Genomic DNA, 53,753 nt, shown 5'->3' with positions numbered 1-53,753 from the left:
ATGCTCAAGGGCAAGCAGGGCCGGTTCCGTCAGAACCTGCTCGGCAAGCGCGTCGACTACTCCGGCCGTTCGGTCATCGTGGTCGGCCCGCAGCTCAAGCTGCACCAGTGCGGTCTGCCGAAGGCGATGGCGCTGGAGCTGTTCAAGCCGTTCGTGATGAAGCGGCTGGTCGACCTCAACCACGCGCAGAACATCAAGTCCGCCAAGCGGATGGTCGAGCGTCAGCGCGCCCAGGTCTGGGACGTGCTGGAAGAGGTCATCACCGAGCACCCGGTCCTGCTGAACCGTGCACCTACCCTGCACCGGTTGGGCATCCAGGCGTTCGAGCCCCAGCTGATCGAGGGCAAGGCGATCCAGATCCACCCGCTCGTCTGCTCCGCGTTCAACGCGGACTTCGACGGTGACCAGATGGCGGTGCACCTGCCGCTGTCGGCCGAGGCCCAGGCCGAGGCACGGATCCTGATGCTGTCGACGAACAACATCCTGAAGCCGGCCGACGGCCGTCCGGTCACGATGCCGACGCAGGACATGATCATCGGCATCTACTTCCTGACGATGCTGAAGGACGGCGTCACGGGCGAGGGCCGGGCGTTCGGCTCCGTGGCCGAGGCCCTGATGGCCTTCGACCGCAACGAGCTGTCGCTGCAGGCCAAGATCACGCTGCGTCTCGACGAGGCGGCCGCGCCGGAAGGTGCTCTCGCCCTGCCGAACGGCGGGTTCTCGCTGGAGACGACGCTGGGTCGCGCCCTGTTCAACGAGGCGCTGCCGAGCGACTACACCTTCGTGGACGCCGAGGTCGGCAAGAAGCAGCTGGGCTCGATCGTCAACGACCTGGCCGAGCGCTACTCCAAGGTCCAGGTGGCGAACTGCCTGGACGCGCTGAAGGACCTCGGTTTCCGCTGGGCCACCCGCTCGGGTGTCACGGTGTCGATCGACGACTTCAGCACGCCGCCCTCGAAGCCCGAGATCATGGCGCGCTACGAGTCGCAGGCCGAGAAGGTCCAGAAGCAGTTCGAGCGGGGTCTGATCACCTCGTCCGAGCGGCGTCAGGAACTGATCGAGATCTGGACCGGAGCCAACGCCGAGGTCGGCAAGGCGATGGAGGAGAACTTCGAGAAGGCCAACCCGATCTGGATGATGGTCCACTCGGGTGCGCGAGGCAACATGATGCAGATCCGGCAGATCGCCGGTATGCGTGGTCTCGTGGCCAACCCGAAGGGCGAGATCATCGCCCGGCCGATCAAGTCCAACTTCCGCGAGGGCCTGTCGGTGGTCGAGTACTTCATCGCCACCCACGGTGCGCGAAAGGGTCTGGCCGACACCGCGCTGCGGACCGCCGACTCGGGGTACCTGACCCGTCGTCTGGTGGACGTGTCGCAGGACGTCATCATCCGCGAGGAGGACTGCGGCACCGAGCGCGGTCTGCCCAAGCAGATCGGTGAGAAGGGTCCGGACGGCAAGGTCGTGCACGCCGAGAACGTCGAGACCAGCGCCTACGCACGGACGCTGGCCACCGACGTCGAGGGCGCCGACGGCACCGTCGTACTGACCGCGGGCAGCGACCTGGGCGACGTGTCGATCGCTGCTCTGGTCGAGGCCGGTGTCGAGGTCGTCAAGGTCCGCTCCGTGCTGACCTGTGACGCCAAGACCGGGACCTGCGCCAAGTGCTACGGCCGTTCGCTGGCGACCGGCAAGACGGTCGACATCGGTGAGGCCGTCGGCATCATCGCGGCGCAGTCCATCGGTGAGCCGGGTACGCAGCTGACGATGCGGACCTTCCACACCGGTGGTGTCGCGGGTGATGACATCACCCACGGTCTGCCGCGTGTGGTCGAGCTCTTCGAGGCCCGTCAGCCCAAGGGCAAGGCGCCGATCGGTGAAGCAGCCGGCCGGATCGCGATCGAGGACACCGACAAGACCCGGAAGCTGGTGCTCACCCCGGACGACGGTTCCGAGGAGGTCGCCTACCCGGTGTCGAAGCGCGCTCGTCTGCTGATCGAGGACGGTCAGCACGTCGAGGTCGGTCAGCAGCTGACGCAGGGTACGCCCGACCCGCAGGAGGTTCTGCGGATCCTGGGTGTGCGCAAGGCGCAGGAGCACCTGGTCGACGAGGTCCAGGCCGTGTACCGGTCGCAGGGTGTGGCCATCCACGACAAGCACATCGAGATCATCGTCCGGCAGATGCTGCGCCGGGTCACGGTGATCGAGTCGGGCGAGGCGAACCTGCTGCCGGGTGAGCTGGCCGACCGGATCATGTTCGAGGCGGAGAACCGCCGCGTCGTGGCCGAGGGCGGTACGCCGGCCTCGGGTCGTCCGGTGCTGATGGGGATCACCAAGGCGTCGCTCGCGACCGAGTCGTGGCTGTCGGCCGCCTCCTTCCAGGAGACGACCCGGGTCCTGACCGAGGCCGCGATCCACGGCAAGTCCGACTCGCTGGTCGGTCTGAAGGAGAACGTGATCATCGGAAAGCTGATCCCGGCGGGTACCGGCATGGACCGTTACCGCAACATCCGGGTGGAGCCCACCGAAGAGGCGAAGGCCGCGATGTACTCGATGGTCGGCTACGAGTCGTACGACTACGACTTCGGGCCGTCCGCCGGGCAGTCGGTCCCGCTGGACGACTTCGACCTCGGTTCGTACCAGAACTGAGCCGAAGCACCGCACACCGCCGAGGGCGGCACTCCCACCAGGGGGTGCCGCCCTCGCGGCGTTTCCGGGGCCGTCGGTACGGCGTACCGACAGGTCGGCCGGAGTACCTCAAACGCTTGTCGGCGGTCGTTTTCGGCGTGTCGGAACAGGTCTGGGCAAGCCGCGCGGGGTGGCGGGTGAAAGTGTCCTCGGGATAGGCCAAGATGACTCCATGACGGATCTCCCGCCCTACCTGCGGCCCTTTGTTCTGCCGGTCGCCGACGCCGGGGAGGTGCGGGTGGAACGGGTCGGTCAGGTCGACCTCTACCACCCCGCCGGGACCGCCCGGACGGGCGCGATCCTCTTTGTGCACGGGGGTCCCGCGCCGCCCGATCTCGAGGTGCTGCCTCGGGAGTGGCCGGTGTACCAGGGATACGCGACCGCGGCTGCCCAGCGCGGTCTGGTGGCTGCTGTGGTGGACCACGGACTGATCCGTGGCCTCGACCAGCTGGTCACCGCAGCCGACGACGTGGAGGCCGCCGTCGGTGTTCTGCGGGCCGATCCGCGGGTGGACCCGGGGCGCGTCGCGCTCTGGTTCTTCTCGGGGGCCGGACTGCTCGCGGGGGAGTGGCTGGACAGCCGGCCGGACTGGCTGCGCTGCCTGCTGCTGACCTACCCCTTGCTCGCCACCCCGCCCGGTGTCGACGAACTGGTCAACGCTGCCGAAGTGATCGGCAGACACGGCCAGGGCGGTGGGGTGGGAGATGTATCGACCACCGACCTGCCGGTGCTGCTGACGAGGGTCGGCCGCGAGCGCGCCGAGCTCGCTGGTCCGGTGGCGGAGTTCGTCTCCGCCGGCGGCGCCGCGCTGGACATCATCGACGTACCGAAAGGGCAACACGGCTTCGACATGCTCGACCACACCGAAGAATCCCGCGCCGCGGTCACCAAGGCGCTGGACTGGGCCATCGCCCACCTGGGCGAAGACCCCACCGCGACCTCCACCCTCCCGATCCCTACCGAGACTTCGAAGGTGAGCCCCGCCAGCTCGCTTGCGAAGAAGACCACCGCTGCTCCCAAGAACGTCAAGGCAGCAGCAACCAGCTCCACCAGCACGGCTGTCGCCGAGAAGGCCTCCGCCGGATCGACGAGCTCCGCGCCGGCGGGCGCTGCCGGCGGCGGGGAGTTCGCCGGGGCGACCGCCTCCGCCGGGGCGACCACCGCCGGAGGCGGTCGGTCTTCGGCGGCGGCCGGCTCCTCCACCCCTACCCCCATTCCGTCAGCAGCGCCTGATCTGACGGCTGTCGTGGCGACGGCGTTCTCGTTCGAGACGCCGGCGACGCGGGTGGTGGATCGGGAGCACGCGACGTACGCCGCGCACGATCTCGAGGCGTTCCTCGCGCTGTACTCGCCGACGGCCCAGCTGCAGTTCGCGGACGGGGCAGTCCTGCGAGGACGGCGATCCTTGCGGGAGTACTACCGGCCGCTGTTCGAGACCGGCAAGTGCAAGACCGAGCTGCAGCAGCGGATGATGCTCGGGGAGTGGGTGGTGGAGCAGTCCGTCCGCCACGACTCCGACCAGGGGCCGGTGCCGACGATCGTGCTGTACCGCGTGCAGGACGGGCTGATCGTCGAGGTCCGCTTCCTTGCTTGACCATCTCGGGGAGCTCGACCGCACCGCGGCGCACCTGGCGACGGCGTTCGACGCCGTCGACCCGGGCACCGCGGTGCCGAGCTGCCCGGGCTGGACGATCGCCGACCTGGCACTGCACATCGGCGCCGGCCAACGCTGGTCGGCGTCGGTGCTGCTGTCCGGCCGCGAGCAGCACCGGCCGGAGGTCCTGCGGACGACGATCTCCTGGTCCGACTGGTACGCCGGTACGACGGCCGCCCTGCTCGCCGCCATCCGCGCGGTCGACCCGGACGAACCGTGCTGGAACTTCGCGCCCGTTCCGCAACGCGCCGGCTTCTGGCCCCGCCGCCGCCTCCACGAGACCGCGGTTCACCTGATCGACGCCCTGCAAGCAGCAGGCACTTCATCAGTTGGTGCGATCCCACCATCTGTAGCTGCTGACGGTGTGGACGAAGTGTTCGAGGTGTTCGTCCCCCGGGTGCTGGCCCGAGGGTTCGCGCCGGCGGTCACGCAGCAGATCGGCGTACGGACGACCGACACCGGCGACGCGTGGACTCTCACTCCTCAGCCCGACGGGCCGCCGCGGCTCGAGCGCGGTCAGGCGGACGGCAAAGCCGTGTTGACCGGCAGCGCGGAGGATCTGTTGCTGTGTCTCTGGAAGCGACTGCCTCCAGACCTGCTGACCGTCGAAGGCGATCAGCAGGTCGCGGCCGACTTCCTCGCCGGCCGCGTGACCTCCTAGGCCATGATCCCCAGCGGCTTCGGCTTCCATCCCGGGAAGACCTTGGCCGCCTGCGCGGAGCTCAGCCCGAGCCGGCCCATCACCACGTCCGACAGCACGTCGCGGTAGTCGTTGGTCCCCGGTACGTCGCCCTGGTCCAGGACCTTCGGCTCCAGCCCCTCCCACCGGCCGTGCACGCCGCCCTTGACCCGTCCTCCGAGCACCAGCGCGACCCCGCCGTGCCCGTGGTCGGCGCCGCTGTTGCCGTTCTGCTCCACCCGCCGGCCGAACTCGCTCATCGTCACGATCGTCGTGTTGTCGAGCTCCGGCCCCAGCTCGGCGGTGAACGCCGCCAGCCCTTCGGCCACCGTCTTCAGCGACCGGGTCAGATCACCGCCGTCGACGGTCCCGATGTCGGTGTGCATGTCCCACCCACCGAGGTCCACGGCAGCCACCCGTACTCCGGCCTTGTTCTTGATCAGCTGCGCCAGAGTCGCCAGCGACGACCCGAACTCGCCCTCGGGATACCCGCGGTCCTTCGGCTCGGTCTGGATCGCCTGCTGGTAGCTCTGCGCCTTCGCCGAAGCCTGCAACGCGGCAAGCCCCTGTACGCCGAGCGGATGGTCGAGCCCGGTGTACAGCGTCTCCAGTGCCTTCAACGTCTGCGGCGCGACCCCGTCGATCCCCTTCACGCTGAAGTCCTTCAGCGACGTCAGCATCACCGGATTGGTCGGCCCGAGCAGCGACCGCGTCATCCGGGCACCGATCCCGAGCCCGCGGAACGTCGTACCAGGTCCGAGCTGAGCGATCACCCGGTCGAGCCAGCCCGACTGCACCGACGACCGTGCGGCTCCACCACGCTCGAGACAGTCCTGCGCCTGGAAGTGGCTGCGGGTCAGGTCAGGCGTCGACACCGCCGGTACGGCGGCCAGCCGGCCCGACGTGATCAGCGCCGTCAACGGCGCCATCGCCGGATGCAACCCGAAGTCCCGGTCGAACTGGATCAGCGAAGCACCTCGTACGGCGATGCCCGGCCGAGCCTTCAGCAGCTGCGGATCGTCCGCCGGGACGAGGACCGACAGCCCGTCCATCCCACCGCGCAGGAAGATCACCACCAACGTTCCGGTCGACGCAGCGCCCGGCGCGGCCCAGGAGATGCGCGTGGTGACCAGTTGCTCGGCGACGGCGGCGACGCCGACACCGAGTCCACCGGCCAGCAGCCGGCGCCGGGTGAACCCGTGGCTCCACTTCTCGCGCCGCTCGTCCACCTCGGCGGAGACTGCGGCGGCCTGGGCGCGGACGGCCGCGTCGGCAGGGGTCGGCCCGAGCTGCTGCCAGTCCGGGCAGTCCGGGTGCAGGGAGGAGAGGACGTCGCTGTCCGGTCGGTTCATGATGGCGAAAGCTCCTACGGGTGTGGACGGCCCCGGCCGCAGGGGCGGCGCGGCCGGGACCGGTCAGGGGAACAGCGGGGGTTCCGGCCGCTCAGCGGGCGAGGAACTGAGGAGAGTCGAGGACCAGGGCGACGACGTGGCCTGCTTGCCACTCCATCCGGCCCTGGTCGACGCGTGAGGTGGTCTTGGCGCCGACGAAGGTCGCCAGCGCGCTGCGCTGCCGGGAGTTCGGGCGCTGACCGATCAGCCGCAGGCCGAGCCGGTCGAACCACTCGCGATAGGTGTCACCGGACTTCGGCCGCAGGTCGGCGGGAAGCTTCTCGCGCTTCAGCCCGTCCCACCACCCGTACGACAGCGCCCGGTGCGAGGACCAGCGCTCCAGCATTTGGCCGGCCGACGACCAGGCCGGTGCGACGTCCGGGTAGCCGTTCGGCGACGGCCAGGCGAGTGGTGCGTGGCCGAGGTTGTTCAGCTGCCAGTACATGGCTTCGAGGCCCTTGGCGGTGGTCGGACCGAACGGCAGGTCGAGCGCCCGGGCGGTGCCGACGACGTCCTCGAGCGGCCGTTTCGTCTTGCGTCCAAGGGAGTTCCAGAACTCACCGCTGCGGAACAACGCCGTCAGCACCGGCAGGATCGCCGTGTTGTTGCGCAGGTAGACCTGCGCCAGCCGGGCGACCAGCTCCGGCGGCGGGACGTCGTCCACGAACCGTACGACGAGCTTGCGCGCGATCGTCTTCGCCGTCGCCGGGTGCTTGGCCAGGTAGTCGAGGTACTTGTCGCCCAGCGCCAGGCCGCCCTTGGCGGAGGTGTTGGCAGCAGTCCAGTCGAGCACCTTCACCCGCCCGGTCCGGTGCCGCTCGGGCTTGTAGTCGAACTCGCCGTCGTCGTTCGACCCGCGGCCGCTCAGGACGTACGCGCTGCTGCGCATGTCCTTCTCGGTGTAGCCGGAGGAGACGCCGACGGTGTGCAGCTCGAGCAGCTCGCGGCCGAGGTTCTCGTTGACGCTCTCCCGGGTGGAGGTGTCGTTGTCGAGGAAGTGCAGCATCGCCGGGTGCCGCATCGCGGCCTTCAGCATGTCGGCGTACCGGCCGAAGGCGTGCTTGCGGATCACGGCGGCCGCGTAGTGCGGTGCGACGTCCCAGCCGCGGTCGGACGGGGTGGCGACGTGCAGGTGGTTGGAGAAGACGTCGACGACCACCTCGAACAGCTGCCGTTGCCCGAACACCTGCCGGCCGAGCGTGGCGAAGCCGGTCTGGAACATCGCGTCCCACGAGTACTGGCCGATCGAACGTCGTACCGTCGCGACGTCGGCCCCCGCGAGCTTGAACGCCGACCAGGCCTGGTCACCGGCCGGGTCCTTCGTGGTCGGCGACAGCTGAGCCGCCAGCCAGCGGTCGATCCCCAGCTTCGCCAGGCTCTCCACGTCGGACGGGCGCGGGCCGAACGTCACCCGGTTGAGCAGATGCCGCTGGGCCTGGGCGGTGCTGAGCGGTCCGGCCTTGTCGACCAGCAGGTTCGGTACGACGCGTCCGGCCTTCGCGGCCTCGGCGAAACCGGCGTAGTCGCGGGTGGAGCCGGTCTGGGCCGGCGGCTTCGGCCGCTGGTCGCCGGCGACGTAGCTGGAGTCCCGGTCGTCCTCCTGCGTCGCCAGCCCCGGCCGCTCGGCGACGGCCGACCTGCTGGGCGACGTACCGGATCGGTCGGGGGCTCCGGGTGCCGCGACGACTCGCTCGCTCAAACTGCCCCGGCGGGACAGGAGCTCGGCACCCAGCCCGCCGGCGGCCAGTACGCCGGCCACGGTGCCGATCGCCGCGCGACGGACGACGGGGGAGGAGTCGGGGGGACGGGGGACAGGGTCGTGATCCACAAAGTGCTCCAGGGCGGCGGAACGGCGTACGAAAAATGGATCCCCGTTATCAGGCCGTTACTCCTGATGGGCGTGACTATGCCGCAGCGGCCGGGCGGGCCAAATGGCTGCGCCGGGAGATTTACGCCGATCACACATTCACGATCACGACGGCCGCGGGGGACACTGGCTTGGACCGCGTCCAGAGTCCGGTAGACTGATAGGGCGGCCTAGTCCCCTTGCCGCACGGTGGTCTGTTTTGACCGTGCTAGGGGCAGCCGCTAGTCTTAACGATCGTGCCCGGGTCATCCTGGGCCGTCATGCGTGCCCCTCGTTTCGCGGGTTTGCGCGCGTGGCACGGGACTTCTGCCGACAGTCAGAAAGATTACGGCTCCGGTACGCCCGTGCGCACGCGACACACCCGACCGCGGGGGTCAGGCGCGCAGCAACCGACCGGACGACAGAAAGAGACCTACGCGGTGCCCACCATTCAGCAGCTGGTCCGCAAGGGCCGCCAGGACAAGGTGTCGAAGAACAAGACGCCCGCCCTGAAGGGTTCCCCTCAGCGTCGTGGTGTTTGCACGCGCGTCTACACAACCACCCCGAAGAAGCCGAACTCGGCCCTTCGTAAGGTCGCCCGAGTCCGCCTCACCAGCGGCATCGAGGTCACCGCCTACATCCCGGGTGTCGGCCACAACCTGCAGGAGCACTCGATCGTGCTCGTGCGTGGCGGTCGTGTGAAGGACCTTCCGGGTGTCCGGTACAAGATCATCCGTGGTTCGCTCGACACCCAGGGTGTGAAGAACCGCAAGCAGGCTCGCAGCCGGTACGGCGCGAAGAAGGAGAAGAGCTAATGCCGCGCAAGGGTCCCGCCCCGAAGCGGCCGGTCATCATCGACCCGGTCTACAGTTCGCCGCTGGTCACCCAGTTGATCTCCAAGATCCTGGTGGACGGCAAGAAGCAGATCGCGCAGAGCATCGTCTACACGGCGCTCGAGGGCACCCGGACGAAGACCGGCACCGACCCGGTGATCACGCTCAAGCGTGCTCTGGACAACGTGAAGCCCAGCATCGAGGTGAAGAGCCGCCGCGTCGGTGGAGCCACCTACCAGGTGCCGATCGAGGTCAAGCCCGGTCGCTCGACCACGCTCGCCCTGCGCTGGCTCACGTCGTACTCCCGTGCGCGTCGCGAGAAGACCATGGCCGAGCGCCTGATGAACGAGATCCTGGACGCGTCCAACGGTCTCGGCGCCTCGGTCAAGCGTCGCGAGGACACGCACAAGATGGCCGAAGCCAACAAGGCTTTCGCCCACTACCGCTGGTGACGCGGGGCCCGGAACCGGGCCCCCAGCTCACTCTTTTTACGCACGACAGAAGCGAGAGGTAGACCACCGAGGTGGCCGTACAAATCACCACCGACCTGGCCAAGGTCCGCAACATCGGGATCATGGCCCACATCGACGCCGGTAAGACGACGACGACCGAGCGGATCCTCTTCTACACCGGTATCACCTACAAGATCGGTGAGGTCCACGAGGGCGCCGCCACGATGGACTGGATGGAGCAGGAGCAGGAGCGCGGCATCACGATCACGTCCGCCGCGACGACCTGCACCTGGAAAGACCACACCATCAACATCATCGACACCCCGGGCCACGTCGACTTCACCGTCGAGGTGGAGCGCTCGCTGCGCGTCCTCGACGGCGCCGTCGCCGTGTTCGACGGTGTCGCCGGCGTCGAGCCGCAGTCCGAGACGGTCTGGCGGCAGGCGGACCGGTACGGCGTACCGCGGATCTGCTTCGTCAACAAGCTGGACCGCACCGGCGCGGAGTTCATGCGCTGCGTCGACATGATCCGGGACCGCCTCGCGGCGACCGCGCTGGTCATGCAGCTGCCGATCGGGGCCGAGTCCGACTTCATCGGAGTCGTCGACCTGGTCGAGATGCGCGCGCTGACCTGGCGTGGCGAGACCGTGATCGGTGAGGACTACACGATCGAGGAGATCCCGGCCAGCCACACCGAGGCGGCCGCGGAGTGGCGCGACAAGCTGATCGAGACGCTGGCCGAGGCCGACGACGAGATCATGGAGCTCTACCTCGAGGGCGAGCAGCCGACCACGCCGCAGCTGAAGGCCGCCATCCGGCGGGCGACGCTGGGCAGCAAGCTGACCCCGGTCCTGACCGGTACGGCGTTCAAGAACAAGGGCGTCCAGCCCCTGCTCGACGCGGTCAACGACTACCTGCCGAGCCCGCTCGACGTGCCGGCCATCGAGGGCCACGACGTCAAGGACGGCGAGCAGGTCGTGCTGCGCCGCCCCGACGACAGCGAGCCCTTCTCGGCGCTGGCCTTCAAGATCGCGGCCGACCCGCACCTGGGCAAGCTGACGTTCATCCGGGTCTACTCCGGCAAGCTCGAGACCGGCACGCAGGTCCTGAACCCCACCAAGGGGCGCAAGGAGCGGATCGGCAAGATCTACCGGATGCACGCGAACAAGCGTGAGGAGATCGCGTCGATCGGCGCCGGCCACATCGTCGCCGTGATGGGTCTGAAGGACACCACCACCGGTGAGACGCTGGCCGACCCGGCCAACCCGGTCGTGCTGGAGTCGATGCAGTTCCCGGCTCCGGTCATCTCGGTCGCCATCGAGCCCAAGTCGAAGGGCGACCAGGAGAAGCTGGGCGTCGCGATCCAGCGCCTGGCCGAGGAGGACCCGACCTTCCAGGTCCGGACCGACGAGGACACAGGCCAGACGATCATCGCCGGCATGGGCGAGCTGCACCTCGAGGTGCTGGTCGACCGGATGAAGCGCGAGTTCCGCGTCGAGGCCAACGTCGGCAAGCCGCAGGTGGCCTACCGCGAGACCATCAAGAAGAAGGTCGAGAAGGTCGACTACACGCACAAGAAGCAGACCGGTGGTTCGGGTCAGTTCGCGCGTGTGATCATCAACATCGAGCCGACTTCGGCCGAGGCGGGTGGCGAGGGCGGTTACGAGTTCGTCAACGCCGTCACCGGTGGCCGCATCCCCCGGGAGTACATCCCGTCGGTGGACGAGGGCGCCCAGGAAGCGATGGAGTTCGGCGTACTGGCCGGCTACCCGATGGTCGACGTCAAGGTGACGCTGACCGACGGTGCCTACCACGACGTCGACTCCTCCGAGCTGGCGTTCAAGATCGCCGGTTCGATGGCGTTCAAGGACGCGGCGCGGCGGGCCAACCCGGTCATCCTCGAGCCGATGTTCGCGGTCGAGGTGATCACGCCCGAGGACTACATGGGTGAAGTGATCGGCGACCTCAACTCCCGCCGTGGCCAGATCCAGTCGATGGACGAGGGCCCCGGAGGCAGCCGGGCGATCAAGGCCTCGGTGCCGTTGTCCGAGATGTTCGGGTATGTCGGTGACCTGCGGTCGAAGACCCAGGGCCGCGCGTCGTACTCGATGCAGTTCGATTCCTACGCCGAGGTTCCGAAGAACGTGGCGGAAGAGATCATCAAGAAGGCCCGCGGCGAGTAATCTCGCCCCGGACCAACCAACCCACAGCGCGTCGGCGTACGGCGTAAGTCAACATTTTCCAGGAGGGCCCCAGTGGCTAAGGCGAAGTTCGAGCGGACTAAGCCGCACGTCAACATCGGCACCATCGGTCACATCGACCACGGTAAGACCACTCTTACCGCGGCGATCACCAAGGTGCTGCACGACAAGTACCCGGACCTGAACGAGGCCTCGGCCTTCGATCAGATCGACAAGGCGCCGGAAGAGCGCCAGCGCGGTATCACCATCTCGATCGCGCACGTCGAGTACCAGACCGAGGCCCGGCACTACGCCCACGTCGACTGCCCGGGTCACGCGGACTACATCAAGAACATGATCACCGGTGCGGCCCAGATGGACGGCGCGATCCTGGTCGTCGCCGCCACCGACGGCCCGATGCCCCAGACGCGTGAGCACGTGCTGCTCGCCCGTCAGGTCGGCGTGCCGGCGATGGTCGTCGCGCTGAACAAGTGCGACATGGTCGACGACGAGGAGATCCTGGAGCTCGTCGAGCTCGAGGTTCGCGAGCTGCTCTCGGAGCAGGAGTTCGACGGCGACAACGCGCCGATCGTCCGCGTCGCCGCTCACCCGGCGCTGCAGGGCGACGCCAAGTGGGGCGAGTCGATCATCGAGCTGATGAACGCCGTCGACGAGTACATCCCGCAGCCGGAGCGCGAGATCGACAAGCCGTTCCTGATGCCGGTGGAGGACGTCTTCACCATCACGGGTCGCGGCACCGTCATCACCGGCCGGATCGAGCGCGGTGTCGTCAAGGTCAACGAGACCGTCGACATCGTCGGCATCCGTCCGGAGAAGCAGACCACCACGGTCACCGGTATCGAGATGTTCCGCAAGCTGCTCGACGAGGGCCAGGCCGGTGAGAACGTCGGTCTGCTGCTTCGTGGCACCAAGCGCGAGGACGTCGAGCGCGGCATGGTCGTGATCAAGCCGGGCACGACCACCCCGCACACCAACTTCGACGCTTCGGTCTACATCCTGTCGAAGGAGGAGGGCGGCCGTCACACGCCGTTCTTCCAGAACTACCGCCCGCAGTTCTACTTCCGCACCACGGACGTCACCGGCGTCGTCACGCTGCCCGAGGGCACCGAGATGGTCATGCCGGGCGACAACACCGACATGTCGGTCGAGCTGATCCAGCCGATCGCCATGGAAGAGGGCCTGAAGTTCGCGATCCGGGAGGGTGGCCGTACCGTCGGCGCCGGCCGGGTCACCAAGATCATCAAGTGATCTCACGAGGTCCGCGAGGGCTCGCACCACTGAGCCCCCGCGGACCTCTGCTTTGTGCCTGATCCGGCACCCAGGTGGGGCCGGATCAGGCGTGAAGCCACTCGATTGGCATTCCGGTGCCGATCTCTGGCACAATATTCAGGTTGCTCAGGCGAGGTTGCCGGGGCGCGCCCCAGGCCGTGTTTCAGGGCCTGGCTGGTAGCGCCGGACCGGAGACCATGCCGAGGTTCGGTCCGAGACCGAATCCCGATCTCCATCCCAGGTCGAAGAGTTGTGGCTGGCGCACGTATGTGCCCGGTGCGCGACACACCCGACCGCGGGGGTCGGAGCAACGCAACGAAGACGATAGAGAAGGACGAAGCGAAGCGATGGCGGGACAGAAGATCCGCATCCGGCTGAAGGCCTACGACCACGAGGTCATCGACAGCTCGGCGCGCAAGATTGTCGACACGGTGACGCGTACTGGTGCGAAGGTTGCTGGCCCGGTGCCGTTGCCGACGGAAAAGAACGTGTTCTGCGTCATCCGCTCGCCGCACAAGTACAAGGACAGCCGCGAGCACTTCGAGATGCGCACCCACAAGCGGCTCATCGACATCATCGACCCCACGCCGAAGACCGTCGACTCGCTGATGCGGCTCGACCTCCCGGCCGGTGTCGACATCGAGATCAAGCTCTGAGGGAACGCTGACCTATGAGCAAGCAGAAGAACACGCGAGGGCTGCTGGGCACCAAGCTCGGCATGACCCAGACCTGGGACGAGAACAACCGAGTCGTCCCCGTCACCGTGATCCAGGCCGGTCCGTGCGTGGTGACCGAGGTACGTACCTCGTCGACCCACGGCTACGACGGCGTGCAGATCGCGTTCGGCGACATCGACCCGCGCAAGGTGACCAAGCCCCTGCGCGGCCACTTCGACAAGGCCGGTGTGACCCCGCGCCGGCACCTGCTGGAGCTGCGCACCGCTGACGCGAGCGAGTACACGCTCGGCCAGGAGATCAAGGCCGAGGCCTTCGAGGCCGGCGAGGTCGTCGACGTCTCCGCCACCAGCAAGGGCAAGGGCTTCGCCGGTGTCATGAAGCGACACGGCTTCCACGGTCTGCGCGCGACGCACGGTGTGCACAAGAAGCACCGTTCGCCGGGCTCCATCGGCGGCTGCGCCACCCCGGGCCGGGTTTTCAAGGGCCTGAAGATGGCCGGCCGGATGGGCCACGAGCAGGTCACCACCCAGAACGTCAAGGTTCACGCGATCGACGCCGAGCGCGGACTCATCCTGATCAAGGGTGCGGTTCCCGGTCCCAAGGGCGGCCTCGTGCTGATCCGCAACGCCGCGAAGGGAGCGAGCAAGTGAGCACCGTCGATGTGACCGTCGTCAAGGGCGACAAGGTCAGCAAGAAGGGCTCCGCGGAGCTCCCCGCCGAGCTGTTCGACGTCCAGGTGAACATCCCGCTGATCCACCAGGTCGTGGTGGCCCAGCTGGCCGCCGCCCGTCAGGGCACGCACAAGGTGAAGCGCCGCGGCGAGGTCTCCGGTGGTGGCGCCAAGCCGTACCGCCAGAAGGGCACCGGCCGTGCGCGTCAGGGTTCGACCCGCGCGCCGCAGTTCACCGGTGGTGGCGTCGTGCACGGCCCGACCCCGCGCGACTACAGCCAGCGGACCCCGAAGAAGATGATCGCCGCCGCGCTCCGCGGTGCGCTGTCGGACCGGGCCCGTGACGGCCGCGTCTTCGTGGTCGAGCAGTTCGTGGACGGCGACGCGCCGTCGACCAAGTCGGCGCTGAAGGTGCTGGCCGAGGTCACCGAGCACGTCAAGGCGCTGGTCGTTGTCGACCGCAACGACGAGCTGACCTGGCTGAGCCTGCGCAACGTGCCGACCGTGCACCTGATCGCCGCCGACCAGCTGAACGCGTACGACGTGCTCTGCAGCGACGCGGTGGTCTTCACCAAGGCCGCGCTCGACACCTTCGTCGCCGGCGCGCCCAAGGGCAAGTCCGTCAAGGCTGTCGCGACGTCGACCGAAGCCGAGCAGGAGGTAGAAGCATGAGCCACGGAGTCAACAAGGACCCGCGGGACGTGCTGCTGCGGCCGGTCGTGAGCGAGAAGAGCTACGGCCTGCTGGACGAGCAGAAGTACACGTTCGAGGTCGCCCCGGACGCCAACAAGACCGAGATCAAGCTCGCGGTCGAGAAGGTGTTCAAGGTCCGCGTGACCAGCGTCAACACACTGAACCGCAAGGGCAAGCGCCGCCGCACCCGTGCCGGCTGGGGCAAGCGCCCGGACACCAAGCGAGCGATCGTCAGCCTGTCCGGCGACGACCGCATCGACATCTTCGGAGGCCAGTCGTAATGGGTATCCGCAAATACAAGCCGACAACGCCGGGCCGTCGTGGCTCGAGCGTGGCCGACTTCGTCGAGCTCACCCGTTCGACCCCTGAGAAGTCCCTGCTCCGCCCGCTGCCGAAGAAGGGTGGCCGGAACAACTCCGGCAAGATCACCACTCGGCACCACGGTGGCGGTCACAAGCGGGCGTACCGCCTGATCGACTTCAAGCGGTACGACAAGGACGGCGTCCCGGCGAAGGTGGCCGAGATCGAGTACGACCCGAACCGCACCGCGCGGATCGCGCTGCTGCACTACGTCGACGGCGAGAAGCGCTACATCCTCGCCCCGTCGAACCTGAAGCAGGGCACGATCGTCGAGAACGGCCCGGCCGCCGACATCAAGGTGGGCAACAACCTGCCGCTGCGCAACATCCCGGTCGGCTCCACGGTGCACGCCGTCGAGCTGCGCCCGGGTGGCGGCGCCAAGATGGCCCGTTCCGCCGGTGCCAGCGTTCAGCTGGTCGCCAAGGAGGGCCGGATGGCCACCCTGCGGATGCCGTCCGGCGAGGTCCGGATGGTCGACGTGCGCTGCCGCGCCACCCTCGGTGAGGTCGGCAACGGCGAGCAGTCGAACATCAACTGGGGCAAGGCGGGCCGGATGCGCTGGAAGGGCAAGCGCCCGACCGTCCGCGGTGTCGCGATGAACCCGGTCGACCACCCGCACGGTGGTGGTGAGGGCAAGACCTCGGGTGGACGTCACCCGGTGTCCCCGTGGGGTCAGCCTGAGGGCCGCACCCGCACCCGCAAGGAAAGCGACCGCATGATCGTCCGGCGCCGCAAGGCCGGCAAGAAGCGCTGATAGGGAGCCGGACAGAGATGCCACGCAGCCTCAAGAAGGGCCCGTTCGTCGACCACCACCTGCTCAAGAAGGTGGAGGTGCAGAACGAAAAGGGCACCAAGAACGTGATCAAGACCTGGTCCCGCCGGTCGATGATCATTCCCGACATGATCGGACACACGCTCGCGGTGCACGACGGCCGCAAGCACGTGCCGGTGTTCGTGACGGACGCGATGGTCGGGCACAAGCTCGGCGAGTTCGCCCCGACCCGCACGTTCAAGGGTCACGAGAAGGACGACCGGAAGTCACGGCGTCGCTGACCTGTTGGTCAGTTGACGACGCGCAAGCTACCTACGGAGAGATTCGAACATCATGAGCGTTCAAGAGCGTAGGGCCGTCAGTGCCCGTCGCGAGAGCCTGCTGGGCGACGAGCCCGGGGCCTTCGCGGTCGCGCGCTTCGTCCGCGTGACGCCGATGAAGGCGCGTCGCGTGGTGGACCTGGTGCGCGGCATGGGTATCGACGATGCCCTCGCCACTCTGAAGTTCGCCCCGCAGGCCGCTGCCGCGACCGTGTACAAGGTCGTCGACAGCGCCGCGGCGAACGCCGAGGGCACCGAGCACCTGAGCCGCGCCGACCTGGTCGTGACGAAGGCCTTCGTGGACGAGGGACCGACGCTGAAGCGTCACCGCCCCCGTGCGCAGGGCCGGGCCACCCGGATCGACAAGCGGACCAGCCACATCACCGTGGTCGTCGGCCCGCGGGCCGAGGAAGAGACCGCCAAGCCGGCGGCCGACGCCAAGAAGGCCGATGGCAAGAAGGCCGCTGAGAAGAAGGGCAGGACCCGCTAGTGGGCCAGAAGGTAAACCCGCACGGGTTCCGCCTCGGTATCAGCACGGACCACAAGAGCCGCTGGTACGCCGACAAGCTGTACAAGGACTACGTCGGCGAGGACGTCAAGATCCGCCGTCTGCTGAGCAAGGGCATGGAGCGCGCCGGCATCTCCCGCGTGGAGATCGAGCGCACCCGTGACCGCGTTCGGGTCGACATCCACACCGCCCGTCCGGGCATCGTGATCGGTCGCCGCGGCGCCGAGGCGGACCGGATCCGGGGCAGCCTCGAGGAGCTCACCGGCAAGCAGGTGCAGCTGAACATCCTCGAGGTCAAGAACGCCGAGGTCGACGCGCAACTGGTCGCCCAGGGCGTGGCCGAGCAGCTGTCCGGCCGCGTGGCGTTCCGCCGCGCGATGCGCAAGGCGATGCAGACCACCATGCGTGGCGGCGCCCTGGGCATCCGGATCCAGTGCTCCGGCCGGCTCGGTGGCGCGGAGATGTCGCGCTCGGAGTTCTACCGCGAGGGCCGGGTGCCGCTGCACACGCTCCGCGCGGACGTCGACTACGGCTTCTACGAGGCCCGTACGACCTTCGGCCGGATCGGCGTGAAGGTCTGGATCTACAAGGGTGACGTGTCCGGCTCCCGCGCCGAGCGCGAGGCGCAGGCCGCGGCCCGCGCCGCGAACCAGCAGCGTCGTCCGGCTCGCCGTGACGACCGCGGTGGTCGCGGTGGCGAGCGTGGCGGCGACCGCGGCGGACGGCGCGACGACCGTCGTGACGGCGGCGCCCGCAACGAGGCCCCGAAGGCGGAGGCCACCACTGCTCCGGCGGCGGACAAGCCGGCCGAGACGACCGGAACGGAGAGCTGAACCGTGCTCATCCCCCGTAAGGTCAAGCACCGCAAGCAGCACCACCCGAAGCGCTCCGGCGCTGCCAAGGGCGGCACCACGCTGGCCTTCGGTGACTTCGGCATCCAGGCACTGGAGAGCCACTACGTCACCAACCGGCAGATCGAGTCGGCGCGTATCGCGATGACCCGGCACATCAAGCGTGGCGGAAAGGTCTGGATCAACATCTACCCGGACCGCCCGCTCACCAAGAAGCCGGCCGAGACCCGGATGGGTTCCGGCAAGGGATCGCCGGAGTGGTGGATCGCCAACGTCAAGTCGGGCCGCGTGATGTTCGAGCTGTCCGGTGTCGACGAGCAGACCGCTCGCGAGGCCATGCGCCGCGCGATTCACAAGTTGCCGATGAAGTGCAAATTCATCACCCGAGAGGCAGGTGAGAACTGATGGCTACCCTGACCGCCGCCGAGCTGCGGAACCTGGGCAAGGACGAGCTGCTGAGCAAGCTCGGCGAGGCCAAGGAGGAGCTGTTCAACCTCCGGTTCCAGGCTGCCACGGGTCAGCTGGAGTCCCACGGCCGGCTGCGCGCCGTCCGTAAGGACATCGCCCGCATCTACACGGTGCTGACCGAGCGCGCGCTCGGCATCACCGAAGAGGTGGACGCTCCGGTCGCCGCCACCGACGCCGAAACTGAGGCCGAGACGGCAGACGACAGCGAGAAGGCTGGGAGCAAGGCATGACCGAGAACACAGCGAAGGACGAGACCGTGAGCACGACCGAGGCGCGCGGCGCACGCAAGACCCGTGAGGGTCTGGTGCTGAGCGACAAGATGGACAAGACCGTCACCGTCGAGGTCGAGGACCGGGTCAAGCACAAGCTGTACGGCAAGGTCATCCGTCGCACCCGCAAGCTCAAGGCGCACGACGAGCAGAACGCCGCCGGCATCGGCGACCGTGTTCTCCTGATGGAGACCCGGCCGCTGTCGGCGACCAAGCGGTGGCGCATCGTCGAGATCCTCGAGAAGGCCAAGTAATCAAGGCCTCGAGGTCACGGCAACGCCCAGCTGTACCCAATCGAAATTATTCGTTCCGCAAGGCTCACGTGAGTGAGAACCAGCGAGACAACCAGGAGATCAACAGATGATCCAGCAGGAGTCGCGACTGAAGGTCGCCGACAACACGGGTGCGAAGGAAATTCTTTGCATCCGCGTGCTCGGTGGCTCCGGTCGGCGCTACGCCGGTGTCGGGGACACGATCGTCGCCACCGTCAAGGACGCGATCCCGGGTGGTGGCGTGAAGAAGGGTGACGTCGTCAAGGCGGTCATCGTGCGAACCGTGAAGGAGCGCCGGCGTCCGGACGGCTCCTACATCCGCTTCGACGAGAACGCCGCCGTCATCCTCAAGGCCGACGGTGAGCCGCGTGGGACCCGTATCTTCGGGCCGGTCGGCCGGGAGCTGCGCGAGAAGCGCTTCATGAAGATCATCTCGCTCGCTCCGGAGGTGCTCTGACATGGCAGACAAGTCCGTAGTCAAGGGGCAGCGCAAGCTGCACGTGAAGAAGGGTGACCTCGTCCGCGTGGTCACCGGCAAGTCCAAGGGACTCGAGGGCAAGATCATCTCGGTCCAGCCCGACGACGAGCTGGTCATCGTCGAAGGCGTGAACCGGGTCAAGAAGCACACCAAGGTGCAGCAGGCCCAGCGCGGCGGCACCACGGGTGGCATCGTCACCCAGGAAGCCCCGATTCACGTCTCCAACGTGATGCTCCTGGTCGAGGTCGACAAGGACGGCAAGAAGCAGAAGGTGACCACCCGCGTCGGGTACAACCGCGTCGAGGTGCAGAAGCGGCGCCCGGACGGTTCGACGTACACCGGTTTCCGGAGCGTCCGGATCGCTCGGCGTACCGGCGAGGAGATCTGATGACCACCGCAGTGACCGAGGCGAAGGTCCAGCCCCGGATGAAGACCAAGTACCGCGAAGAGATCGTCGGCCAGCTGCAGGAGCAGTTCCAGTTCGAGAACGTCATGCAGGTGCCCGGGCTCATCAAGATCGTGGTGAACATGGGTGTCGGCGAGGCGGCTCGCGACTCCAAGCTGATCGACGGCGCGATCAAGGACCTGGCCGCGATCACCGGCCAGAAGCCGCAGGTCACCAAGGCCCGCAAGTCGATCGCGCAGTTCAAGCTGCGCGAGGGAATGCCGATCGGCGCCCACGTGACGCTGCGCGGCGACCGGATGTGGGAGTTCCTGGACCGGCTGCTGGCGCTCGCGCTGCCCCGGATCCGCGACTTCCGCGGCCTGTCCCCGAAGCAGTTCGACGGCAACGGGAACTACACCTTCGGTCTGACCGAGCAGGTCATGTTCCACGAGATCAACCAGGACAAGATCGATCGTGTCCGGGGCATGGACATCACCGTGGTGACCAGCGCCAAGAACGACGACGAGGGGCGCGCGCTGCTGCGGCAGCTCGGCTTCCCGTTCAAGGAGAACTGACGTGGCGAAGACAGCACTCAAGGTCAAGCAGGCCCGGAAGCCGAAGTTCGCGGTGCGTGGCTACACGCGCTGCCAGCGGTGCGGCCGGCCGAAGGCGGTCTTCCGCAAGTTCGGCCTGTGCCGGATCTGCCTGCGGGAGATGGCGCACCGGGGCGAGCTGCCCGGCGTGACCAAGTCCAGCTGGTGACCGAGCTCTTCAGCACCGAACTTTTCTCCACCCACCATCTAGTCACCGTAGGTCGCCGGCCGGCGAAACCACGGCGGGAAAGAGGCCCCAGGCCATGACGATGACCGACCCGATCGCAGACATGCTGACGCGTCTGCGCAACGCCAACCAGGCGTACCACGAGTCGACCTCGATGCCGTACAGCAAGATCAAGCAGGGCATCGCCGACATCCTGCAGCAGGAGGGTTACATCTCCTCCTACCAGGTCGAGGAGCCCAAGGAGGGCACCGTCGGCAAGACCCTGATCGTCGACCTGAAGTTCGGGCCGAGCCGGGAGCGCTCCATCGCGGGCGTGCGCCGGATCAGCAAGCCGGGACTGCGGGTCTACGCGAAGTCGACCAACCTGCCGAAGGTGCTGGGAGGCCTGGGCGTCGCCATCATCTCGACGTCGCAGGGTCTGCTCACGGACCGGCAGGCCAAGAACAAGGGCGTTGGCGGGGAAGTCCTCGCCTACGTCTGGTGACGAAGAACCGGAAGGAGGACCACATTCATGTCTCGCATCGGTAAGCTCCCGATCTCGGTCCCGTCCGGCGTCGACGTCACGATCGACGGCCAGACGGTCACCGTCAAGGGTCCCAAGGGTCAGCTCTCGCACGTCGTGGCTGAGCCCATCGTGGTCAACCGTGACGAGGACGGCACCATCGCCGTCGCGCGTCCGGACGACCTGCGCAAGAGCAAGGAACTGCATGGCCTGTCCCGCACCCTGATCGCCAACCTGGTGACCGGCGTGACGGACGGCTACGAGAAGAAGCTCGAGATCGTCGGCGTCGGGTACCGCGTCCTGGCCAAGGGACCGACCCAGCTGGAGTTCTCGCTCGGCTACAGCCACACGATCACGGTGGACGCGCCGGAGGGAATCACCTTCGTCGTCGAGACGCCGACCAAGTTCTCGGTGCAGGGAATCGACAAGCAGTCCGTCGGTGAGGTCGCCGCGAACATCCGCAAGCTGCGCAAGCCCGAGCCGTACAAGGGCAAGGGTGTGCGGTACGCCGGCGAGCAGGTCCGCCGCAAGGTCGGAAAGGCTGGTAAGTAACCATGGCGATCGGTTTGCGGCACAACAAGCACGCCGCCAAGACGACGGCCTCGCGGCTGCGTCGTCAGATCCGCGTCCGGAAGAAGATCAACGGCACGGCCGAGCGGCCGCGCCTGGTGGTCAGCAAGTCCTCGAAGCACCTGTTCGCTCAGGTCATCGACGACGTGGCCGGCGTGACGCTGGTGTCGGCTTCCACGATGGAGTCCGACCTGCGCGGCGCGGAGGCGAACAAGACCGACAAGGCCAAGACGGTGGGCGGCCTGATCGCCGACCGTGCCAAGGCCGCCGGGATCGACTCGGTCGTGTTCGACCGGGCCGGGAACAAGTACCACGGCCGCATCGCGGCACTGGCCGACGCCGCCCGCGAGGGCGGGCTCGGCTTCTGATGACGGCGACAAGGGAAGAAGGTAGTTCGAAATGAGCGGAGGCCAGCAGCGTCGCGGAGGCGGCGCCGGTGGTGAGCGCCGTGGCCGCGACGGTGGTCGCGGTCAGGCAGCTGACAAGACCGCCTACATCGAGCGCGTGGTAGCCATCAACCGGGTCGCCAAGGTCGTGAAGGGTGGTCGTCGCTTCAGCTTCACCGCCCTCGTGGTCGTCGGCGACGGTGAAGGCACCGTCGGTGTGGGATACGGCAAGGCCAAGGAGGTGCCCGCGGCGATCGCCAAGGGTGTCGAGGAGGCCAAGAAGGCGTTCTTCAAGGTCCCGAGGATCCAGGGCACCATCCCGCACCCGGTGCAGGGTGAGAAGGCCGCCGGCGTGGTCATGCTGCGTCCGGCCGCTCCTGGTACCGGTGTGATCGCGGGTGGCTCGGCGCGCGCCGTACTGGAGTGCGCGGGCATCCACGACATCCTGAGCAAGTCGCTGGGTTCCTCCAACGCGATCAACGTGGTGCACGCCACGGTGGCCGCGCTGCAGGCCCTGGAGACCCCGGAGGCCGTGGCCGCGCGCCGTGGCCTGCCGGTCGAGCACGTCGCTCCGGCGGCACTGCTGAAGGCGCGGGCGGAGGCGGCATCCTGATGGCACGCTTGAAGGTGACCCAGACCCGTTCCGGCATCGGTGGCAAGCAGAACCAGCGCGACACGCTGCGCACCCTGGGCGTCAAGCGGATCGGCGACACCGCCGTCCACGAGGACAAGCCCGAGGTTCGCGGCATGGTGCGCGCGGTTCGCCACCTCATCACCGTCGAAGAGGTTGACTGACATGGCGCTCAAGGTTCATCACCTGCGTCCGGCGCCCGGAGCCAAGACCGCCAAGACCCGTGTGGGTCGTGGTGAAGGCAGCAAGGGCAAGACGGCCGGCCGCGGTACCAAGGGCAGCAAGGCCCGTAACAACATCCCCGAGTGGTTCGAGGGTGGCCAGATGCCGCTGCACATGCGGCTTCCGAAGCTCAAGGGCTTCAAGAGCAGGAACCGAGTGGAGTTCCAGGTCGTTAACCTGGAGAAGCTCGGACAGCTGTTCCCCGAGGGCGGTGAGGTCGGCGTGACCGAGCTCGTCGCGAAGGGCGCGGTCCGAAGTGGTCAGCCGGTGAAGGTACTGGGTGACGGCGAACTGACCGTGGCACTGCAGGTTTCGGTGAACAAGTTCTCCAAGTCCGCCAAGGAGAAGATCGCGGCGGCCGGGGGCACCACCACCGAGGTGTGAGTGCCAGGGCTCGTACGGCGTCAGCGCTGATATTGTGCGCTGGTCGTCGGACGAGCCCTGGTTCGTCTCTTGCCCAGCTGCTTTGCTAGGCCCTTGCCCTGACCGGGCATCGGATAAATGTGGGAGGACAGGGTGTTAGGCGCCTTTGCCAACGCGTTCAAGACTCCGGACCTGCGCCGGAAGATCTTGTTCGTGCTCTTCATCGTCGTGATCTTCCGGATCGGTTCGGTCGTACCGGCGCCCGGCGTCAACGTCCAGGCCCTGGACACCTGCCTGCAGGCGTCGAAGCAGGGTGAGAACGCGAACCTGTACAACCTGATCAACCTGTTCTCCGGCGGTGCGTTGCTGCAGCTCGCGATCTTCGCGCTCGGCATCATGCCGTACATCACCGCCAGCATCATCCTGCAGCTGCTCACCGTGGTGATCCCGCGGCTGGAGTCGCTGAAGAAGGAAGGCCAGGCGGGACAGGGCAAGATCACCCAGTACACCCGGTTCCTGACCGTCGGCCTGGCGATCCTGCAGGCGACCGCGTTCGTCGCGCTCGCCCGGACCCCCGGCCGCCTGTTCCAGGGCTGCAACGAGCCGCTGCTGCACAGCGACAAGTGGTTCCCCGTCGTCGTCATGGTGCTCACCATGACCGCCGGCACCGGTGTCGTCATGTGGCTCGGTGAGCTGATCACCGACCGCGGCGTCGGCAACGGCATGTCGATCCTGATCTTCACCCAGATCGTCGCCACCTTCCCGACCCAGCTCTGGGCGATCCGCAAGAGCCACGGCGTCGCGACGTTCCTGGCCGTGCTGGCGGTCGGCCTGGTGATCATGGCCGCGGTCATCTTCATCGAGCAGGCGCAGCGCCGGATCCCGGTCCAGTACGCCAAGCGGATGGTCGGCCGGAAGATGTTCGGCGGCACCTCGACGTACATCCCGCTGAAGGTGAACCAGGCCGGCGTCATCCCGGTGATCTTCGCCTCCAGCCTGCTCTACCTGCCCGTCCTGGTCAGCCAGTTCCGGCAGGACGAGAAGTGGGCGCAGTGGATCCAGGGCAACCTGGTCAAGGGCGACCATCCCATCTACATGGTGACGTACGTCGCGCTTATTATCTTTTTCACGTACTTCTACGTCTCGATTACCTTCAACCCGAAGGAAGTTGCTGACAACATGAAGAAGTACGGCGGCTTCATTCCCGGGATCCGGGCTGGGCGGCCGACCGAGGAGTACCTCTCCTACGTTCTGTCCCGCATCACGCTGCCCGGCGCGATCTACCTGGCGATCATCTCGATGATCCCGCTGATCGCACTGGTGCTCTTGAACGCCAGCCAGAGCTTCCCGTTCGGTGGTACGTCGATTCTGATCATGGTCGGCGTCGGACTGGACACGGTGAAGCAGATCGAGAGTCAGCTGCAGCAGCGTAACTACGAAGGGTTCCTGCGCTGATGAGAATGTTGCTGATGGGTCCGCCCGGGGCGGGCAAGGGCACGCAGGCAAAGGTGCTTGCGGAGCGTCTGAACATCCCGGCAGTCTCCACCGGCGACATCTTCCGGCAGAACGTGAAGGACGAGACCGAGCTGGGTCTCGAGGCGAAGCGGTACATGGACGCGGGCAACTACGTCCCCGACGAGGTCACGAACGCAATGGTGCGGGACCGGCTGTCCGAAGCGGACGCCGGCGCGGGCTTCCTCCTGGACGGGTACCCCCGGACACTGCCGCAGGTCGGCACGCTGGACGACATCCTGGCCGAGCACGGCCACAAGCTGGACGCGGTGGTGGCGCTGACCGCCGACGCCGACGTCCTGGTGGACCGGATGCTCAAGCGGGCCAAGATCGACGGCCGGTCGGACGACTCCGAGGAGGTCGTCCGGCACCGCCAGGACGTCTACACCGCCGAGACCAAGCCGCTGCTGCAGGTGTACGCGCAGCGCGGACTGCTGGTCGAGGTGGACGGCGTCGGCGAGATCGACGAGGTCAGCGAGCGCGTGCTCGCCGCCCTGAAGTCGATCGGCGAATGAACTCCGGGTCCGCCCGGCGACCCCTCGGTCGCCGGGCGGACCTTTTTGCTGTCCAGGGTCACCACCGAAGTGGAGTACGGAGCAGATGATCTTCAAGGACCGCGGGATCGAGATCAAGACCCGCGAGCAGATCCTGGCCATGCGCAAGGCCGGCCTGGTGGTCGGCCGCACGCTGGAGGTGCTCCGGGCCGCGGTGAAGCCCGGCATCACCACCGGTGAGCTGGACGCGATCGCCGAGGACCACATCCGGTCCTCCGGCGCGACGCCGTCGTTCCTGGGCTACCACGGCTTCACCGGGTCGATCTGCGCGTCGGTGAACGACGAGATCGTGCACGGCATCCCCGGTGACCGGGTGCTGGCCGACGGTGACCTGATCTCGATCGACTGCGGCGCGATCGTCGACGGCTGGCACGGCGACGCGGCGATCTCGGTCGGCGTCGGTACGGCGTCCGACGAGCTGCTCGAGCTGGCCCGGATCTGCGAAGAGTCGATGTGGCGCGGCTTCGCGGCCGCGAAGCTCGGGGGCCGGCTGACCGACATCTCGGCCGCGGTCGAGGCGCACGTGCGCGCCAACTCGTCGTACGGGATCGTCGAGGACTTCGTCGGGCACGGGATCGGCTCGGCCATGCACCAGCCGCCGAACGTGCCGAACTACGGCAAGGCGGGCAAGGGCCCCAAGCTGGTCGAGGGGCTGGCGCTGGCGGTCGAGCCGATGCTCACGCTGGGCAAGCAGGACAACCACACGCTCGAGGACGACTGGACCGTGGTCACCGACGACGGCACCGTGGCCGCGCACACCGAGCACACCTTCACGCTGACCCCGCAGGGCCCGTGGGTGCTGACCGCGCTCGACGGCGGCGAGGCCGAGCTGGCCAAGCTCGGGGTGAAGTTCGGGCCGCTGGCCGACTGACCTGCTCACCCGGGCAGACTTCGGGGCAGCTCTTCGGCGGACGCGCGGGTCAACCCATCGGGGGACGCCGCGCGCTCCCGCGCTGAGGCACACTGGGGACATGCCCAGCTCGTACCAGCCCCACCAGCGCTTCACCGAGGCCGATCGCGACAAGATCGCCGGCCGGTTGCGTGACGCCTTCGCGGACGGGCGGCTGGACCAGCCGGAGTTCACCCGGCGGCTCGACGACCTGTACGGCGCACAGACCTACGGCGAGCTCGAGCCCCTGGTCCGCGACCTCCCGCCGGTCCGGACGTACCAGACCCCCGCGGTGGTGCAGAACGCCCAGCCCGCCCCGGAGCCCGGCACCTTCCCGGAACGCAAGAAGGAGAACCAGCCGCAGCGCAACCTGCAGGGGCTGCTCGGCGGCTTCACCGGTGTCGTCGTGATCAACGTGATGATCTGGTTCGTCATCGGCGTCGCCAACGGCGGCGACTGGCCGAACTTCTGGCCGGTCTGGCTGCTGATCCCGTGGGCCCTGATGGGCATGGGTCACTTCGGAAAGCATCGGTGACCGAGACCGGCGCCGAGGGCCCGCGGCTGCGTCCGGACTGGGCCTGGCAGCTGCGACAGGGCTCCGCCCTGGTGTACGTCGGGTGGTTCCTGGTCGCGATCCCGCTGGTCGTCGTCGGCCTGCTGGTGGAGCCGCGCTGGGTGGGCTGGCTGGTGCTCGGGTGGTTCCTGGTCCTGATCGGGCTGACCGCGGCGTTCCGGATCTCGGAGAACCGTCAGCGCCGGGCCTGGTCGGACATGGCCCGGCAGTTGGGTTGGCAGGTCAGCGCCGGCGATCCGGACCTGGTCGACCGCTGGCCGTTCCCGCCGTTCGACGTCGACCCCGCGGCCGAGGTGTACGACGTGACGATCGGCCGGCACCGTGGGCGTGAGCTGATCGCCGGCCGGTTCCGGCACAAGGTCCGGCGGCGCCAGCTCGGCTTCGACTTCCTGGACCTCGAGGTGGACCGGCCGCTGCCGCCGATGCAGCTGCTGCCGAGCTCGCTGGCGCCCGTCGCCGCGGCCAGCCTGGTGCCGCTGAAGCTGACGGTGGACGGGCTGCCCGAGAAGTACTGCCTGTTCAACGGGCGCGAGGATCTGGCGCTGGAGGTGCTGCACCGGCGGGCGGTCGACGTACTGGGTCAGGTGCCGCCGTTCGGCTTCAGCTGCGAGGGCCGTCGGTTCGTGGCGATCTTCCCGGCGTACCGGGAGGCCTCGGTCGTCCTGGCCCACCTGGACGCCGCCTGCGACCTGCTCGCGCTGATCCCCGAGCACGTCTGGCAGACCGGCGAGCAGTGGGCGGCTACCCAGCAGTCCTGAGCAGCTGTACGACGGCCGCGAGGTCCTCGTCGCCGTGTCCTTCGTGGACCGCGCGAGCCAGCAGGTCGTCCATCGGCGCCAGCAGCACCGGGTCGACGCCTTGAGCTCTGGAAGCGTCGAGCAGGTTCGCGAAACCGGCTGACTGCATCGCCAGGTTCGAGCCGGCCGCGCCGTCGGCGCCGTACTCGAGATCCCTTGCGATCGCGGGGATGCTGCCAAGCATCGCGGTGAGCCAGGGGACCAGTAACTGCTCGGCGAACGCGGTAGGCGAGACCTTCTCGCTGGAGGTCAGTGCGAGTGCGTGAAAAGCGCCGGCGAACATCCCGTACATCCCGCTCAGCAGCGCGAGGTCCTGCAGCGCGGCCAGGCCGGGGTCGGTCCCGACGAACTGGGGACGGGCCACGGCGGACAGCACGGCGCCGTACTTCTCGAAGGCGGCTTCGGAGCCGCTGTAGAGGATGAACCCGGCCGGGCCGCCGATCATCGCGGGGACGGCCATGATGCCGCCGTCCAGGTAGTCCGCGCCCTGCTGCGTGGCCCAGTCGGCGGTACGCCGGGCGTGGGCGGGAGTGCCGTTGGTGAGGTTGACCAGCGTGCGGCCGGTGAACTCGGTGGCGGCCGGGGCCAGCGCCTCCTGGACGGAGGCGTCGTCGAGCAGGCAGACGACGATCAACGAGCTCGCGCTGACGGCGTCGGCGACGGTCTTCGCGCGGGTGACGCCGGTGAGGCCGGGCGCGCGGCCAGGGGTGCGGTTCCAGACGGTGGTCGGGTGGCCGGCTGAGACGAAGGCCTGGGCGAGGGCGGTTCCCATCGCGCCGAGGCCGAGAACGGTCACGGGTGTCTTCATGGGCCCAGCCTCACGGACCCGGTTTAGAATGGACAAGTACCGACTAAATAGTCAGGTACTCACCGAAAGGTAAGTATGAAGCCGTACACCTGTGGGCTGGATGCCGCCGCCGACGTGATCGGCGGGAAGTGGAAGCCCCGCATCCTGTGGGCGCTCAGTCATGGACCGCGACGGTTCGGTGAGCTGCGCAAGGAGGTCTCCGGGGTGACCGAGAAGATGCTCATCCAGCAGCTGCGCGAACTGGAGTCGCGGCGGATCGTGCACCGGGAGGTCTACCGCCAGGTCCCGCCGAAGGTGGAGTACTCGCTCACGCCGCTCGGTGAGACCCTGAACGTGGCGCTCGCGCCCCTGGACCTGTGGGGCGCCGAGCACATGGAAGAGCTGGAGTCCAGCCGTTGCTGAGGCCCGATTGGGTTTCTCACCGGTAGGTGGCGTACACTCTTTCCTTGGCTCTTTGTAGCCTCTGGTTGCTATGCCCAACGCTCGTTCCGGGCCGGCAACCGTGCACCACCAATCATTCAGTACGTCGTCTACAGAAGTGCGAGGACATGCCCAAAAAAGAGGGAGTCATCGAACTCGAGGGCACCATCGTCGAGGCTTTGCCGAACGCGATGTTCCGTGTTGAGCTGTCCAACGGGCACAAGGTGCTCGCGCACATCAGCGGCAAGATGAGGCAGCACTACATCCGGATCCTCCCCGAGGACCGGGTCGTCGTCGAGCTGTCGCCGTACGACCTCACCCGGGGTCGGATCGTCTACCGGTACAAGTAACCACAGCCACCTGTCGAAGAAAGAAGCTCGATGAAGGTCAATCCGAGCGTCAAGAAGATCTGCGACAAGTGCAAGGTGATCCGCCGCCACGGCCGGGTCATGGTGATCTGCGAGAACCCGCGGCACAAGCAGCGGCAGGGCTGATCCAAGCCCTACCTCGCGACACAGCACTGTCGCACCACAGCGCGCACGCTCGTCCAGCACGGCAACACGCTGGACGTCGCCCCCGGAACAGAGGCCGGGGCCTTGCCGGTGAAGGAAACATCACCGAGGCGGGCAAGGACGCGGCGCGCCACCACACCTCTGACGACGAAAGGAACACCGCCACATGGCACGCCTCGTTGGCGTCGACCTCCCGCGCGACAAGCGCATCGAGGTCGCACTCACCTACATCTTCGGTGTAGGTCGTACTCGCGCCCTGAAGACGCTCGAAGCCACCGGCATCTCCGGTGACAAGCGCGTCCACGAACTGGGCGACGAGGAACTGGTCAAGCTCCGGGACTGGATCGAAGGCAACTACAAGATCGAAGGTGACCTCCGTCGCGAGGTGACCGCGGACATCCGCCGCAAGATCGAGATCGGGTCGTACCAGGGTCGCCGGCACCGCAGCGGCCTGCCGGTGCGTGGTCAGCGCACGCGGACCAACGCCCGTAGCCGGAAGGGTCGCAAGAAGGCGATCGCCGGCAAGAAGAAGAAGTGACCCGGATGACCGTCGACCACCCCAGGAGCAACTGACTTATGCCTCCCAAGAGCCGCACCGCGGCCGGCGCGAAGAAGGTGCGCCGCAAGGAGAAGAAGAACGTGGCCGCCGGCCACGCGCACATCAAGAGCACGTTCAACAACACGATCGTGACGATCACCGACCCGACCGGCGCGGTCATCTCGTGGGCTTCCGCGGGCACCGTCGGCTTCAAGGGTTCGCGCAAGTCGACCCCGTTCGCCGCGCAGATGGCCGCCGAGGCCGCCGGGCGCCGGGCGATGGAGCACGGCATGCGCAAGATCGACGTGTTCGTGAAGGGTCCCGGCTCCGGCCGTGAGACCGCGATCCGTTCGCTGGGCGCTGTCGGCCTCGAGGTCGGCACGATCCAGGACGTCACCCCGACCGCCCACAACGGCTGCCGCCCTCCCAAGCGGCGCCGGGTCTGATCCCAGGAAAGGTAGGCAGCGAAAATGGCCCGTTACACCGGACCCATGACCAAGAAGTCGCGCCGTCTCGGGGTCGACCTCGTCGGTGGCGACAAGGCGTTCGAGCGTCGTCCGTACCCGCCGGGTATGCACGGCCGCGGCCGTCCCAAGGAGAGCGAGTACCTGCTTCAGCTCCGTGAGAAGCAGAAGGCCCGTTACGCCTACGGCGTGCTCGAGAAGCAGTTCAGCCTGTACTACAAGGAAGCCTCGCGGCGTCCGGGTAAGACCGGTGACAACCTGCTGATCATCCTCGAGTCCCGCCTCGACAACGTCGTGTACCGCGCCGGTCTGGCCCGGACGCGTCGTCAGGCCCGTCAGCTCGTCGTGCACGGTCACTTCACCGTGAACGGCATCAAGGTGAACATCCCGTCGTACCGGGTCGCGGCCCACGACGTGATCGACGTCCGGGCCAAGTCGGCCGAGATGACGCCGTTCATCATCGCCCGCGAGACGCACTCGGAGCGGGTCGTCCCGGCGTGGCTCGAGGCCCTGCCGGAGCGGCTGCGGATCCTCGTGCACCAGCTGCCCACCCGGGCACAGATCGACACCCAGGTCGCAGAGCACCTGATCGTCGAGCTCTACTCGAAGAACTGATCCGCTTCCCGCCGGCGGCCTCCGGGCCGCCGGCGGGATCGGTCGTATCTCTTCTTCACCTCGCGACCTCAAATAGTGGTCGTCGCGACAAAAGGACACAGAAATGCTTATCGCACAGCGCCCCACCCTGACCGAAGAGGTCGTCGGCGAGCACCGCTCGCGGTTCGTGATCGAGCCGCTGGAGCCGGGCTTCGGCTACACCCTCGGCAACTCCATCCGCCGCACCCTGCTGTCGTCCATCCCGGGCGCCGCCGTGACCAGCATCAAGGTCGACGGCGTGCTGCACGAGTTCTCGACGGTCGCCGGGGTCAAGGAAGACGCCACCCAGCTGATCCTGAACCTCAAGGACCTGGTCGTCTCCTCCGAGCACGACGAGCCGGTCACCATGTACCTGCGCAAGCAGGGCCCCGGTGACGTCACCGCCGCCGACATCGCGCCGCCGGCCGGTGTCGAGGTGCACAACCCGGACCTGAAGATCGCCACCCTGAACGAGAAGGGCCGGCTCGAGATGGAGCTGGTCGTCGAGCGGGGCCGCGGTTACGTGTCCGCGATCCAGAACAAGTCCGCCGACGCCGAGATCGGCCGGATGCCGGTCGACTCGATCTACTCGCCGGTCCTCAAGGTGACCTACAAGGTCGAGGCGACCCGTGTCGAGCAGCGCACCGACTTCGACCGCCTCGTGGTCGACGTCGAGACCAAGCCGTCGATGCTGCCCCGCGACGCCGTCGCGTCGGCCGGTAAGACGCTGGTCGAGCTGTTCGGCCTGGCCCGTGAGCTGAACGTCGAGGCCGAGGGCATCGACATCGGCCCGTCGCCGGTCGACGAGCAGATGGCCGCCGACCTGGCCCTGCCGGTCGAGGACCTGCAGCTGACCGTCCGGTCCTACAACTGCCTCAAGCGCGAAGGCATCCACACCGTGGGTGAGCTGATCTCGCGCAGCGAGCAGGACCTGCTGGACATCCGCAACTTCGGCTCCAAGTCGATCGACGAGGTCAAGCTGAAGCTGGCCGAGATGGGCCTGTCGCTGAAGGACTCGCCTCCCGGCTTCGACCTGCGCGCCGCTGCCGAGGCCTACGGTGACGACGCCGAGGACGAGGACGAGAGCTTCGCCGAGACCGAGCAGTACTGACCTTTCGAAGGCCTCACGGCCTGTTCCCAAGGTCCGCACCCGGGCCTGAGATTTCTGGAGTTGGACAATGCCTACCCCCACCAAGGGATCCCGCCTCGGCGGCAGCCCGGCGCACGAGAAGCTGATCCTCAGCAACCTCGCGACGTCGCTGTTCGAGCACGGCGCGATCACCACGACCGCGTCGAAGGCCAAGCGCCTGCAGCCGCTGGCCGAGTCGTTCATCACCAAGGCCAAGCGCGGCGACCTGAACTCGCGCCGCCAGGTGATGAAGCGGATCAAGGACAAGAGCGTCGTGCACGTGCTGTTCACCGAGATCGGTGAGCGGTACGCCGACCGTCCGGGTGGCTACACCCGGATCATCAAGCTCGGCCCCCGCAAGGGCGACAACGCCCCCATGGTGAAGATCGAGCTGGTCGAGGCGCTGGCGGACTCGCCGAAGGCGAAGAAGGCGGCGGCCAAGAAGGCTCCGGCCAAGAAGGCCACGGCGAAGAAGACGGCCGCCAAGGCCGACGACGCGCCGGTCGCCGACGAGGTCCAGGACGAGGTCAAGGACGAGGGAGCGGTCCAGGACGTCGTCGCGGGCAAGTACGAGGGTTCGGCCGCTCCGCTGGCCGACGGCTCGGCGCCCGAGGGCTTCGACATCAAGGGCAACGAGAACTCGATGAAGTTCCACACCACCGACTCGCCGTGGTACGACCAGACCGAGGCCGAGGTCTGGTTCTCCACCGAGGAGGCGGCCGCGGCCGCCGGCTTCACCAAGGCCGGCGAGACCGAGGACAAGTAGCACCCAGTACGTCACAGCGCCCACGCACCGGTCACGGTGCGGGGGCGCTGTTGCGTTAGATTGCCCTGTGCGTTGGCGGATAGACCTGAGGTACGACGGGACCGGATTCCACGGCTGGGCCCGCCAGGACGGGCTCAGAACGGTGCAGGGCGACTTCGAGGAAGCCCTCCGGACGATCCTGCGGGCCGAGCAGGCCCCGACGGTGACCTGTGCCGGCCGGACCGACACCGGAGTCCATGCCCGCGGCCAGGTGGCCCACGTCGATCTCGACTCGGAGATGACCGCCCGCGAGCTGCTGCGCCGGCTCAACGGCGTACTGCCGCCCGACATCGCGGTGAACGCGGTCGTCGAGGCGCCCGAGGGATTCGACGCCAGGTTCTCCGCGCTGTTCCGCCGGTACGTCTACCGGATCTGCGACGACCCCGGCGGCTGGGATCCCCTGCGCAGGCAGGAAGTGCTGCGGGTCGGCCGCGCCCTGGACGTGGACCGGATGAACGAGGCCGCCCAGAAGCTGCTGGGTGAGCACGACTTCGCGGCCTTCTGCCGCAAGCGGGAGGGCGCGAGCACGGTCCGGGCGCTGCGCGAGTTCTCCTGGGCCAGGGTCGCGCCGGGACGCGTGGAGGGCACGGTGATCGCCGACGCCTTCTGCCACTCGATGGTGCGGGCGCTGGTCGGTTCGATCGTCCCCGTCGGCGACGGACGCCGTGAAGCCGACTGGCCGGCCACCGTGCTCGCGGCGCGAGTCCGCAACTCGGCGGTGACGGTTCTGCCGGCGCACGGCCTGACGCTGGAGGAAGTGCGTTACCCGGAGGACGATCAGGTGGCCGCGCGCGCGGTGGAGACGCGGCAGGTCCGTGGGGAGGTGCACCGGCGTGGCTGACCACTTCTTCTCGGAGGACCCGGCCTCGGCCGACGTACGGCGTACTGTGCAGGCCCGGATCTGGGACCGGGACTACGAGTTCACCACCGCAAGCGGCGTCTTCTCGCGCGATCGACTGGACCTCGGTACGTCGATCCTGCTGCGTGAGGTGCGTCCCTCGCCGGAGCCGCGCACCATTCTCGACCTCGGCAGCGGCTACGGGCCGATCGCCTGCGCGCTGGCGGTCGAGGTCCCCGAGGCGGTGGTCTGGGCGGTCGACGTGAACAACCGGGCGCTCGAGCTGACCGGTCTCAACGCGGCCGCCGCGGGCGTCGCCGAGCGGGTGCACGCCGTGCAGCCGGACGACGTACCGGACGACGTGGTGTTCGACGAGCTCTGGTCCAACCCGGCGATCCACATCGGCAAGCCCGAGCTGCACAAGATGCTGCTGCTCTGGTTCGGCCGGCTGAAGCCCGGGGGAGTGGGCTGGATGGTGGTCGGCAAGAACCTCGGGGGCGACTCGCTGCAGCGCTGGCTGACCGAGCAGGGCTACCCGTGCGACCGGGTGGCCAGTGCCAAGGGTTTCCGAATCCTCAAGGCGACTGCAACGAAGCAGGGCGGATCGCCGTCCTGAGGGTATGGAGGCAGCCTTGGCGGAGCCAATGACCAGTGCGCCCGCGCTCGACTTCGAGACTTTCGTCGGCGAGCGCGCCGACGCGCTGCTGCGGTTCGCCTACGTGCTGACCGGCGACAAGTCGCTGGCCGAGGACGCGGTCCAGGACGCGCTGACGACGGCCTGTGCGCGCTGGGGCCGGGTCAGCCGGGCCGACGACCCCGAGGCCTACGTCAAGCGGATGGTGGTCAACGCCCACATCTCCTGGTGGCGGCGGTTCCGCAGGCGGGAGGCGCCGGTCTCCGAGCCGGACCGGTCGGCCGCGGCCCCGGACGGTACGGCGGACCGCGCGGAGGCCGAGGCGGTCTGGGAGCTCTGCAAGACCCTGCCGGACCGACAGCGGGCCGCGGTGGTGCTGCGCTTCTACGAGGAGCTGTCGTACGCCGAGATCGGCGTGCTGCTGCACTGTGCGGAGGCGACGGCCCGGTCGCACGTGCACCGGGCGCTCGCCGTACTGAAGAAGACGCTGACCAAGGAAGGAGCCGACGATGCCTGAGTACGACGACCAGGAGCAGGAACTCGGCCCTGCCGTGGCTGACGCGTTCAAGGCCAAGGCCGACACCTCGTTCGACATGCACAGCCGGGGCCTGGCTGCCAAGGCGCGCCAGCGAGTTCGGCAACGCCGGAAGAACCTGCTGGCTGCTGCGGCCGCTGTGGTCGCGGTGGCGGTGGTCGGCGGCGGTGTGTGGACTGCGATCGGTTCGGAGTCGCCGGTGGCGACCAACAGCGCGGGCAGTGCCGACAATGCGGCGGAGGGTCCCGAGTACACCGGGGAGCAGCAGCCGCAGAAGGACACGGCCACCGGCTGCCTGCCCGAACCGGCCATCTACAGCGGGGACGCCGGTCCTTCAGCTGCCACTGGTCTCGACCTGACTGTCCGCGTGACCAGCCTGGAGGCCTGTCGGTACGGGCTGACGCCGGGCAACCAGGAGCTGCTCGGTTCCCAGAGCTTCGACGACTACGTCGCCCAGCAGGTCGTCGACGCGATCAAGGTGCTGCCCGAGCGCAACCCGGCGCTGCCGGTCTTCAAGTGCACGCCCGAGGCGGCCCGGCCGTCGGAGGCGATCGTGCTGCGGTTCACCACCGCGGCGGGCATCCGCGAGATCTGGGTCCAGTACGACGGCTGCGCGACGGCCGGATTCCTCAACGGCAGTACGACGTACGGGCTGTTCGCCGCGCCGCTCAAGCTGTTCATGACCGGCTCGGTGCGCCCGGCCGGCGGGATCTACCTGGACCACCTGAAGGGCTGGTAGGCGATAACCGTTCGCCGTCCTGTGACCCGCCCGTCAGACTGGGCGCATGGGTCACGTGGACGTCGCTGGAATCGGGTTCGAACTGCCGGACGGGCGGGTGCTGCTCGACGACATCACGTTCCGGGTCGGCGACGGCGCCAAGGTCGCGCTGGTCGGTGCGAACGGGTCCGGCAAGACGACGCTGACCAAGATCATCGCGGGCGACCTGAAGCCGCACAGCGGCAGCATCGCGCGGTCGGGCGGGCTCGGCGTGATGCGGCAGTTCGTCGGCTCGGTGCGGGACACCTCGACCGTGCGCGACCTGCTGCTCAGCGTCGCGCCGGAGGCGATCCGGACCGCCGCGGCCACGCTCGACGAGGCCGAGCTGAAGATGATGGAGGCCGACGACGAGAAGACCCAGCTGCGCTACGCCCAGGCCGTCTCGGACTGGGGCGAGGTCGGCGGGTACGACGCCGAGGTGCTCTGGGACGTCTGTACGACGGCGGCGCTCGGCATCCCGTTCGACAACTGCCGTTGGCGTGAGGTGAAGACGCTGTCGGGCGGTGAGCAGAAGCGGCTCGTGCTGGAGGCGCTGCTGCGCGGTCCGGACGAAGTGCTGATGCTGGACGAGCCGGACAACTACCTCGACGTACCGGGCAAGCGCTGGCTCGAGGAGCAGCTCAACGCGACCCCCAAGACGGTGCTCTACATCAGCCACGACCGGGAGCTGCTGGCCAACACAGCAACCCGGATCGTCACCGTCGAGCTCGGTGCGGCCGGCAACACGATCTGGACGCACGGCAGCGGCTTCAAGACCTACCACGAGGCCCGCAAGCACCGGTTCGAGCGGCTGGAGGAGCTGCGCCGCCGCTGGGACGAGGAGCACGCCAAGCTCAAGGCGCTGGTGCTGATGTACAAGACCAAGGCGGCGTACAACGACGGCCTGGCGTCGCGCTACAAGGCGGCACAGACCCGGCTGGCCAAGTTCGAGGAGGCCGGCCCGCCGCAGGCGATCCCGCGCGAGCAGAAGGTCAGCATGCGGCTCACCGGCGGCCGGACGGGCAAGCGCGCCGTCGTGGCCACCGGGCTCGAGCTGACCGGTCTGATGAAGCCGTTCGACCTGGAGGTCTGGTACGGCGAACGCGTGGCGGTGCTGGGCTCCAACGGTTCCGGCAAGTCGCACTTCCTGCGCCTGCTGGCCAACGGCGGCTCCGACCCGGACGTCGAGCACCAGCCGGTCGGCGAGGTGGAGATCCCGTCGGTCGCGCACACCGGTATGGCCAAGCTCGGTGCGCGGGTACGGCCGGGCTGGTTCGCGCAGACCCACGAGCACCCGGAGCTGGCCGGACGGACGTTGCTGGAGATCCTGCACCGCGGCGACGAGCACCGCGACGGCATGGGTCGCGAGCTGGCGTCGCGGAAGCTGGACCGGTACGAGCTGGCGCACGCGGCCGAGCAGTCCTTCGACAGCCTGTCCGGCGGTCAGCAGGCGCGTTTCCAGATCCTGCTGCTCGAGCTGTCCGGCGCGACGCTGCTGCTGCTCGACGAGCCCACCGACAACCTCGACGTCGAGTCCGCCGAGGCGCTGGAGGAGGGGCTCGACTCCTTCGACGGCACGGTCCTGGCGGTCACCCACGACCGCTGGTTCGCCCGCGACTTCGACCGCTACCTGGTCTTCGGCTCCGACGGCTCGGTCTACGAGTCGACCGAACCGGTCTGGGACGAGGGCCGCGTCGAGCGCGCTCGCTAGGGCTTGCTCACCCAGCCGGTCGTGTAGGCGTTCCAGTGGGCTTCGGTGGCGGTGAAGTCGACGTAGATCGCCAGGCCGAAGTTCTGCTTGGGTGAGGTGCCCAGGCCGAGGCGGGCGCCGCGGACCGCGGCCTCGACGGTTTCGGCCTTGCCCCAGTGGCTGGGGTTGTTCTCCCAGTACGCCGGAAGGCCCATCAGGAGGTCTACGCGGTCGGGGACGACCTCCAGGGCCAGCTGGGTCTGTTGGGCGACGTAGCCGCCGTACAGGGACTCCAGGGGCATGGCGGTGTCGTAGGACATCACCGCGATCTGCTCGACCCGGCGGGCCACCTCGGCGAAGTAGTCCTGGGACCACCACTTGCCCTCGTCGGCGATGGCCAGGGCGAGGGAGTTCACGGACCAGAGCGGGTCGATCTGGGCCGCGGCGACCGACAGCCGGACGTTGCGGGCGGCCGTGACCTGGTGGACCTGGTCCAGTACGGCGAGGAAGCCACGGGACCCGGAGTGGACCGGCTCGAAGTCGAAGTGGATGCCGTCGAAGCCCTGGTCGAGCACGGCCTCGGACGACGCCGTCACCCCGTCGCGCACGGCCTGGTCGTCCAGGTCCATGCCCGGGTTCTTGGCGGGCTGTACGACGTCGCCCAGCCAGGCCTGCACCCGTACGGCGGGAGCAGCCTTGCTCATGGCGTCGGTGAACCAGCGGGCCTTGGGGGAGACCTCTGCCAGCGGCAGGCTGCCGTCGTGCTCCAGCGGTCCGGCGTGGACGTACAGGTCGCGCACTCCGGTCGTGGAGAGGCGCTTGGCCAGCGCGGTGACGTCAGCCGCGGTCTTGCGGCCGTCCACCCAGGCATGGCCGAGCCACAGGGCGTCCCGGCCGCGGGTGAGGGCCTGCGGCGACGGGTCGCCGGTGTAGTGGAGGCGGAGCGACACGGCGTACGCCGCGAGAGGTACTGGGATCGCCAGCAGGAAGGCCAGCAGCAGGACGGTGATCACTCGGCGCCGGCGTGACCAGCGCGCCCACCGCTTCCTCACCGGCGCGGCCGCAGCCCGTCGTACAGGAGGGAGAGCATCCGGTCGCGGACCTCCACATCCAGACCGGTCGCGGTCGCGCCGCGGGAGGCTCCGACGAGCAGGGCGTACACCTCGGGGAACTGGGCGTCGGCACGGACCGCTCCGCTGCGCTGGGCCTTGACGAGCAGCTCACCGAAGGCCTGGCGCATCTCGGCGCCGGCCTGCCGGGCGTGCTCGCCAGGAGCGCTGCCGGCCGCGCCGAGTGCCTCGGCGATCGCCAGCTTGGAGCCCGCCTCCGCGACCACCTGGCTGAAGAACTCGTAGAACGCCGTACCGGGGTTGCTCGCGCCGGCCAGCTCGCGGGCGGTGTCCCGCAGCCGCTGCAGCCGCAGCGTCAGCACCGCCTCCAGCAGCTCCACCTTGGTCGGGAAGTGCCGGAAGACGGTCGCGATCCCGACCCCCGCCAGCTTCGCCACGTCGTCGGTCGAGGCGGCCGTCGACCGCCCGAACACCTGCTCGGCCGCGGTGAGGATCCGCTCCCGGTTGTCCCGCGCGTCAGCTCGCACCCGCCCACCCTCCTTCGTCCCGCACAGCGTAGGAGACGCTCGGCGACGCAATTCGGTTGTAACCGAAGTTCGCACTCCATATATTCGGAGTCGTCACTTCGTTTAGGAGCCGCTGATGACACCCACCGAGGTCTTCCTGCGCCTGGTCCACGGCGTCGCCGACGGCGACTACGCGAGCCTGCCCGGCCTGTACGCCGAACAGACCGACGTCCGGCACCCGATGGCGCCCGGCGGCGACCACCCGCTGCTCAGCCGCGACGCGCTGCGCGAGCACTTCGGCGGCACCGGCCCGCGGGTCGCCCAGGCCATCCGGTTCACGCCGGACAACGTCCGGGTGCACGAGACCGCGGACCCCGAGGTGATCGTCGCCGAGTTCGAGTACGCCGGGACGCGGACCGCCGACGGCGCGTCGTTCCGGGTGCCGTGCGTCTTCGTCCTGCGGGTGCGGGACGGGCAGATCGTCGAGTCCCGCGACTACGTCGACCACGTCGCGATGGCGCGGGCCCGCGGAACGCTCGACCAGGTCTTCGCCGCGGCCCGGGAACCGCGCGGCCCGGTGGCTGCGTCGTAGTCGGCAGAAGCGCACAACGGCCCCGGTCCGCGGCAGAGTTGCCGGGCCGGGGCCGTCCCAATTCCCTTGCCGGGAAGGGGGTCAGGTGCTGATCAGCGGTCGCCCATCGGGACGTAGTCGATGCCGCGGGCGCCGGTGTAGATCTGCTTCGGGCGGGCGATCTTCTGGTCGCTGTCGCCGAGGCTCTCCAGCCACTGGGCCAGCCAGCCCGAGGTGCGCGGGATGGCGAACAGCACGGTGAACATCTCCGGCGGGAACTGCAGGGCCTCGTAGATCAGGCCGGAGTAGAAGTCCACGTTCGGGTAGAGCTTGCGGGAGACGAAGTACTCGTCCTCCAGCGCGATCTTCTCCAGCTCGACGGCGATCTTCAGCAGCGGGTTGATGCCCGTCACCTCGAACACGTCGTCGGCGGCCTTCTTGATGATCTTGGCGCGCGGGTCGTAGTTCTTGTAGACCCGGTGGCCGAAGCCCATCAGCCGCTCTTCGCCGTTCTTGACGCCCTCGATGAACGACGGGACGTTGTCGACGGTGCCGATCCGGCGCAGCATCTTCAGCACGGCCTCGTTGGCGCCGCCGTGCAGCGGGCCGTAGAGGGCGGCGATGCCGCCGGTGACGGCGCTGTACGGGTCGACCTGGGTCGAGCCGATCGCCCGCACCGCGTTGGTGGAGGCGTTCTGCTCGTGGTCGGCGTGCAGGATGAACAGGATCTCCAGCGCGCGCACCAGACGGTCGTCGGCGGCGTACTTGGGCTCGCTCATCTTGAACAGCATCGACAGGAAGTTCGCCGCGTAGCTGAGCTCGTTGTCGGGGTAGACGTACGGCTTGCCCTGCGCGTGGCGGTAGGCGAACGCGCCGAGCGTCGGCATCTTCGCGATCAGCCGGCGGATCTGCAGCGCCCGCGACTGCTCGTCGAAGATCTCCCGCGACTCGGGGTAGAACGTCGACAGCGCGCCGACCGAGGCCAGCAGCATGCCCATCGGGTGGGCGTCGTACCGGAAGCCCTGCATGAAGGTCTTCAGGTTCTCGTGCACGAACGTGTGATACGTCACGTCGTGCGCCCAGCCCTCGTACTCGGCCTTGTTCGGCAGCTTGCCGTTGACCAGCAGGTAGGCGACCTCGAGGTAGTTCGACTGCTCGGCGAGCTGCTCGATCGGGTAGCCGCGGTACTCCAGGATGCCCTTGTCACCGTCGATGAAGGTGACCGAGGAGCGGGTCGAGGCGGTGTTGACGAAGCCGGGGTCGTAGGTGGCCAGGCCACCGTCTCCGTCGGTAGCGCTGATCTGCTTGAGATCTGCGGCACGGATGGTGCCGTCGGTGATGGCAAGGTCGTAGTCCTTGCCGGTCCGGTTGTCCCGGACGGTGAGCGACTGTTCGGTCACGGTGCCCTCTTCGGAAGCTGGCGTCATCGCCGGTGCCAGTGAGGGTGATCGTCAGCGGCGGGACGCGGTTCGGACTTCTGTTCTTCACCGCTAAACTAGTGCGGTCGGAGTTCGGTTCCAACCCGGGGTCCCCGGGCCGTTCACGCTCACTTTGACCCCGACGTGCCACCGCCGGTATTCTGGGCTGCTGTTGTGCGTTCCAGGTCTGCACCGGTCCCGGTGATACCGCTCGCCGACGTCCTATTTTTGTCAACCTCTGAGAAACGAAGGTCAACGACCGTGCGCACGTACAGCCCGAAGCCTGCTGACGTCACCCGTGAGTGGCACGTGATCGACGCCACCGACGTCACGCTCGGTCGGCTCGCCGTCCAGATCGCAATTCTTCTGCGTGGCAAGCACAAGCCGACCTTCGCCCCGCACGTCGACGGTGGCGACTTCGTCGTCGTCGTCAACGCGTCCAAGATCGCCCTGTCCGGCAGCAAGCGGACGGACAAGCTGGCCTACCGCCACTCGGGTCACCCGGGCGGTCTGACGGCCACCCCGATCGGCGAGATCCTGGACAAGGACCCCCGTAAGGCCGTCGAGAAGGCTGTCTGGGGCATGCTGCCGAAGAACCGCCTGAGCCGGAAGCTGCTCACCAAGCTGAAGGTGTACGCCGGTCCGGAGCACCCGCACGCGGCCCAGCAGGCGAAGCCGTTCGAGATCACCCAGATCGCCCAGTAGAGCGATCGACGAGCCAGGTAAACGAGGATTTCCAGCGTGAGCGACGTCACCACCAACGAGACCGAGACCGACCTTGAGGTCCCCATCGACACCGAGGGCCCGGTCGCGTACACCTCCGAGACGAACCCGAGCCCGGAGCAGCGCGCCGAGTCCGGCCGCGTCGCGGTGATCAACCCGGCCGGCGCGACCGGCCGCCGTAAGGAGGCCGTCGCTCGCGTCCGCCTCATCCCCGGCACCGGCAACATCACCGTCAACGGCAAGCCGATCGACGTGTACTTCCCGAACAAGGTTCACCAGCAGCACGTGAACGAGCCGTTCGTGGTCGCCGGTCTCGAGGGCTCCTACGACGTCATCGCCCGGATCAACGGCGGTGGCATCACCGGTCAGGCCGGCGCCCTGCAGCTGGGCATCGCCCGCTGCCTGAACGCCGCTGACGAGGAGGCGAACCGCCCGGGTCTGAAGAAGGCCGGTCTGCTCAGCCGCGACGCGCGGATCAAGGAGCGCAAGAAGGCCGGTCTCAAGAAGGCCCGTAAGGCTCCGCAGTACAGCAAGCGCTGATCACCTGATGGCGCGTTTGTTCGGCACGGACGGCGTCCGTGGCCTGGCGAACGTGGACCTGACCGCGGAGCTGGCGCTCGACCTCTCGGTCGCCGCCGCTCACGTACTCGGCGAGGCCGGTGCCTTCGAAGGGCACCGGCCACGCGCCGTTGTGGGCCGGGATCCGCGTGCCAGTGGTGAGTTCCTGGAAGCCGCCGTCGTGGCCGGTCTGGCCAGCGCCGGCGTCGACGTCTTCAAGCTCGGCGTACTGCCGACCCCCGCGGTCGCGTACCTGACCGGTTCCACCGGTGCCGACCTGGGTGTGATGTTGTCGGCCAGCCACAACCCGATGCCGGACAACGGCATCAAGTTCCTGGCCCGCGGCGGGATCAAGCTCGACGACCCGATCGAGGACGCCATCGAAGCCCGGATGGGCGAGGAGTGGCAGCGCCCGACCGGCAAGGCCGTCGGGCGGGTGCTCGACGACGGCCAGGGCTTCGAGACCTACGTAGCGCACCTGGTCCGGTCCGCGCCCAACCGGTTCGACGGCCTCAAGGTCGTGATCGACTGCGCGAACGGTGCCGCGTCCCTGACGGCACCGGAAGCCCTGCGGCGCCTCGGCGCCGAGGTGATCACGTACGCCGCCAGCCCGGACGGCCTGAACATCAACCTCGAGTGCGGCTCCACCCACATGGAGGGGCTGCGCCGCGAGGTGATCGGGCACGGCGCCGATCTCGGCATCGCGCTCGACGGCGACGCCGACCGGTGCCTGGCGATCGACGACACCGGCGAGTTCGTGGACGGCGACCAGATCCTCGCCGTCCTGGCCCTGGCGATGCGCGACAGCGGGCGGTTGACCAACGACACCGTCGTCGCGACCGTGATGAGCAACCTCGGCTTCGTCCAGGCGATGGTCCGCGAGCAGATCGCGGTCGAGCAGACCAAGGTCGGCGACCGGTACGTGCTGGAGGCGATGAAGGCCGGCGGCCACAAGCTGGGCGGTGAGCAGTCCGGGCACGTGATCCTGTCCGACCACGCCACCACCGGCGACGGCACGCTGACCGCCGTCATGCTGCTGGCCCGGGTCGCCTCGACCGGCAAGTCGTTGCGTGAGCTGGCCGCCGTGATGACGCGGCTGCCGCAGGTCCTGGTCAACGTCCCGAACGTCGACAAGACCCGTGCCGGCACCGACCCGACCGTGCAGTCCGCCGTCACCGAGGCCACCCGGCGTCTCGGCGACACCGGCCGCGTGCTGCTCCGCCCGTCCGGCACCGAGCCGCTCGTCCGGGTGATGGTCGAGGCCGAGTCCTCGGACACCGCCCACGACGTGGCGCACTCGCTGGCGGACGTTGTCGCGAGCGCACTGAAGCTCTGAGCCCGATGCGACGCCCCGGCGTACTCCGAACGTGGGGTATGGCCGGGGCGTTTCTCTTGGTCGGGCTGCTGACGTCGGGGAGCCAGTTCCTCGCGGGGCGGGCGCTGCTCGGGCTCTTCGAGCTGGTCGCCTTCGTAGCTGTGGGGATTGTCCTGTCGCCGTTGGCGTTTCCCCGTCCGACGACAGCCGCCGAGGCTTCGCGCCTGGCCGCCGTCGACGGTCGGCCGATCATCTACTGGCGGCCGGGGTGCTCGTACTGCCTGCGCCTACGCCGCAAGCTCGGCCGCCGCGCGCGTACGGCGTACTGGGTGAACATCTGGTCCGACCCGGCCGGCGCCGCCGCGGTCCGCGCGATCACCGGCGGAGACGAGACCGTCCCCACCGTGGTCGTGGGCAACGAGCAACGAGTCAACCCCGATCCCCGCTGGGTCCGCGAGCAACTCGCCTGACGCCCGGCGAGCGGAGGTCCGCAGGCGGCCGAAGGACCTCCGCACGCTGCGGAAACCTGCCCCGAGGTGCCCCTGAATGCCCTGGGCACGTCGCCGCCGAATACGTGACGCACGCTGCAGGATCCGAGGATGCCCAGCCCTGCCGCCGATCCGAGCCCGCTGGCCTGGCTCGACGAGTCGATCGTCACCACCCGTCCCGGAGCCGAGGGGACGTACACAATGGCGGCGGTCGTCACCGCTGCCGAGTGCGAGGACCTACGCCGCACCGCCCGCGACCTGTCGATCCGTCCCGGCGTACGCCTGCACTGGGTGACGGAGTCGGTCAAGCGCCGGGACCGCATCGCCGCCATGATCGCGACCCTCGATGTGCGGGCGATTGTCGCGGTCGGAGCGCCGATGGCGAGCGTGACAAGGGGCTGGTGTCCAAGGAGCTGAAGGTCGCCTTTGCCAGGCCGGTCGAGGAGCCGATGCTGTGGTTGCCCGATGCGGTCGCGGGTGCGGTGACGGCGGCGGTGCTCGGGGATCAGCGGTGGGTGGATCAGTTGGCCGGGGTGATCACGCGGTACGACGGGTGGTGCGGTGAGCAGTCAGCTCCGGGTTGAACTCAGTGTCGCGCCGTCGGCCGGCCCTGGAAAGCGCGAAAGCTGGGGCCCGTCGTTCCGGCGGGATGCCCAGCTTCACTTCTCTCCAAGCAGCACCTGGGGAGCTGGTTCAAGCCTTGCACATCTGGTGGTGTCTGTCAGGCGAATCCGTGATCTGCCCCGTGGTGCCCGGGGATCTGCCCGATTACGGCAACAACGACACCTGGTAGTGGGTGATCTGCCAGGCTTCTGGGGTCTTCTTGAGGAGGAGGGCGAGGTTGACGGTCTTGGTGGGGCGGTCCACGAAAGCGAAGTCGACGGTGAGGTAGCCGAGGATCAGGTCGTCGGTCAGTTGGCGGGTTTCGAGGACCGTGTAGTCGGCGGTCATGCCGAGGGGCTGGGCGGCGTAGTACTCGGCTACGCCTTCGGGGCCGACCGAGTACGGGTGGAGGCCCTGGAAGATGGCGTCGGGGGTGAAGTACGACGCGACCAGCTTCGGGTCGTGGGCGTTGACGGCGGCGCGCCACTGGTTGGCGACGGTGGTGAGGATGTCGGTGGTGCTCATCAGGACTCCTGGTTTGTGAGGAAGGTGGCTGTGGTTGCTGCCAGGGCGACCAGTGCGGCGCCCAGCAGGAGGGGAAGGCGGTAGCCGTTGTGGAGCAACGGGTTGACGGCGAGCGGGCCCAGGACCTGGCCGATGCTGTAGCCGGTGGTGAGGATGGCGACCGCGCGGGGGATGCGGAGTTCGGCTCCGATGGCGAGGACCGTGGTGTTGATGCCGAGGAACGTGGCGCCGAACAGGGCGGCCGAGAGCAGGGCCGGTACGACGCCGCCGAGGACTGCGGGCAGGGCGATGCCGAAGGACTGCAGCACGAGGGCGGAGACCAGCAGGCCGCGGCGCGAGTGCTTGTGGCTCAGCCAGGCCCAGAAGGCTGACGACGGCAGCGCTGCCAGGCCGACGAGGATCCAGGCCGCCGTGCCGGCGTGGCCGGGGACGGACTGGTCGATCGCGGCCACCAGGAACGTTCCGGCGATGATGTAGCCGACGCCTTCGAGCGAGTAGCTGGTGAGGGCGACGGCGAATGATCGCCGTCCGGCCGGCGTTGGTCGGGGCTGTCGATGGGTGGCTGGGGGAGTTGCTGCCGGGAGGCGCCAGGCGATGGCAGTCAGTACGGCGGCCAGCGCGGTCGCCGTCCACCAGGCCTGCTGCCACGTGTGGACGGCCAGTACGGCGACGCCGGACAGGGCGATGCCCGCGCCGACGCCGCCGATGGACCAGCCGACCAGGTGCGGCGACAAGGTGGTCAGCATCGTGGTGGACGCGCCGACGAAGATCAGCGCGCTGGCGACACCGGCCAGGAGGCGGAGCGCCGGCCACCAGGTGGTTGCCGTTGGCATCAAAGCCAGCGTGGCGACCAGGACGACCAGCGCGGCGCGGAGGACGAGCCGGGACCGCACCAGCGGGGGCGCGGCGATGGTGATCACCGCGCCGAGCAGGTAACCGAGGTAGTTCGCGGTCGCCAGGCCCGCGCCGACCCGCGGTGACAGCTGCATCAGCGGCAGGATCGGCGTGTAGACGAATCGCCCGACCCCCATGCCGGCCGCCAGTGCAGCCGCGCCCTGGCCGGCCAGTCCCCAGCCGGCCGTGGGCTGCCGAAGCCTGCCGGCGGCCGAAGCCTGCCGACGGCCGGGCAGCGACATGGGGGTCATCACGGTTCTCCTCAGGGAGACTGGTCAGTGGCCGGCGCTCTGGCCGCCGTCGACGTGGAGGAGGGCGCCGGTGACGAACGGGGCGTTCTCCAGGTAGGTGACGGCGTCCACCACGTCCGCGATCGCGCCGATCCGGCCCACCGGGTGCAGGGTCGCCAGCGCGGCGTGCGTCTCCGGGGCGTGCATCGGCGTCTGGATGATGCCGAGGGCAACGGTGTTGGAGCGGATCCCGCGACCGGCGTACTCGATCGCCAGCGACTTGCTCGCCGCGTTCAGCCCACCCTTGGTCAGCGAGGCCAGCACCGACGGTACGGCGGTGTTCGCGTGGTCCACCAGCGCCGTCGAGATGTTCACCAGGTGGCCGCCGCCGAACTCCAGCATCGCCTTGATCGCCTGCTGGGTGACCTCGAAGAAGCCGCGCAGGTTCACCCCGGTGACCAGGTCGAAGTCCTCGTCGGTGTACTCGGTGAACGGCTTGGCGACGAAGACGCCGGCGTTGTTGACCAGCGTGTCGACCCGTCCGAACTCGGCCAGCGCGGCCTCGACGATCCGGGTTCCGGTGCCGGGGGCGGCGATGTCGCCGGGCACGGTCACGACCATCGGGTCACCGGAGCGTCCGATCGAGCGCGAGTTGGCGACCACGGCGTACCCGAGCTTGCGGTACGCCGTCACCAGCCCCTCGCCGATGCCCTGCGACGCGCCCGTGACGATTGCTACTTTCTGCGTGTTGTCCATGTCTTGAGCGTCGCTCGCCGGACGGCGTTTCCGAACGACCGAGTTCCTCTCTGCTGGGAGGCCGAAGCTCACAGCGCCGTACGATCAGCAGGTGGAGTTGCGTCAGTTGCGGTACTTCGTCGCGGTGGCCGAGGAGCTCAACTTCGGCCGGGCCGCCGCGCGCCTGCTGATCGCGGGGCCGTCGCTGTCCCAGCAGATCAAGTCGCTGGAGCGCGACCTCGGGGTCAAGCTGTTCGAGCGCGACCGGCGCTCGGTCACGCTCACGCCGTCCGGTGAGGCCCTGCTGCCGAAGACCCGTGAGCTGCTCGAGCAGGCCGACGCGTTACGCCGTACGGCGGCCGGCCTGGACGGCGCGGACTGCGTCCGGCTCGGGTACGTCAGCTGGTACCCCAAAGACCTGGTGACGCGGACGACCGGAGTCGCGCACCTGGTCGTCGATCCGTGGGTGATGCCGTCGCACACCCAGGCGAGCCGGGTCGCCGACGGCAGCATCGACCTGGCGATCTGCTGGGTCCGGACCGACGACCTCCAGGAGCAGGGCCTGACCGCCCGGCTGATCGGCGTCGACCGGCTCTTCGCGTTGAGCGCTCGCCCTGGGACGAAGCCGGTGAAGGCCGAGCAGGCGGTGGTCCTGGTGGACGACGGCAGCGCCGCCTGGTCGTCCTGGAACCTGTACGCCGAGGAGTTCGCGGCCGCGACCGGCGCGACGGTCGAGCGCATCGACGACGAGGGCATCACCGGCCCGGCGTTCTTCGAGCACGTCCGCCGGTTGCGCCGGCCGGTGCTCAGCTCGCCGAAACGGACCGGGATCTCGCTGCCGCCCGATCTGGTCCAGCGGCAGGTCGACCGGCCGACGCCGTACTGGACGTGGTCGCTGGTCTCGCGGGAGAGCGAGACCAGGCCGTCAGTCCTGGCCGCGATCGAGGCGCTGACCCAGGACGTGCAGACGATCGACGATCCGGACGGGTGGCTACCGGCCGCCGATCCCTTCCGCTGAAGCCGACCGAGGCCGGCCCACCGACTCTCCAGGAACGAGCTTGGCGGGCACCAGCTGCGGCGGAAGCGGCGCGGCTCCTTCCAGATGCCGAATGAGCGACTGCGTGCCGAGCCGCCCAAGCTCCGGACCAGGCGTCCGCATGATCGTGAGCTCCGGATTACTCATGGCCGCGGTCTCCGGGACCATCAGCAACGGAAGCACCGACAAGTCGCCGGGCACGTCCCGCCCCAGCCGTTGCAGACCGGCGGTGACCCCCAGGGCGGCGAACTCGTTCATCACCAGCACCGCCGTCGTCCCAGGGTGGTCGCGCACGATCTGAGCCGCGGCCTCGTGGCCCGCGCGCGTCGTGTCCGAGCACTCGACGACGACGATCTCCAGCCGGTGCTCGGCCGCGATCCGCCGGTACGCGTCGCCGATCCGCACCCACGGGCCGTAGGCGTGGAAGCGCGGGTCGTCCAGATCGCCCGAGACCAGCACCAGCTGCCGATGCCCGAGGTCGTACAAGTGGGCAACGGCGTCCGCGACCGTGGTGTCGAAGTCGATGTCCACGTGGGTCAGGCCCTCGAGCTCGGTCGTCCGCCCGATCATCGCGAACGGCGTACCGGTCTCTCGCAGTACGCCGACCCGCGCGTCGTCCAGCTGGACCTCCATCAGCACGACCCCGTCGACCAGCCCCTGGCCGAGCAGCTCGCGCAGTTCGACGCCGTCGTTGCCGACCGGCCAGAGCACCAGGTGGTAGTCGTCCTCGCGCGCCGCCTCGGCCGCGCTGGTGAAGAACTCCGCCGTCGACGTCCCGAACTTGTGCTCCAACGCGGGGTACGCCATCGCGATGATGTGCGTCCGGCGACTGGCCAGCGCCCGCGCGACCACGTTGCGCCGGTAGCCGAGGTCGGCCATCGCCTGCTCGATCCGCGCCCGGGTCGCGGCGGCGACCGGTTTGGTGTCGTTCAGCAGGAACGACACGGTCGCGATCGACACCCCCGCGCGGTCCGCGACTTCCTGCATCGTCGCCATCGATGCGCCCCCTCGAACTCTTGACAGCAGTGTGACCCAAGGAACATAGTCCTTGGAATCTCAGTTAAGCGCTTTACCGTCCGCCCGGCAAGCACTGGCAACCAGCCCCGCGGCCGTGGTCGAGCGCTTCGATCGTCGATTCCCCGAAGGAGTCCGATGTCATGATCAGCAAGCGGATCACCGCTCTGGTGGCGGGTGCGACGGCGCTGCCACTTCTGCTGGCAGCCTGCGGCGACAGTGACGACGGCCCGGCCGCGTCGGGCGCCACCGTCAGCAGCCTCACCGTGCTCGACTACTACAACAACGACCCGGACAAGGCCCTGGTGCAGAAGGGTCTCGACGGCTGCGCGACCAAGCTCGGGATCAGCATCCAGCGGGAGACGGTGCCTGGTGACACCTTGATCCAGAAGGTGCTCCAGCAGGCGTCGTCGAAGACGCTGCCCGACGTCCTGATGCTCGACAACCCCGACGTCCAGCAGATCGCCGCGACCGGGGCGCTCGCTCCGCTGAACGACATGGGCGTGACCTCGGAAGGCTTCGCGCAGGGCATCGTCGACGCCGGCTCGTACGACGGCAAGCTCTACGGCCTCGCGCCGGTGGTCAACACGATCGCCTTGTTCTACAACACCCAGATGCTCACCGAGGCGGGCGTTCAGCCGCCGAAGACGTGGGACGAGCTGAAGGCCGCGGCGAAGAAGCTGACCAAGCCGGGCCGGTACGGCATCGCCTTCAACGCCAACGCGACGTACGAGGGTGCCTGGCAGTTCCTGCCGGCGATGTGGACCAACGGTGGCGACGAGACCGACCTGACCAGCCCGCAGGTGGCCGAAGCCCTGCAGCTGTGGACGGATCTCGTGCAGTCCGGGTCGGCGTCGAAGAGCGTCGTCAACTGGACCCAGGGCGACGCGAAGGACCAGTTCGCCGCCGGCAAGGCCGCGATGATGGTGAACGGCCCGTGGCAGATCCCGTCGCTGCAGACCACGCCCAACGTCAAGTGGGGCGTCGTCCAGTTCCCGGTGAACAAGGTCGGTCAGACACCGGTCGCGCCGCTGGGTGGCGAGGCCTGGACCGTGCCGCTGAACAAGGACCAGGCCAAGCAGCAGAAGGCCGCGGACTTCGTGAAGTGCCTGACCTCGGACGAGAACGAGCTGACCTGGGCCAAGGCCCGGTTCACGGTGCCGACCCGGACCGCGCTGCTCGACACCTACGTCAAGGACGTGCCGTCGATGGCCGCGTTCACCGAGCAGGTCAAGAACGCCCGGTCCCGGACCGGCAAGCTCGGTGAGAAGTGGCCGGACGCCGCGAAGGTGATCTACCAGGCGGTCCAGCTCGCCCTGACCGGCAAGGCCTCTCCCCAGGACGCCTTCAAGCAGGCCTCCGGCGGCTGATCGCGATGGCGGACGGAACGCTGACACGTCCGGCGGTACGCCGGTGGCCGCGCGCGGGTGGGCGCGGTCGCCGGGGCGAGGAGCTGACCAAGCTCCTGTTCGTCCTGCCGGCGGCGGTCGCGATGATCGCGCTGTTCGGCTACCCGGTGGTGAAGAACCTGCTGATGAGTCTGCAGGACTACGGCCTGCGGACCTTCTTCACCGGCGAGGCGCCGTTCGTCGGGCTGGCCAACTACAGCGCGATGGTGAAGCACCAGCTGTTCTCGCAGGCGATGGTGAACACCGGGTTGTTCACGCTCGGGTCGATCGCCTTCCAGTTCGCGATCGGGCTGGGACTGGCGCTGTTCTTCCGGCGCCGGTTCCCGCTCAGCGGGTTCCTGCGGTCGCTGCTGCTGCTGCCGTGGCTGCTGCCGCTGATCGTGTCGAGCGCGACCTGGCGGTCGATCCTCGAGCAGGACAACGGCATCCTCAACCGGACGCTGATGGGGCTCGGCCTGCTCGACGACCCGGTGCCGTGGCTGAACTCGCCGTCGGTGGCGCTGATCGCGGTGATCGCGGTGAACGTCTGGATCGGTATCCCGTTCAACGTGACGCTGCTGTACTCCGGGCTGTCCGAGATCCCCGACGAGCTGTACGAGGCCGGTCAGCTGGACGGCGCGACGGGCTGGCGGGCGTTCGCGCACATCACCTGGCCGAACCTGCGGGCCGTGGCGAGCGTGGTGCTGATGCTCGGGGTCGTCTACACGATCAAGGTGCTGGACATCATCCTCGGCCTGACCGGCGGTGGCCCGGCCAACGCCACGCAGACGCTGGCCACGCAGTCGTACGAGCGGTCGTTCGTCGACTTCAAGTTCGGTGAGGGCGCGGCGCTGAGCAACCTGCTGATCGCCTTGTCGTTCCTGTTCGCGATCTTCTACCTGCGCGGCACCCGCCGCGCCGTCGACGAGTGAGGGGCCGGCATGACTGACTCGGCCGTACGCCGGACGGTGTTCTCCGTGCTCGGCGTCCTGATCCTGATCGTGATGCTGTTCCCCGTCTACTGGATGGTGAACGCGTCGCTGCAGCCGTCCGGCAACACGCTGACGGCCGGCCTGCTGCCGCTCGACCCGAGCTTCTCCGGCTACCGGCGGGCGCTCAGCGAGCAGGGCGGGCACCTGGTCACCAGCCTGATCATCGCGACCGGGACGGTGGTGCTCAGCCTGGCGATCGCGACGCCGTGCGCGTACGCGCTCTCGCAGTTCCGCTCGCGCTGGGTGTCGATCGGGCTGCTGGCGATCCTGATCTCGCAGATGATCCCGGGCATCGTGATCGCCAACGCGCTCTACCAGGCCTACGAGAAGCTCGGGCTGCTGAACTCGATCCCGGGCCTGATCCTGGCCAACTGCAGCAGTGGGATCCCGTTCGCGATCCTGATCCTGCGCTCGTTCATGCTCTCGCTGCCGCCGTCGCTGGTGGAGGCAGCCCGGGTGGACGGCGCCGGCCTGCTCCGCGCGTTCGTCGCGATCGTGCTGCCGATCTCGAAGAACTCCCTGATCACCGCGGGACTGTTCAGTTTCCTCTTCTCCTGGAGCGACTTCCTGTTCGCGCTGACGCTGACCACCAAGGACGGCGTGCGGCCGGTGACGCTCGGGATCTACCAGTACCTCGGCACCCAGGTGCAGAACTGGAACGCGGTGATGGCCACCGCGGTCCTCTCGGCGATCCCGGCCGTCGTGCTGCTGGTCGCCGCGCAGAAGTACATCGCCGCCGGCGCCGTCGGCGGAGCGGTCAAATAAACCCTTAAGGACACGACGTCATGAGCATCAGAGTCCTCGTCTGGGGCGAGAACCGGCACGAGCAGGTCGAGCCGCACGTCGCCGAGCTCTACCCCGACGGCATGCACGCAGCGATCGCCGCCGGCATCGCGGAGAACCTGGGCGACCAGGCCGAAGTCAGTACGACGACGCTCGACGAGCCCGAGCACGGCCTCACCGAGGAGGTGCTGGCGAACACCGACGTCCTGGTCTGGTGGGGCCACGCCGCCCACGGCGAGGTCGAGGACAAGGTCGTCGACCGCGTGCACCAGCACGTGCTCGCCGGGATGGGCCTGGTCGTGCTGCACTCCGGCCACTGGTCGAAGATCTTCGGCAAGCTGATGGGCACGTCGTGCACGCTGCGCTGGCGCAGCGAGCGCGACCGCGAGCTGGTCTGGACGGTCGCGCCGACGCACCCGATCGCGCAGGGCGTTCCGCACCCGATCGAGATCGAGCAGCAGGAGATGTACGGCGAGTACTTCGACATCCCGGTCCCCGACGAGCTGATCTTCGTGTCGTCGTTCTCCGGTGGCGAGGTGTTCCGGTCGGGCTGCACCTGGCGGCGCGGGCACGGCAAGATCTTCTACTTCTCGCCCGGCGACCAGGACTTCCCGGTCTACCACCACAAGGACGTCCGCAAGGTGATCGCGAACGGCGTCGCCTGGGCGCAGACGGTCCGGCCGGAGCGCGCCGTACCGACGTTGCTGCGGTACGAGACCGGCGACTTCTTCAACGGTCAGGGGTACCAGGGCCCGATCGAAGAGCCTGCCGATGCCTGAACCACTACGACTGGTCCAGGTCGGGGCCGGAGGGATGGGCCGGGCCTGGCTGCGCACGATCGCCGCCAACCACGACGTCGTCCTGGCCGGCCTCGTCGACCTCGACCCGGACGTGGCCCGGACGGCGGCCGCGGAGCACGGGTACGCCGACGTACCGGTGGCGACATCGTTGGACGAGCTGGCCGTCGAGGCCGACGCGGTGGTCGACGTGACCGTGCCGGCCGCACACCCGACGGTCAGCATCAACGCGCTGCTGCGCGGGCTGCCCGTGCTCTGCGAGAAGCCGCTGGCCGAGACGGTCCGTGAGTGCCTGCCGATGGTCGCCGCCTCGGAGGTGAGCGGCAAGCTGCTGATGGTCTCGCAGTCCCGTCGGTACTTCCGGGCCGGTACGGCGTTCGGCCGGCAGCTCGCCGAGCTCGGCCCGGTCGGGACGTTGTCGTGCGAGTTCTTCAAGGCGCCGCACTTCGCCGGGTTCCGGGAGCGGATGGCCGAGCCGCTGCTGGTCGACATGGCGATCCACCAGTTCGACCTGGCCCGCAAACTGATCGGTGCCGAACCGGTCTCGGTGTACTGCGAGTCGTACAACCCGGACTGGAGCTGGTTCGACGGGAACGCGGCCGCGAACGCGATCTTCACGTTCGCCAACGGCACCCGCTTCGCGTTCACCGGGAGCTGGTGCGCGCCCGGCCAGGAAACCTCCTGGAACGGCCGCTGGAGAGCGGTCACCGCCGCCGGCACCGCGACCTGGGACGGCGAGAACCCACCGGTTTCCGAGGGGCTCGGCGCCGAGTTGCCCGACGAACCGGAGGAGATCGCCGGCTCGCTGGCCGAGTTCGTCGCGGCGGT

69 protein-coding genes (2 of these 69 cut by a window edge) are annotated in these 53,753 nt (G+C 68.4%); 59 read left to right on the top strand and 10 right to left on the bottom strand.

Features of this window, described 5'->3' with window-relative positions; translation table 11 throughout:
• The 3 genes from ABD235_RS33565 to ABD235_RS33555 all read left to right on the top strand — a co-directional run.
• Positions 1–2,649, top strand: partial view of a DNA-directed RNA polymerase subunit beta' gene (locus ABD235_RS33565; RefSeq protein WP_344181563.1) — the 3' portion only. The gene continues 1,212 nt to the left of window position 1, outside the view; 2,649 of the gene's 3,861 nt are visible here — the last part of the coding sequence; the start codon falls outside the window, past its left edge; it ends in the stop codon at positions 2,647–2,649.
• 211 nt (positions 2,650–2,860) lie between these two features.
• Positions 2,861–4,282: a nuclear transport factor 2 family protein gene (locus ABD235_RS33560; protein ID WP_344181561.1), complete on the top strand. Its 1,422-nt coding sequence runs from the start codon at positions 2,861–2,863 to the stop codon at positions 4,280–4,282.
• Entirely contained in the window at positions 4,275–5,003 is a 729-nt protein-coding gene (locus ABD235_RS33555; RefSeq protein ID WP_344181559.1) for a maleylpyruvate isomerase family mycothiol-dependent enzyme, read from the top strand. The genes ABD235_RS33560 and ABD235_RS33555 overlap by 8 nt, the downstream gene beginning before the upstream one ends.
• On the opposite strand, the gene ABD235_RS33550 is transcribed toward ABD235_RS33555, so the two are convergent.
• Together ABD235_RS33550 and ABD235_RS33545 are read right to left on the bottom strand one after the other, a co-directional pair.
• A complete protein-coding gene (locus ABD235_RS33550) occupies positions 5,000–6,373 on the bottom strand; it encodes a DUF1501 domain-containing protein (protein ID WP_344181557.1) in 1,374 nt (457 codons plus the stop codon). The two genes, ABD235_RS33555 and ABD235_RS33550, sit on opposite strands and share 4 nt — an antisense overlap.
• A 91-nt stretch (positions 6,374–6,464) precedes the next feature.
• Entirely contained in the window at positions 6,465–8,240 is a 1,776-nt protein-coding gene (locus ABD235_RS33545; protein ID WP_344181555.1) for a DUF1800 domain-containing protein, read from the bottom strand.
• A 458-nt stretch (positions 8,241–8,698) separates the two neighbouring features.
• Here ABD235_RS33545 and rpsL point away from each other — a divergent pair, with 458 nt between their 5' ends.
• The 30 genes from rpsL to ABD235_RS33395 all read left to right on the top strand — a co-directional run bounded on the left by rpsL (position 8,699) and on the right by ABD235_RS33395 (position 27,477).
• Positions 8,699–9,073, top strand: coding sequence for a 30S ribosomal protein S12 (gene rpsL / locus ABD235_RS33540; protein ID WP_012923692.1), 375 nt, complete (start codon positions 8,699–8,701; stop codon positions 9,071–9,073).
• Entirely contained in the window at positions 9,073–9,543 is a 471-nt protein-coding gene (gene rpsG, locus ABD235_RS33535; RefSeq protein WP_012923691.1) for a 30S ribosomal protein S7, read from the top strand. The genes rpsL and rpsG overlap by 1 nt, the downstream gene beginning before the upstream one ends.
• Positions 9,544–9,665: 122 nt before the next feature.
• A complete protein-coding gene (gene fusA / locus ABD235_RS33530; protein ID WP_425553218.1) occupies positions 9,666–11,726 on the top strand; it encodes an elongation factor G in 2,061 nt (686 codons plus the stop codon).
• 72 nt (positions 11,727–11,798) lie between these two features.
• Complete coding sequence (gene tuf / locus ABD235_RS33525) at positions 11,799–12,992, top strand: elongation factor Tu (RefSeq protein ID WP_344181551.1); 1,194 nt, start codon at positions 11,799–11,801, stop codon at positions 12,990–12,992.
• Positions 12,993–13,360: 368 nt separating this feature from the next.
• Positions 13,361–13,669, top strand: a complete 309-nt coding sequence (rpsJ, locus tag ABD235_RS33520) for a 30S ribosomal protein S10 (RefSeq protein ID WP_012923688.1) — start codon at positions 13,361–13,363, stop codon at positions 13,667–13,669.
• Between the two features lie 14 nt (positions 13,670–13,683).
• Positions 13,684–14,340: a 50S ribosomal protein L3 gene (gene rplC / locus ABD235_RS33515; protein ID WP_344181549.1), complete on the top strand. Its 657-nt coding sequence runs from the start codon at positions 13,684–13,686 to the stop codon at positions 14,338–14,340.
• Positions 14,337–15,032: a 50S ribosomal protein L4 gene (rplD, locus tag ABD235_RS33510; RefSeq protein ID WP_344181547.1), complete on the top strand. Its 696-nt coding sequence runs from the start codon at positions 14,337–14,339 to the stop codon at positions 15,030–15,032. Before rplC ends, rplD begins: the two co-directional genes overlap by 4 nt.
• Positions 15,029–15,334, top strand: a complete 306-nt coding sequence (gene rplW, locus ABD235_RS33505; RefSeq protein ID WP_184798772.1) for a 50S ribosomal protein L23 — start codon at positions 15,029–15,031, stop codon at positions 15,332–15,334. The genes rplD and rplW overlap by 4 nt, the downstream gene beginning before the upstream one ends.
• Complete coding sequence (gene rplB, locus ABD235_RS33500; protein ID WP_077019232.1) at positions 15,334–16,167, top strand: 50S ribosomal protein L2; 834 nt, start codon at positions 15,334–15,336, stop codon at positions 16,165–16,167. The genes rplW and rplB overlap by 1 nt, the downstream gene beginning before the upstream one ends.
• Positions 16,168–16,184: 17 nt before the next feature.
• Positions 16,185–16,466 carry a 30S ribosomal protein S19 gene (gene rpsS / locus ABD235_RS33495; RefSeq protein ID WP_077019233.1) on the top strand — a complete coding sequence of 94 codons (282 nt, stop codon included), beginning with the start codon at positions 16,185–16,187 and terminating at the stop codon, positions 16,464–16,466.
• 52 nt (positions 16,467–16,518) lie between these two features.
• On the top strand, positions 16,519–16,995 hold the full coding sequence (gene rplV, locus ABD235_RS33490) for a 50S ribosomal protein L22 (RefSeq protein ID WP_344181542.1): 477 nt from the start codon (positions 16,519–16,521) through the stop codon (positions 16,993–16,995).
• Positions 16,995–17,846, top strand: coding sequence for a 30S ribosomal protein S3 (gene rpsC / locus ABD235_RS33485; protein ID WP_184798766.1), 852 nt, complete (start codon positions 16,995–16,997; stop codon positions 17,844–17,846). The genes rplV and rpsC overlap by 1 nt, the downstream gene beginning before the upstream one ends.
• Before the next feature lie 3 nt (positions 17,847–17,849).
• Positions 17,850–18,269 carry a 50S ribosomal protein L16 gene (rplP, locus tag ABD235_RS33480; protein WP_344181539.1) on the top strand — a complete coding sequence of 140 codons (420 nt, stop codon included), beginning with the start codon at positions 17,850–17,852 and terminating at the stop codon, positions 18,267–18,269.
• Complete coding sequence (rpmC, locus tag ABD235_RS33475) at positions 18,269–18,562, top strand: 50S ribosomal protein L29 (protein WP_344181537.1); 294 nt, start codon at positions 18,269–18,271, stop codon at positions 18,560–18,562. The genes rplP and rpmC overlap by 1 nt, the downstream gene beginning before the upstream one ends.
• Complete coding sequence (rpsQ, locus tag ABD235_RS33470; protein WP_184798760.1) at positions 18,559–18,855, top strand: 30S ribosomal protein S17; 297 nt, start codon at positions 18,559–18,561, stop codon at positions 18,853–18,855. Before rpmC ends, rpsQ begins: the two co-directional genes overlap by 4 nt.
• Positions 18,856–18,961: 106 nt before the next feature.
• Positions 18,962–19,330: a 50S ribosomal protein L14 gene (gene rplN, locus ABD235_RS33465; protein WP_077019238.1), complete on the top strand. Its 369-nt coding sequence runs from the start codon at positions 18,962–18,964 to the stop codon at positions 19,328–19,330.
• Position 19,331: 1 nt separating this feature from the next.
• Positions 19,332–19,739 carry a 50S ribosomal protein L24 gene (gene rplX / locus ABD235_RS33460; RefSeq protein WP_344181535.1) on the top strand — a complete coding sequence of 136 codons (408 nt, stop codon included), beginning with the start codon at positions 19,332–19,334 and terminating at the stop codon, positions 19,737–19,739.
• Positions 19,739–20,311 (top strand): 50S ribosomal protein L5, encoded by a 573-nt coding sequence (gene rplE, locus ABD235_RS33455; protein WP_344181533.1) that lies wholly within the window; start codon positions 19,739–19,741, stop codon positions 20,309–20,311. Before rplX ends, rplE begins: the two co-directional genes overlap by 1 nt.
• Position 20,312: 1 nt before the next feature.
• On the top strand, positions 20,313–20,498 hold the full coding sequence (locus ABD235_RS33450) for a type Z 30S ribosomal protein S14 (RefSeq protein ID WP_012923674.1): 186 nt from the start codon (positions 20,313–20,315) through the stop codon (positions 20,496–20,498).
• Between the two features lie 94 nt (positions 20,499–20,592).
• Positions 20,593–21,000, top strand: coding sequence for a 30S ribosomal protein S8 (gene rpsH, locus ABD235_RS33445; RefSeq protein ID WP_077019240.1), 408 nt, complete (start codon positions 20,593–20,595; stop codon positions 20,998–21,000).
• A gap of 27 nt (positions 21,001–21,027) precedes the next feature.
• Complete coding sequence (gene rplF, locus ABD235_RS33440; protein ID WP_344181531.1) at positions 21,028–21,570, top strand: 50S ribosomal protein L6; 543 nt, start codon at positions 21,028–21,030, stop codon at positions 21,568–21,570.
• Positions 21,571–21,572: 2 nt separating this feature from the next.
• Complete coding sequence (rplR, locus tag ABD235_RS33435) at positions 21,573–21,956, top strand: 50S ribosomal protein L18 (RefSeq protein ID WP_344181529.1); 384 nt, start codon at positions 21,573–21,575, stop codon at positions 21,954–21,956.
• A 31-nt stretch (positions 21,957–21,987) separates the two neighbouring features.
• Positions 21,988–22,587 (top strand): 30S ribosomal protein S5, encoded by a 600-nt coding sequence (gene rpsE, locus ABD235_RS33430; protein ID WP_344181527.1) that lies wholly within the window; start codon positions 21,988–21,990, stop codon positions 22,585–22,587.
• Complete coding sequence (gene rpmD / locus ABD235_RS33425) at positions 22,587–22,769, top strand: 50S ribosomal protein L30 (RefSeq protein ID WP_020388092.1); 183 nt, start codon at positions 22,587–22,589, stop codon at positions 22,767–22,769. Before rpsE ends, rpmD begins: the two co-directional genes overlap by 1 nt.
• A 1-nt stretch (position 22,770) precedes the next feature.
• Complete coding sequence (gene rplO, locus ABD235_RS33420) at positions 22,771–23,211, top strand: 50S ribosomal protein L15 (protein ID WP_344181523.1); 441 nt, start codon at positions 22,771–22,773, stop codon at positions 23,209–23,211.
• Between the two features lie 132 nt (positions 23,212–23,343).
• On the top strand, positions 23,344–24,645 hold the full coding sequence (gene secY, locus ABD235_RS33415; RefSeq protein WP_344181521.1) for a preprotein translocase subunit SecY: 1,302 nt from the start codon (positions 23,344–23,346) through the stop codon (positions 24,643–24,645).
• A complete protein-coding gene (locus tag ABD235_RS33410; protein ID WP_344181519.1) occupies positions 24,645–25,217 on the top strand; it encodes an adenylate kinase in 573 nt (190 codons plus the stop codon). Before secY ends, ABD235_RS33410 begins: the two co-directional genes overlap by 1 nt.
• A gap of 85 nt (positions 25,218–25,302) precedes the next feature.
• Positions 25,303–26,127, top strand: a complete 825-nt coding sequence (map, locus tag ABD235_RS33405) for a type I methionyl aminopeptidase (protein ID WP_344181518.1) — start codon at positions 25,303–25,305, stop codon at positions 26,125–26,127.
• 100 nt (positions 26,128–26,227) lie between these two features.
• A complete protein-coding gene (locus ABD235_RS33400) occupies positions 26,228–26,680 on the top strand; it encodes a DUF1707 SHOCT-like domain-containing protein (protein ID WP_344181516.1) in 453 nt (150 codons plus the stop codon).
• The gene (locus ABD235_RS33395; protein ID WP_344181514.1) at positions 26,677–27,477 is read left to right on the top strand and encodes a type III secretion system chaperone family protein; all 801 of its coding nucleotides are present in this window, start codon (positions 26,677–26,679) and stop codon (positions 27,475–27,477) included. Before ABD235_RS33400 ends, ABD235_RS33395 begins: the two co-directional genes overlap by 4 nt.
• Here the strand turns inward: ABD235_RS33395 and ABD235_RS33390 are convergent.
• Entirely contained in the window at positions 27,461–28,324 is an 864-nt protein-coding gene (locus tag ABD235_RS33390; RefSeq protein WP_344181512.1) for an NAD(P)-dependent oxidoreductase, read from the bottom strand. The two genes, ABD235_RS33395 and ABD235_RS33390, sit on opposite strands and share 17 nt — an antisense overlap.
• Before the next feature lie 75 nt (positions 28,325–28,399).
• On the opposite strand from ABD235_RS33390, the gene ABD235_RS33385 reads away from it, so the two are divergent.
• From ABD235_RS33385 to ABD235_RS33320, 13 genes are all read left to right on the top strand, one after another.
• Positions 28,400–28,726, top strand: coding sequence for a winged helix-turn-helix transcriptional regulator (locus tag ABD235_RS33385; protein ID WP_344181510.1), 327 nt, complete (start codon positions 28,400–28,402; stop codon positions 28,724–28,726).
• Positions 28,727–28,872: 146 nt separating this feature from the next.
• Positions 28,873–29,094 (top strand): translation initiation factor IF-1, encoded by a 222-nt coding sequence (gene infA, locus ABD235_RS33380; protein WP_012923661.1) that lies wholly within the window; start codon positions 28,873–28,875, stop codon positions 29,092–29,094.
• Between the two features lie 30 nt (positions 29,095–29,124).
• Positions 29,125–29,238, top strand: coding sequence for a 50S ribosomal protein L36 (gene rpmJ, locus ABD235_RS33375; RefSeq protein ID WP_008361054.1), 114 nt, complete (start codon positions 29,125–29,127; stop codon positions 29,236–29,238).
• Between the two features lie 184 nt (positions 29,239–29,422).
• Positions 29,423–29,794 carry a 30S ribosomal protein S13 gene (gene rpsM, locus ABD235_RS33370; protein WP_184798729.1) on the top strand — a complete coding sequence of 124 codons (372 nt, stop codon included), beginning with the start codon at positions 29,423–29,425 and terminating at the stop codon, positions 29,792–29,794.
• A gap of 38 nt (positions 29,795–29,832) precedes the next feature.
• The gene (rpsK, locus tag ABD235_RS33365) at positions 29,833–30,240 is read left to right on the top strand and encodes a 30S ribosomal protein S11 (RefSeq protein WP_012923659.1); all 408 of its coding nucleotides are present in this window, start codon (positions 29,833–29,835) and stop codon (positions 30,238–30,240) included.
• A gap of 24 nt (positions 30,241–30,264) precedes the next feature.
• Positions 30,265–30,873: a 30S ribosomal protein S4 gene (gene rpsD, locus ABD235_RS33360; RefSeq protein ID WP_344181506.1), complete on the top strand. Its 609-nt coding sequence runs from the start codon at positions 30,265–30,267 to the stop codon at positions 30,871–30,873.
• 103 nt (positions 30,874–30,976) lie between these two features.
• Positions 30,977–32,002: a DNA-directed RNA polymerase subunit alpha gene (locus ABD235_RS33355; protein WP_012923657.1), complete on the top strand. Its 1,026-nt coding sequence runs from the start codon at positions 30,977–30,979 to the stop codon at positions 32,000–32,002.
• Positions 32,003–32,069: 67 nt separating this feature from the next.
• A complete protein-coding gene (gene rplQ / locus ABD235_RS33350; protein WP_486336035.1) occupies positions 32,070–32,786 on the top strand; it encodes a 50S ribosomal protein L17, sunset domain variant in 717 nt (238 codons plus the stop codon).
• A 67-nt stretch (positions 32,787–32,853) separates the two neighbouring features.
• Complete coding sequence (gene truA / locus ABD235_RS33340; RefSeq protein WP_344181503.1) at positions 32,854–33,666, top strand: tRNA pseudouridine(38-40) synthase TruA; 813 nt, start codon at positions 32,854–32,856, stop codon at positions 33,664–33,666.
• Positions 33,659–34,279: a class I SAM-dependent methyltransferase gene (locus ABD235_RS33335; RefSeq protein WP_344181501.1), complete on the top strand. Its 621-nt coding sequence runs from the start codon at positions 33,659–33,661 to the stop codon at positions 34,277–34,279. The genes truA and ABD235_RS33335 overlap by 8 nt, the downstream gene beginning before the upstream one ends.
• Positions 34,280–34,295: 16 nt before the next feature.
• A complete protein-coding gene (locus tag ABD235_RS33330) occupies positions 34,296–34,814 on the top strand; it encodes a SigE family RNA polymerase sigma factor (protein ID WP_344181499.1) in 519 nt (172 codons plus the stop codon).
• A complete protein-coding gene (locus ABD235_RS33325; protein ID WP_344181497.1) occupies positions 34,807–35,571 on the top strand; it encodes a hypothetical protein in 765 nt (254 codons plus the stop codon). The genes ABD235_RS33330 and ABD235_RS33325 overlap by 8 nt, the downstream gene beginning before the upstream one ends.
• Before the next feature lie 46 nt (positions 35,572–35,617).
• Entirely contained in the window at positions 35,618–37,300 is a 1,683-nt protein-coding gene (locus ABD235_RS33320) for an ABC-F family ATP-binding cassette domain-containing protein (RefSeq protein ID WP_344181496.1), read from the top strand.
• Here the strand turns inward: ABD235_RS33320 and ABD235_RS33315 are convergent.
• Together ABD235_RS33315 and ABD235_RS33310 are read right to left on the bottom strand one after the other, a co-directional pair.
• Positions 37,297–38,292 carry a glycoside hydrolase family 18 protein gene (locus ABD235_RS33315; RefSeq protein ID WP_344181494.1) on the bottom strand — a complete coding sequence of 332 codons (996 nt, stop codon included), beginning with the start codon at positions 38,290–38,292 and terminating at the stop codon, positions 37,297–37,299. The genes ABD235_RS33320 and ABD235_RS33315 overlap by 4 nt on opposite strands.
• 35 nt (positions 38,293–38,327) lie before the next feature.
• Positions 38,328–38,876 (bottom strand): TetR/AcrR family transcriptional regulator, encoded by a 549-nt coding sequence (locus tag ABD235_RS33310; RefSeq protein ID WP_344181492.1) that lies wholly within the window; start codon positions 38,874–38,876, stop codon positions 38,328–38,330.
• 115 nt (positions 38,877–38,991) lie between these two features.
• Here ABD235_RS33310 and ABD235_RS33305 point away from each other — a divergent pair, with 115 nt between their 5' ends.
• Positions 38,992–39,447, top strand: coding sequence for a nuclear transport factor 2 family protein (locus tag ABD235_RS33305; protein ID WP_344181490.1), 456 nt, complete (start codon positions 38,992–38,994; stop codon positions 39,445–39,447).
• Between the two features lie 92 nt (positions 39,448–39,539).
• Here ABD235_RS33305 and ABD235_RS33300 read toward each other — a convergent pair whose 3' ends face one another.
• Positions 39,540–40,826: a citrate synthase gene (locus tag ABD235_RS33300; RefSeq protein WP_337925876.1), complete on the bottom strand. Its 1,287-nt coding sequence runs from the start codon at positions 40,824–40,826 to the stop codon at positions 39,540–39,542.
• Positions 40,827–41,105: 279 nt separating this feature from the next.
• On the opposite strand from ABD235_RS33300, the gene rplM reads away from it, so the two are divergent.
• The 6 genes from rplM (at position 41,106) to ABD235_RS33270 (ending at position 44,512) form a co-directional block, all read left to right on the top strand.
• The gene (gene rplM / locus ABD235_RS33295) at positions 41,106–41,549 is read left to right on the top strand and encodes a 50S ribosomal protein L13 (RefSeq protein ID WP_344181488.1); all 444 of its coding nucleotides are present in this window, start codon (positions 41,106–41,108) and stop codon (positions 41,547–41,549) included.
• Positions 41,550–41,585: 36 nt separating this feature from the next.
• Complete coding sequence (rpsI, locus tag ABD235_RS33290) at positions 41,586–42,107, top strand: 30S ribosomal protein S9 (RefSeq protein WP_344181486.1); 522 nt, start codon at positions 41,586–41,588, stop codon at positions 42,105–42,107.
• Positions 42,108–42,114: 7 nt separating this feature from the next.
• On the top strand, positions 42,115–43,461 hold the full coding sequence (gene glmM, locus ABD235_RS33285) for a phosphoglucosamine mutase (RefSeq protein WP_344181484.1): 1,347 nt from the start codon (positions 42,115–42,117) through the stop codon (positions 43,459–43,461).
• Between the two features lie 38 nt (positions 43,462–43,499).
• The gene (locus tag ABD235_RS33280) at positions 43,500–43,910 is read left to right on the top strand and encodes a glutaredoxin domain-containing protein (protein ID WP_344181482.1); all 411 of its coding nucleotides are present in this window, start codon (positions 43,500–43,502) and stop codon (positions 43,908–43,910) included.
• A gap of 129 nt (positions 43,911–44,039) precedes the next feature.
• Positions 44,040–44,345 carry a hypothetical protein gene (locus ABD235_RS33275; protein WP_344181480.1) on the top strand — a complete coding sequence of 102 codons (306 nt, stop codon included), beginning with the start codon at positions 44,040–44,042 and terminating at the stop codon, positions 44,343–44,345.
• On the top strand, positions 44,330–44,512 hold the full coding sequence (locus ABD235_RS33270; protein ID WP_344181478.1) for a hypothetical protein: 183 nt from the start codon (positions 44,330–44,332) through the stop codon (positions 44,510–44,512). Before ABD235_RS33275 ends, ABD235_RS33270 begins: the two co-directional genes overlap by 16 nt.
• Positions 44,513–44,696: 184 nt before the next feature.
• Here the strand turns inward: ABD235_RS33270 and ABD235_RS33265 are convergent, their stop codons facing one another.
• Genes ABD235_RS33265 through ABD235_RS33255 form a run of 3 tightly spaced genes read right to left on the bottom strand, consistent with a single transcriptional unit; the run spans position 44,697 to position 46,936 of the window.
• Positions 44,697–45,056 carry a YybH family protein gene (locus ABD235_RS33265; RefSeq protein WP_344181476.1) on the bottom strand — a complete coding sequence of 120 codons (360 nt, stop codon included), beginning with the start codon at positions 45,054–45,056 and terminating at the stop codon, positions 44,697–44,699.
• Complete coding sequence (locus ABD235_RS33260) at positions 45,056–46,201, bottom strand: YbfB/YjiJ family MFS transporter (protein ID WP_344181474.1); 1,146 nt, start codon at positions 46,199–46,201, stop codon at positions 45,056–45,058. Before ABD235_RS33260 ends, ABD235_RS33265 begins: the two co-directional genes overlap by 1 nt.
• A gap of 24 nt (positions 46,202–46,225) precedes the next feature.
• Entirely contained in the window at positions 46,226–46,936 is a 711-nt protein-coding gene (locus ABD235_RS33255) for an SDR family NAD(P)-dependent oxidoreductase (protein WP_344181472.1), read from the bottom strand.
• Positions 46,937–47,027: 91 nt separating this feature from the next.
• Between ABD235_RS33255 and ABD235_RS33250 the strand changes: the two genes are divergently transcribed.
• A complete protein-coding gene (locus tag ABD235_RS33250; RefSeq protein ID WP_344181470.1) occupies positions 47,028–47,933 on the top strand; it encodes a LysR family transcriptional regulator in 906 nt (301 codons plus the stop codon).
• On the opposite strand, the gene ABD235_RS33245 is transcribed toward ABD235_RS33250, so the two are convergent.
• Positions 47,907–48,947, bottom strand: coding sequence for a LacI family DNA-binding transcriptional regulator (locus tag ABD235_RS33245; RefSeq protein WP_344181468.1), 1,041 nt, complete (start codon positions 48,945–48,947; stop codon positions 47,907–47,909). The genes ABD235_RS33250 and ABD235_RS33245 overlap by 27 nt on opposite strands.
• Before the next feature lie 161 nt (positions 48,948–49,108).
• Between ABD235_RS33245 and ABD235_RS33240 the strand changes: the two genes are divergently transcribed.
• The 5 genes in view from ABD235_RS33240 to ABD235_RS33220 are tightly spaced (at most 20 nt apart) and all read left to right on the top strand, a layout consistent with a single transcriptional unit that may run on beyond the window.
• Positions 49,109–50,335 carry an ABC transporter substrate-binding protein gene (locus tag ABD235_RS33240; protein WP_344181466.1) on the top strand — a complete coding sequence of 409 codons (1,227 nt, stop codon included), beginning with the start codon at positions 49,109–49,111 and terminating at the stop codon, positions 50,333–50,335.
• A gap of 5 nt (positions 50,336–50,340) precedes the next feature.
• Positions 50,341–51,285 carry a carbohydrate ABC transporter permease gene (locus ABD235_RS33235; RefSeq protein WP_344181465.1) on the top strand — a complete coding sequence of 315 codons (945 nt, stop codon included), beginning with the start codon at positions 50,341–50,343 and terminating at the stop codon, positions 51,283–51,285.
• Positions 51,286–51,294: 9 nt separating this feature from the next.
• Positions 51,295–52,110, top strand: a complete 816-nt coding sequence (locus tag ABD235_RS33230; RefSeq protein WP_344181463.1) for a carbohydrate ABC transporter permease — start codon at positions 51,295–51,297, stop codon at positions 52,108–52,110.
• A 20-nt stretch (positions 52,111–52,130) separates the two neighbouring features.
• Positions 52,131–52,907 (top strand): ThuA domain-containing protein, encoded by a 777-nt coding sequence (locus ABD235_RS33225; protein WP_344181461.1) that lies wholly within the window; start codon positions 52,131–52,133, stop codon positions 52,905–52,907.
• Positions 52,900–53,753: the 5' portion of a Gfo/Idh/MocA family protein gene (locus ABD235_RS33220; protein ID WP_344181459.1), read on the top strand. The gene runs 226 nt beyond the window's last position; 854 of the gene's 1,080 nt are visible here — the first part of the coding sequence; the start codon lies at positions 52,900–52,902; the stop codon falls past the right edge of the window. Before ABD235_RS33225 ends, ABD235_RS33220 begins: the two co-directional genes overlap by 8 nt.

The organism is Kribbella lupini (genome assembly GCF_039529595.1).
In the GTDB taxonomy this organism is placed as follows: Bacteria; Actinomycetota; Actinomycetes; order Propionibacteriales; family Kribbellaceae; genus Kribbella; species Kribbella lupini.
This window is presented reverse-complemented; position numbering and strand designations above follow the sequence as displayed.

Excerpts from the sequence above, each read along its gene's own strand:
- ABD235_RS33560 (WP_344181561.1), top strand. The coding sequence starts at position 2,861 with ATGACGGATCTCCCGCCCTACCTGCGGCCCTTTGTTCTGCCGGTCGCC.
- ABD235_RS33550 (WP_344181557.1), bottom strand. The coding sequence starts at position 6,373 with ATGAACCGACCGGACAGCGACGTCCTCTCCTCCCTGCACCCGGACTGC.
- rpsG (WP_012923691.1), top strand. The coding sequence starts at position 9,073 with ATGCCGCGCAAGGGTCCCGCCCCGAAGCGGCCGGTCATCATCGACCCG.
- fusA (WP_425553218.1), top strand. The coding sequence starts at position 9,666 with ATGGCCCACATCGACGCCGGTAAGACGACGACGACCGAGCGGATCCTC.
- rpsJ (WP_012923688.1), top strand. The coding sequence starts at position 13,361 with ATGGCGGGACAGAAGATCCGCATCCGGCTGAAGGCCTACGACCACGAG.
- rplC (WP_344181549.1), top strand. The coding sequence starts at position 13,684 with ATGAGCAAGCAGAAGAACACGCGAGGGCTGCTGGGCACCAAGCTCGGC.
- rplW (WP_184798772.1), top strand. The coding sequence starts at position 15,029 with ATGAGCCACGGAGTCAACAAGGACCCGCGGGACGTGCTGCTGCGGCCG.
- rplB (WP_077019232.1), top strand. The coding sequence starts at position 15,334 with ATGGGTATCCGCAAATACAAGCCGACAACGCCGGGCCGTCGTGGCTCG.
- rpsS (WP_077019233.1), top strand. The coding sequence starts at position 16,185 with ATGCCACGCAGCCTCAAGAAGGGCCCGTTCGTCGACCACCACCTGCTC.
- rplV (WP_344181542.1), top strand. The coding sequence starts at position 16,519 with ATGAGCGTTCAAGAGCGTAGGGCCGTCAGTGCCCGTCGCGAGAGCCTG.
- rpmC (WP_344181537.1), top strand. The coding sequence starts at position 18,269 with ATGGCTACCCTGACCGCCGCCGAGCTGCGGAACCTGGGCAAGGACGAG.
- rpsQ (WP_184798760.1), top strand. The coding sequence starts at position 18,559 with ATGACCGAGAACACAGCGAAGGACGAGACCGTGAGCACGACCGAGGCG.
- rplN (WP_077019238.1), top strand. The coding sequence starts at position 18,962 with ATGATCCAGCAGGAGTCGCGACTGAAGGTCGCCGACAACACGGGTGCG.
- rplX (WP_344181535.1), top strand. The coding sequence starts at position 19,332 with ATGGCAGACAAGTCCGTAGTCAAGGGGCAGCGCAAGCTGCACGTGAAG.
- rplE (WP_344181533.1), top strand. The coding sequence starts at position 19,739 with ATGACCACCGCAGTGACCGAGGCGAAGGTCCAGCCCCGGATGAAGACC.
- rpsH (WP_077019240.1), top strand. The coding sequence starts at position 20,593 with ATGACGATGACCGACCCGATCGCAGACATGCTGACGCGTCTGCGCAAC.
- rplF (WP_344181531.1), top strand. The coding sequence starts at position 21,028 with ATGTCTCGCATCGGTAAGCTCCCGATCTCGGTCCCGTCCGGCGTCGAC.
- rplR (WP_344181529.1), top strand. The coding sequence starts at position 21,573 with ATGGCGATCGGTTTGCGGCACAACAAGCACGCCGCCAAGACGACGGCC.
- rpsE (WP_344181527.1), top strand. The coding sequence starts at position 21,988 with ATGAGCGGAGGCCAGCAGCGTCGCGGAGGCGGCGCCGGTGGTGAGCGC.
- rpmD (WP_020388092.1), top strand. The coding sequence starts at position 22,587 with ATGGCACGCTTGAAGGTGACCCAGACCCGTTCCGGCATCGGTGGCAAG.
- rplO (WP_344181523.1), top strand. The coding sequence starts at position 22,771 with ATGGCGCTCAAGGTTCATCACCTGCGTCCGGCGCCCGGAGCCAAGACC.
- ABD235_RS33410 (WP_344181519.1), top strand. The coding sequence starts at position 24,645 with ATGAGAATGTTGCTGATGGGTCCGCCCGGGGCGGGCAAGGGCACGCAG.
- map (WP_344181518.1), top strand. The coding sequence starts at position 25,303 with ATGATCTTCAAGGACCGCGGGATCGAGATCAAGACCCGCGAGCAGATC.
- ABD235_RS33400 (WP_344181516.1), top strand. The coding sequence starts at position 26,228 with ATGCCCAGCTCGTACCAGCCCCACCAGCGCTTCACCGAGGCCGATCGC.
- ABD235_RS33390 (WP_344181512.1), bottom strand. The coding sequence starts at position 28,324 with ATGAAGACACCCGTGACCGTTCTCGGCCTCGGCGCGATGGGAACCGCC.
- ABD235_RS33385 (WP_344181510.1), top strand. The coding sequence starts at position 28,400 with ATGAAGCCGTACACCTGTGGGCTGGATGCCGCCGCCGACGTGATCGGC.
- infA (WP_012923661.1), top strand. The coding sequence starts at position 28,873 with ATGCCCAAAAAAGAGGGAGTCATCGAACTCGAGGGCACCATCGTCGAG.
- rpmJ (WP_008361054.1), top strand. The coding sequence starts at position 29,125 with ATGAAGGTCAATCCGAGCGTCAAGAAGATCTGCGACAAGTGCAAGGTG.
- rpsM (WP_184798729.1), top strand. The coding sequence starts at position 29,423 with ATGGCACGCCTCGTTGGCGTCGACCTCCCGCGCGACAAGCGCATCGAG.
- rpsK (WP_012923659.1), top strand. The coding sequence starts at position 29,833 with ATGCCTCCCAAGAGCCGCACCGCGGCCGGCGCGAAGAAGGTGCGCCGC.
- rpsD (WP_344181506.1), top strand. The coding sequence starts at position 30,265 with ATGGCCCGTTACACCGGACCCATGACCAAGAAGTCGCGCCGTCTCGGG.
- ABD235_RS33355 (WP_012923657.1), top strand. The coding sequence starts at position 30,977 with ATGCTTATCGCACAGCGCCCCACCCTGACCGAAGAGGTCGTCGGCGAG.
- rplQ (WP_486336035.1), top strand. The coding sequence starts at position 32,070 with ATGCCTACCCCCACCAAGGGATCCCGCCTCGGCGGCAGCCCGGCGCAC.
- ABD235_RS33325 (WP_344181497.1), top strand. The coding sequence starts at position 34,807 with ATGCCTGAGTACGACGACCAGGAGCAGGAACTCGGCCCTGCCGTGGCT.
- ABD235_RS33320 (WP_344181496.1), top strand. The coding sequence starts at position 35,618 with ATGGGTCACGTGGACGTCGCTGGAATCGGGTTCGAACTGCCGGACGGG.
- ABD235_RS33305 (WP_344181490.1), top strand. The coding sequence starts at position 38,992 with ATGACACCCACCGAGGTCTTCCTGCGCCTGGTCCACGGCGTCGCCGAC.
- glmM (WP_344181484.1), top strand. The coding sequence starts at position 42,115 with ATGGCGCGTTTGTTCGGCACGGACGGCGTCCGTGGCCTGGCGAACGTG.
- ABD235_RS33280 (WP_344181482.1), top strand. The coding sequence starts at position 43,500 with ATGGCCGGGGCGTTTCTCTTGGTCGGGCTGCTGACGTCGGGGAGCCAG.
- ABD235_RS33275 (WP_344181480.1), top strand. The coding sequence starts at position 44,040 with ATGCCCAGCCCTGCCGCCGATCCGAGCCCGCTGGCCTGGCTCGACGAG.
- ABD235_RS33265 (WP_344181476.1), bottom strand. The coding sequence starts at position 45,056 with ATGAGCACCACCGACATCCTCACCACCGTCGCCAACCAGTGGCGCGCC.
- ABD235_RS33260 (WP_344181474.1), bottom strand. The coding sequence starts at position 46,201 with ATGACCCCCATGTCGCTGCCCGGCCGTCGGCAGGCTTCGGCCGCCGGC.
- ABD235_RS33255 (WP_344181472.1), bottom strand. The coding sequence starts at position 46,936 with ATGGACAACACGCAGAAAGTAGCAATCGTCACGGGCGCGTCGCAGGGC.
- ABD235_RS33245 (WP_344181468.1), bottom strand. The coding sequence starts at position 48,947 with ATGGCGACGATGCAGGAAGTCGCGGACCGCGCGGGGGTGTCGATCGCG.
- ABD235_RS33240 (WP_344181466.1), top strand. The coding sequence starts at position 49,109 with ATGATCAGCAAGCGGATCACCGCTCTGGTGGCGGGTGCGACGGCGCTG.
- ABD235_RS33235 (WP_344181465.1), top strand. The coding sequence starts at position 50,341 with ATGGCGGACGGAACGCTGACACGTCCGGCGGTACGCCGGTGGCCGCGC.
- ABD235_RS33230 (WP_344181463.1), top strand. The coding sequence starts at position 51,295 with ATGACTGACTCGGCCGTACGCCGGACGGTGTTCTCCGTGCTCGGCGTC.
- ABD235_RS33225 (WP_344181461.1), top strand. The coding sequence starts at position 52,131 with ATGAGCATCAGAGTCCTCGTCTGGGGCGAGAACCGGCACGAGCAGGTC.